Annotated in this window: 55 protein-coding genes; 17 read left to right on the plus strand and 38 right to left on the minus strand. The window is 73.9% G+C overall.

Going from position 1 to position 54,219, the window contains the following annotated elements; genetic code table 11:
- Positions 1-164: 164 nt before the first annotated feature.
- Positions 165-374, plus strand: coding sequence for an acyl-CoA carboxylase subunit epsilon (locus J5Y04_RS38040; protein ID WP_209417114.1), 210 nt, complete (start codon positions 165-167; stop codon positions 372-374).
- 196 nt (positions 375-570) lie between these two features.
- A complete protein-coding gene (locus J5Y04_RS38045) occupies positions 571-1,194 on the plus strand; it encodes a ScbR family autoregulator-binding transcription factor (protein WP_209417115.1) in 624 nt (207 codons plus the stop codon).
- Positions 1,195-1,332: 138 nt separating this feature from the next.
- On the opposite strand, the gene J5Y04_RS38050 is transcribed toward J5Y04_RS38045, so the two are convergent.
- Complete coding sequence (locus tag J5Y04_RS38050; RefSeq protein WP_209417116.1) at positions 1,333-1,932, minus strand: ScbR family autoregulator-binding transcription factor; 600 nt, start codon at positions 1,930-1,932, stop codon at positions 1,333-1,335.
- 348 nt (positions 1,933-2,280) lie between these two features.
- On the opposite strand from J5Y04_RS38050, the gene J5Y04_RS38055 reads away from it, so the two are divergent.
- Positions 2,281-3,336, plus strand: a complete 1,056-nt coding sequence (locus J5Y04_RS38055) for a ScbA/BarX family gamma-butyrolactone biosynthesis protein (protein ID WP_209417117.1) — start codon at positions 2,281-2,283, stop codon at positions 3,334-3,336.
- A gap of 47 nt (positions 3,337-3,383) precedes the next feature.
- Here the strand turns inward: J5Y04_RS38055 and J5Y04_RS38060 are convergent, their stop codons facing one another.
- From J5Y04_RS38060 to hemL, 7 genes are all read right to left on the minus strand, one after another.
- Positions 3,384-3,788: a hypothetical protein gene (locus tag J5Y04_RS38060; RefSeq protein WP_209417118.1), complete on the minus strand. Its 405-nt coding sequence runs from the start codon at positions 3,786-3,788 to the stop codon at positions 3,384-3,386.
- A 125-nt stretch (positions 3,789-3,913) separates the two neighbouring features.
- A complete protein-coding gene (gene ccsB, locus J5Y04_RS38065) occupies positions 3,914-5,047 on the minus strand; it encodes a c-type cytochrome biogenesis protein CcsB (protein ID WP_209417119.1) in 1,134 nt (377 codons plus the stop codon).
- Positions 5,048-5,050: 3 nt separating this feature from the next.
- Entirely contained in the window at positions 5,051-6,895 is a 1,845-nt protein-coding gene (locus tag J5Y04_RS38070; RefSeq protein WP_209417120.1) for a cytochrome c biogenesis protein ResB, read from the minus strand.
- Positions 6,896-6,898: 3 nt separating this feature from the next.
- Positions 6,899-7,672 (minus strand): cytochrome c biogenesis protein CcdA, encoded by a 774-nt coding sequence (locus J5Y04_RS38075; RefSeq protein WP_307853518.1) that lies wholly within the window; start codon positions 7,670-7,672, stop codon positions 6,899-6,901.
- On the minus strand, positions 7,669-8,286 hold the full coding sequence (locus tag J5Y04_RS38080; protein ID WP_209417121.1) for a TlpA disulfide reductase family protein: 618 nt from the start codon (positions 8,284-8,286) through the stop codon (positions 7,669-7,671). Before J5Y04_RS38080 ends, J5Y04_RS38075 begins: the two co-directional genes overlap by 4 nt.
- 234 nt (positions 8,287-8,520) lie before the next feature.
- Positions 8,521-9,168 (minus strand): histidine phosphatase family protein, encoded by a 648-nt coding sequence (locus tag J5Y04_RS38085; protein ID WP_148644944.1) that lies wholly within the window; start codon positions 9,166-9,168, stop codon positions 8,521-8,523.
- Between the two features lie 62 nt (positions 9,169-9,230).
- Positions 9,231-10,559: a glutamate-1-semialdehyde 2,1-aminomutase gene (gene hemL / locus J5Y04_RS38090; protein ID WP_209417122.1), complete on the minus strand. Its 1,329-nt coding sequence runs from the start codon at positions 10,557-10,559 to the stop codon at positions 9,231-9,233.
- Positions 10,560-10,862: 303 nt separating this feature from the next.
- Between hemL and J5Y04_RS38095 the strand changes: the two genes are divergently transcribed.
- On the plus strand, positions 10,863-11,492 hold the full coding sequence (locus tag J5Y04_RS38095; RefSeq protein WP_374106205.1) for a hypothetical protein: 630 nt from the start codon (positions 10,863-10,865) through the stop codon (positions 11,490-11,492).
- A gap of 320 nt (positions 11,493-11,812) precedes the next feature.
- On the opposite strand, the gene J5Y04_RS38100 is transcribed toward J5Y04_RS38095, so the two are convergent.
- The 6 genes from J5Y04_RS38100 to J5Y04_RS38125 all read right to left on the minus strand — a co-directional run bounded on the left by J5Y04_RS38100 (position 11,813) and on the right by J5Y04_RS38125 (position 19,112).
- Complete coding sequence (locus J5Y04_RS38100) at positions 11,813-13,339, minus strand: DHA2 family efflux MFS transporter permease subunit (RefSeq protein WP_209417123.1); 1,527 nt, start codon at positions 13,337-13,339, stop codon at positions 11,813-11,815.
- Positions 13,340-13,430: 91 nt separating this feature from the next.
- Complete coding sequence (locus J5Y04_RS38105) at positions 13,431-13,919, minus strand: MarR family winged helix-turn-helix transcriptional regulator (RefSeq protein WP_209417124.1); 489 nt, start codon at positions 13,917-13,919, stop codon at positions 13,431-13,433.
- 133 nt (positions 13,920-14,052) lie between these two features.
- The gene (locus tag J5Y04_RS38110; RefSeq protein WP_209417125.1) at positions 14,053-15,327 is read right to left on the minus strand and encodes a hypothetical protein; all 1,275 of its coding nucleotides are present in this window, start codon (positions 15,325-15,327) and stop codon (positions 14,053-14,055) included.
- A gap of 99 nt (positions 15,328-15,426) precedes the next feature.
- Positions 15,427-16,800, minus strand: coding sequence for an ATP-grasp domain-containing protein (locus tag J5Y04_RS38115; protein WP_209417126.1), 1,374 nt, complete (start codon positions 16,798-16,800; stop codon positions 15,427-15,429).
- A 153-nt stretch (positions 16,801-16,953) separates the two neighbouring features.
- The gene (locus J5Y04_RS43380; RefSeq protein WP_307853519.1) at positions 16,954-18,642 is read right to left on the minus strand and encodes an RICIN domain-containing protein; all 1,689 of its coding nucleotides are present in this window, start codon (positions 18,640-18,642) and stop codon (positions 16,954-16,956) included.
- Between the two features lie 230 nt (positions 18,643-18,872).
- Positions 18,873-19,112 (minus strand): chaplin, encoded by a 240-nt coding sequence (locus tag J5Y04_RS38125; protein WP_209417127.1) that lies wholly within the window; start codon positions 19,110-19,112, stop codon positions 18,873-18,875.
- A gap of 230 nt (positions 19,113-19,342) precedes the next feature.
- Here J5Y04_RS38125 and J5Y04_RS38130 point away from each other — a divergent pair, with 230 nt between their 5' ends.
- The 4 genes from J5Y04_RS38130 to J5Y04_RS38145 all read left to right on the plus strand — a co-directional run bounded on the left by J5Y04_RS38130 (position 19,343) and on the right by J5Y04_RS38145 (position 21,026).
- Positions 19,343-19,594 carry a chaplin gene (locus tag J5Y04_RS38130; protein ID WP_209417128.1) on the plus strand — a complete coding sequence of 84 codons (252 nt, stop codon included), beginning with the start codon at positions 19,343-19,345 and terminating at the stop codon, positions 19,592-19,594.
- A gap of 315 nt (positions 19,595-19,909) precedes the next feature.
- Positions 19,910-20,152, plus strand: a complete 243-nt coding sequence (locus J5Y04_RS38135) for a chaplin (protein ID WP_209417129.1) — start codon at positions 19,910-19,912, stop codon at positions 20,150-20,152.
- Positions 20,153-20,262: 110 nt separating this feature from the next.
- Positions 20,263-20,535 (plus strand): chaplin, encoded by a 273-nt coding sequence (locus J5Y04_RS38140; RefSeq protein WP_209417130.1) that lies wholly within the window; start codon positions 20,263-20,265, stop codon positions 20,533-20,535.
- A 119-nt stretch (positions 20,536-20,654) separates the two neighbouring features.
- The gene (locus J5Y04_RS38145; RefSeq protein ID WP_209417131.1) at positions 20,655-21,026 is read left to right on the plus strand and encodes a hypothetical protein; all 372 of its coding nucleotides are present in this window, start codon (positions 20,655-20,657) and stop codon (positions 21,024-21,026) included.
- Between the two features lie 160 nt (positions 21,027-21,186).
- Here J5Y04_RS38145 and J5Y04_RS38150 read toward each other — a convergent pair whose 3' ends face one another.
- Complete coding sequence (locus tag J5Y04_RS38150) at positions 21,187-21,843, minus strand: hypothetical protein (RefSeq protein ID WP_209417132.1); 657 nt, start codon at positions 21,841-21,843, stop codon at positions 21,187-21,189.
- 300 nt (positions 21,844-22,143) lie between these two features.
- On the opposite strand from J5Y04_RS38150, the gene J5Y04_RS38155 reads away from it, so the two are divergent.
- From J5Y04_RS38155 to J5Y04_RS38165, 3 genes are all read left to right on the plus strand, one after another.
- Positions 22,144-22,488, plus strand: coding sequence for a rodlet layer protein (locus J5Y04_RS38155; RefSeq protein ID WP_209417133.1), 345 nt, complete (start codon positions 22,144-22,146; stop codon positions 22,486-22,488).
- Positions 22,489-22,569: 81 nt separating this feature from the next.
- Positions 22,570-22,914, plus strand: a complete 345-nt coding sequence (locus J5Y04_RS38160; protein ID WP_209417134.1) for a rodlet layer protein — start codon at positions 22,570-22,572, stop codon at positions 22,912-22,914.
- 223 nt (positions 22,915-23,137) lie between these two features.
- Positions 23,138-23,395 (plus strand): hypothetical protein, encoded by a 258-nt coding sequence (locus J5Y04_RS38165; RefSeq protein WP_209417135.1) that lies wholly within the window; start codon positions 23,138-23,140, stop codon positions 23,393-23,395.
- Positions 23,396-23,468: 73 nt separating this feature from the next.
- On the opposite strand, the gene hemB is transcribed toward J5Y04_RS38165, so the two are convergent.
- The 7 genes from hemB to J5Y04_RS38200 form a co-directional block, all read right to left on the minus strand.
- Complete coding sequence (gene hemB / locus J5Y04_RS38170; RefSeq protein ID WP_209417136.1) at positions 23,469-24,449, minus strand: porphobilinogen synthase; 981 nt, start codon at positions 24,447-24,449, stop codon at positions 23,469-23,471.
- A gap of 66 nt (positions 24,450-24,515) precedes the next feature.
- The gene (locus J5Y04_RS38175; RefSeq protein WP_245206294.1) at positions 24,516-26,183 is read right to left on the minus strand and encodes a bifunctional uroporphyrinogen-III C-methyltransferase/uroporphyrinogen-III synthase; all 1,668 of its coding nucleotides are present in this window, start codon (positions 26,181-26,183) and stop codon (positions 24,516-24,518) included.
- Positions 26,180-27,190, minus strand: coding sequence for a hydroxymethylbilane synthase (gene hemC / locus J5Y04_RS38180; RefSeq protein WP_209417137.1), 1,011 nt, complete (start codon positions 27,188-27,190; stop codon positions 26,180-26,182). Before hemC ends, J5Y04_RS38175 begins: the two co-directional genes overlap by 4 nt.
- 41 nt (positions 27,191-27,231) lie before the next feature.
- Entirely contained in the window at positions 27,232-28,569 is a 1,338-nt protein-coding gene (locus J5Y04_RS38185) for a glutamyl-tRNA reductase (protein WP_148644257.1), read from the minus strand.
- A gap of 31 nt (positions 28,570-28,600) precedes the next feature.
- On the minus strand, positions 28,601-29,500 hold the full coding sequence (locus J5Y04_RS38190; protein WP_209417138.1) for a redox-sensing transcriptional repressor Rex: 900 nt from the start codon (positions 29,498-29,500) through the stop codon (positions 28,601-28,603).
- Positions 29,501-29,601: 101 nt separating this feature from the next.
- A complete protein-coding gene (locus tag J5Y04_RS38195; RefSeq protein WP_209417139.1) occupies positions 29,602-30,372 on the minus strand; it encodes a 3'-5' exonuclease in 771 nt (256 codons plus the stop codon).
- 159 nt (positions 30,373-30,531) lie between these two features.
- Positions 30,532-30,816 carry a glutaredoxin family protein gene (locus J5Y04_RS38200; protein WP_209417140.1) on the minus strand — a complete coding sequence of 95 codons (285 nt, stop codon included), beginning with the start codon at positions 30,814-30,816 and terminating at the stop codon, positions 30,532-30,534.
- A gap of 136 nt (positions 30,817-30,952) precedes the next feature.
- On the opposite strand from J5Y04_RS38200, the gene J5Y04_RS38205 reads away from it, so the two are divergent.
- From J5Y04_RS38205 to J5Y04_RS38215, 3 genes are all read left to right on the plus strand, one after another.
- On the plus strand, positions 30,953-31,963 hold the full coding sequence (locus tag J5Y04_RS38205) for an HAD family phosphatase (RefSeq protein WP_209417141.1): 1,011 nt from the start codon (positions 30,953-30,955) through the stop codon (positions 31,961-31,963).
- Positions 31,964-32,595: 632 nt separating this feature from the next.
- Positions 32,596-33,429, plus strand: a complete 834-nt coding sequence (locus J5Y04_RS38210; RefSeq protein ID WP_245206311.1) for an ECF subfamily RNA polymerase sigma factor, BldN family — start codon at positions 32,596-32,598, stop codon at positions 33,427-33,429.
- A 343-nt stretch (positions 33,430-33,772) separates the two neighbouring features.
- The gene (locus J5Y04_RS38215; protein WP_209417142.1) at positions 33,773-35,092 is read left to right on the plus strand and encodes a DUF5667 domain-containing protein; all 1,320 of its coding nucleotides are present in this window, start codon (positions 33,773-33,775) and stop codon (positions 35,090-35,092) included.
- A 170-nt stretch (positions 35,093-35,262) separates the two neighbouring features.
- On the opposite strand, the gene J5Y04_RS38220 is transcribed toward J5Y04_RS38215, so the two are convergent.
- The 5 genes from J5Y04_RS38220 to J5Y04_RS38240 form a co-directional block, all read right to left on the minus strand.
- Positions 35,263-36,273 (minus strand): lysophospholipid acyltransferase family protein, encoded by a 1,011-nt coding sequence (locus J5Y04_RS38220; protein WP_245206295.1) that lies wholly within the window; start codon positions 36,271-36,273, stop codon positions 35,263-35,265.
- 7 nt (positions 36,274-36,280) lie between these two features.
- Positions 36,281-37,369 carry an NAD-dependent epimerase/dehydratase family protein gene (locus J5Y04_RS38225; RefSeq protein ID WP_209417143.1) on the minus strand — a complete coding sequence of 363 codons (1,089 nt, stop codon included), beginning with the start codon at positions 37,367-37,369 and terminating at the stop codon, positions 36,281-36,283.
- 148 nt (positions 37,370-37,517) lie between these two features.
- Positions 37,518-37,616 (minus strand): 30S ribosomal protein bS22, encoded by a 99-nt coding sequence (locus J5Y04_RS38230; RefSeq protein ID WP_003948845.1) that lies wholly within the window; start codon positions 37,614-37,616, stop codon positions 37,518-37,520.
- A gap of 188 nt (positions 37,617-37,804) precedes the next feature.
- Positions 37,805-38,014 carry a helix-turn-helix domain-containing protein gene (locus J5Y04_RS38235; RefSeq protein WP_148644250.1) on the minus strand — a complete coding sequence of 70 codons (210 nt, stop codon included), beginning with the start codon at positions 38,012-38,014 and terminating at the stop codon, positions 37,805-37,807.
- A gap of 214 nt (positions 38,015-38,228) precedes the next feature.
- Positions 38,229-39,425, minus strand: a complete 1,197-nt coding sequence (locus J5Y04_RS38240) for an acetoin utilization protein AcuC (protein ID WP_209417144.1) — start codon at positions 39,423-39,425, stop codon at positions 38,229-38,231.
- A gap of 17 nt (positions 39,426-39,442) precedes the next feature.
- On the opposite strand from J5Y04_RS38240, the gene J5Y04_RS38245 reads away from it, so the two are divergent.
- Entirely contained in the window at positions 39,443-39,772 is a 330-nt protein-coding gene (locus J5Y04_RS38245) for a MarR family transcriptional regulator (protein ID WP_209417145.1), read from the plus strand.
- Here the strand turns inward: J5Y04_RS38245 and J5Y04_RS38250 are convergent.
- The 3 genes from J5Y04_RS38250 to proC form a co-directional block, all read right to left on the minus strand.
- Positions 39,752-40,981, minus strand: coding sequence for an MFS transporter (locus J5Y04_RS38250; protein ID WP_307853520.1), 1,230 nt, complete (start codon positions 40,979-40,981; stop codon positions 39,752-39,754). The genes J5Y04_RS38245 and J5Y04_RS38250 overlap by 21 nt on opposite strands.
- A gap of 93 nt (positions 40,982-41,074) precedes the next feature.
- Positions 41,075-41,728: an HAD family phosphatase gene (locus J5Y04_RS38255; protein WP_209417146.1), complete on the minus strand. Its 654-nt coding sequence runs from the start codon at positions 41,726-41,728 to the stop codon at positions 41,075-41,077.
- A 21-nt stretch (positions 41,729-41,749) separates the two neighbouring features.
- Positions 41,750-42,577: a pyrroline-5-carboxylate reductase gene (proC, locus tag J5Y04_RS38260; RefSeq protein WP_209417147.1), complete on the minus strand. Its 828-nt coding sequence runs from the start codon at positions 42,575-42,577 to the stop codon at positions 41,750-41,752.
- A gap of 244 nt (positions 42,578-42,821) precedes the next feature.
- Between proC and J5Y04_RS38265 the strand changes: the two genes are divergently transcribed.
- Positions 42,822-43,256, plus strand: coding sequence for a hypothetical protein (locus tag J5Y04_RS38265; RefSeq protein WP_209417148.1), 435 nt, complete (start codon positions 42,822-42,824; stop codon positions 43,254-43,256).
- A gap of 113 nt (positions 43,257-43,369) precedes the next feature.
- Positions 43,370-44,728, plus strand: coding sequence for a hypothetical protein (locus J5Y04_RS38270; RefSeq protein ID WP_209417149.1), 1,359 nt, complete (start codon positions 43,370-43,372; stop codon positions 44,726-44,728).
- Between the two features lie 3 nt (positions 44,729-44,731).
- On the opposite strand, the gene J5Y04_RS38275 is transcribed toward J5Y04_RS38270, so the two are convergent.
- The 8 genes from J5Y04_RS38275 to J5Y04_RS38310 all read right to left on the minus strand — a co-directional run.
- On the minus strand, positions 44,732-45,259 hold the full coding sequence (locus J5Y04_RS38275) for an EamA/RhaT family transporter (protein WP_209417150.1): 528 nt from the start codon (positions 45,257-45,259) through the stop codon (positions 44,732-44,734).
- 94 nt (positions 45,260-45,353) lie between these two features.
- Positions 45,354-47,198, minus strand: a complete 1,845-nt coding sequence (ilvD, locus tag J5Y04_RS38280; RefSeq protein WP_209417151.1) for a dihydroxy-acid dehydratase — start codon at positions 47,196-47,198, stop codon at positions 45,354-45,356.
- 119 nt (positions 47,199-47,317) lie between these two features.
- Positions 47,318-48,088: a class I SAM-dependent methyltransferase gene (locus tag J5Y04_RS38285; protein ID WP_209417152.1), complete on the minus strand. Its 771-nt coding sequence runs from the start codon at positions 48,086-48,088 to the stop codon at positions 47,318-47,320.
- A 28-nt stretch (positions 48,089-48,116) separates the two neighbouring features.
- Entirely contained in the window at positions 48,117-48,920 is an 804-nt protein-coding gene (locus J5Y04_RS38290; RefSeq protein ID WP_209417162.1) for a sugar phosphate isomerase/epimerase, read from the minus strand.
- Positions 48,921-49,585: 665 nt separating this feature from the next.
- A complete protein-coding gene (locus tag J5Y04_RS38295) occupies positions 49,586-50,548 on the minus strand; it encodes a Ppx/GppA phosphatase family protein (protein ID WP_209417153.1) in 963 nt (320 codons plus the stop codon).
- Between the two features lie 118 nt (positions 50,549-50,666).
- The gene (locus J5Y04_RS38300; RefSeq protein ID WP_209417154.1) at positions 50,667-51,527 is read right to left on the minus strand and encodes a glycerophosphodiester phosphodiesterase; all 861 of its coding nucleotides are present in this window, start codon (positions 51,525-51,527) and stop codon (positions 50,667-50,669) included.
- Positions 51,528-51,725: 198 nt separating this feature from the next.
- Positions 51,726-53,039 (minus strand): SUKH-4 family immunity protein, encoded by a 1,314-nt coding sequence (locus J5Y04_RS43800; RefSeq protein ID WP_209417155.1) that lies wholly within the window; start codon positions 53,037-53,039, stop codon positions 51,726-51,728.
- Between the two features lie 178 nt (positions 53,040-53,217).
- The coding region (locus tag J5Y04_RS38310) for a toxin glutamine deamidase domain-containing protein (RefSeq protein WP_245206296.1) at positions 53,218-54,219 on the minus strand (1,002 nt) is incomplete at its 5' end.

Raw genomic sequence — 54,219 nt, forward strand, 5'->3', positions numbered from 1 at the left:
CGTCATCGACCCCGCCGAGACCCGCCAGGTCCTCGCCTCCTCGCTCGCCATGCTCCGCACCAAGCACGCCGACCTGCCCAGCCGCAAGCACGGCAACCCGCCGATGTAGCAGCGCCGTTCAGCTGACCATTCACCAGTAACGTGCCGGGGGAGAAAAACACACCATGACCGCTTCCGCCGAACCTCTCGTCCGCATCGTCCGTGGCTCGCTCTCCGACGAGGAGCTCGCCGCCCTGACCGCCGTGCTGATGGCCCGTGCAGCCGCCCAGCAGGCCGCTGCCGCCGCCGCGCCGGTCGAGCCGATCGCCAACTGGCAGCGCCTGGAGCGCCGCCCGGCGTACTTCTCGCCGGTCAGCTGGCAGCAGGCCGCCTGACGGTCCCGCAGCATCCGGTCGACGGCCGGTCACCCTCTCCGGGTGGCCGGCCGTCGGCGTTCCCGGCCCCGGCGGGGCCGGACCGGCCGCCGGCGGCTCGGTAGAATACCTACTGGACGGTATGCGGCCCGCCACCCCGGCGCCTCCCCATAGGATCGGCCGCTGCCGAGCACGAGAACTTTCCAGGGAGGCTGCGATGGCCAGGCAGGCCCGGGCGCTGGCGACCCGCCAGGCGGTACTCCTCGCTGCGGCCGAGGTGTTCGACGAGCGCGGCTACGCCGCCGCCACCATGTCGGACATCCTGGAGCGGGCCGGCGTCACCAAGGGCGCGCTGTACTTCCACTTCCGCTCCAAGGAGGAGCTGGCACTGGCCGTGATCGAGGGCCAGGGCGCCTGGCTCGCGACCTGGGAGCCCGCCTCCGACAGTCCGGTGCAGACCCTGATCGACCTCGGCTACGCCTTCGCGCACGCCCTGCTGGACGACCCGATGGTGCGCGGCAGCATCCGGCTGACCATCGAGCACGGCAGCTTCACCCAGCCGCAGGTCGGGGCGTACCAGGGCTGGTCGGACACCGCGCGCGGGCTGCTGGAGCAGGCCCGCGAGGCCGGCGACCTGCACCCGGGCCTGGACGTGGCGGCCGCGGCCGGGGTGATCACCGGCGCGGTGACCGGGATCCAGCTCAGCTCGCAGGTGCTCACCGGCCGGCGCGACCTGCTCCAGCGGATGGCCGACCTGTGGACGCTGCTGCTGCCCGGCCTCGTCCAGCCGCACGCGCTCGCCCGGCTCAGCGTCGCCGACCGGGCGCCCGGCGCCGTCTGAGCCTCGGGCACCGCACGGCGGTCGGGGCCTCGCCGACGCAGCCCCGGCGGCGTCCGCGCCTCAAGCCCGACGGCGGCTCAGGCACCTCAAGCCCGACGGCGGCTCAGGCACCTCAAGCCCGACGGCGGCTCAGGCGCCTCACGTCCGGTAGGCCGAGCAGCGGTCCGCCGGGACCAGCGCGGGCAGCGTGGCCGCCCAGAGGGTGCGCACCGCCTCCGGCCGGAGCCGGCCGGCGTCCTCGGGGGCGAGCAGCACCAGCCCGGCCGCCAGGGTGGTGAGCAGGTCGGCGGCGTGCCGGCGATCCACCCCGGGGCGCAGTTCGCCGGCGTCGGCGGCCCGGTCCAGCAGCCGGCGGAACACCGCGGTGAGGCTCTGCCAGGCGGTCGCGGCGCCGCCCCGGGCGCCCTGGCCGAGCTGGACCCCGGCCCGGACCACGACGTCCTCCCGGAGCAGCCGGGCCAGCTCGTGCGAGAAGTCGATCAGCCCCTGGACCGCCGGGCCGGCGGCGCGCCGGGCACGCAGCGCGGCCGAGCCGATCTCGCGTGCGGCGGCGGCGCGGACGCCGTCGGCCAGCGCCTGCTTGGAGACGAAGTGGAAGTAGAGCGCGCCCTTGCTGACCCCTGCGCGGCGGCTGATGTCGACCAGGCTGGCCGACTCGAACCCCGCCTCGGCGAACGTGTCCGCGGCCGCGAGCAGGACGGCCCGCCTGGTCCTCCCCGCGCGTTCCTGCTTGACCACTGGCCCCTCCGGCCTCGGCCTCGGCGAGATCCCGGCTCGCCCGGCTGCTGTCAGGGCGCCGTCGTGGGTGGTGCGACGCCTCGCCTGCGGACGGGCCCACCCGAAACCGCATGGTTGGTATCTAATCTAGCCCCTCGATGGCCCCCGCCGTCCAGGGGGGACCGACCCCCGCCCAAGGTCTGCCGTCTCCCCGCGGGACGTTCCCGCAGACCAGAGGCCGGGTAACGTGATCACGCCAAGCTACCGGCAGCGGTGACCCCACTCACGATACGCAAACCGGGTGGTCTGTATGTTTTGTGGAGGCCGCCCGCGCGGCCGGTCGACCGACACCCGGGAGTGGGGCCCGTCATGCCATTGATCGTAGAACCGGATGACCACGGTCCGTATCCCCACCCCGGTCCCGGCTACGACTTCCACGCGCGGACCGTCTCCCGGCACCTGGTCCACCGCTCCGCCGTCTCCGAGGTCCTCATCACCGGCTGGCAGGCGACCGGCCCGTACGACTTCCTGCTCGGCGCCCAGTGGCCCCGGGTGCACGGCTTCTACCGGCTGCCCGGCGACCGGCACCACGACCCCGTCCTGCTGGCCGAGACCGTCCGGCAGGCCGGGCTGCTGATCGGCCACGTCGGCTTCGGCGTGCCGCACGGCCACGAGTTCGCGCTGGACGAGCTCTGCTACTCGCTCGGCCCGGCCGGCCTGGACGCCCTCGCCGTGACCGCCGCGCCCGCCTCGCTGATGCTGGAGGTGGGCTGCCACGACGTCCGGATGCGGCACGGCCGGCTGTCCTCGCTGCGGGTGCACGCCGAGATCCGGCGGGACGGCCGGCTCGTCGGCCACGCCTCGGGCCAGCTGCGGGTGTTCTCCCCCGTCGCGTACGCCCGGCTGCGCGGGGCCGGGAACCGGCCCGCCGGGCCGTGGATCCCCGACGCCCCCACCGCGCCCGAACTGGTCGGCCGCGACCGGGCCGCCGACGTCGTCCTCGGGCCGTCGCCGGTACCGGGCAGCTGGCTGCTGCGCGCCGACGCCCGCCACCCCGTGCTCTTCGACCGCGACCCGGACCACGTGCCCGGGATGCTGGTGCTGGAGGCCGCCCGGCAGGCCGCGCACCGGCTTCGGCACCCCGAGCGGGTGGTGCCGGTCGAGCTGGTGTCCTCGTTCAGCCGCTTCATCGAGCTGGACCGGCCCTGCCTGGTGCGGGCCGTCCGCGAGCCCGGGACCGGCCTCGGCGGCGGGGCCGAGGGCCGGCGGGTGCCGGTGCGGGTACTGCTGGTCCAGGACGGCCGGACCGCCGCCGAGTGCCGCCTGCTCACCGAGCCGGCCGACGGCGGGGCGGCCCGCCGGGACGCCCTCGACGGCCGGCCGGCGGGCCCGGACCGCGATCCGGGCCTGCCGCTCGCCAGCTGACCCGCCGCCGGCCGGTCCACGGCCGGCCGGCGTGCGGCCCGTCGGGCTCAGGCCGCGACCAGCGCGGCCGGACGGCCGGCGTGCATCACGCTGAGGTTGGCGGCCAGCCGACTCGGGTCCTGGGCCAGCCAGAGCCGCAGCGCGGCGCCCAGCATGGCGCTGGCCGACCCGATCCGCACCTCGGTCACCTGGGCGATCCGGGCCGCGCCGGGGACCAGCAGGTCGGCCAGCGGCGTCGGCAGCCAGACCGTCAGCGCGCACGGCGCCGGGGCCCTGAGGGCGCCCAGCAGCCGGTGGGCGTCCGCCCGCGAGCTGAGCGTGGGGATGATGTCCAGCAGGCCGTCGGCCACGACCTCGGACACGTCGCTGCGGTGCCCCTGGGCGAGCCTGCGGAGCAGCAGCTGCTCCGCGGCGGTGATTCGGACGGTCAGCATGACCTCGTCGCACTCCATTGCGCGATCTCCTCCTCGAATTCCTCCCCGTACCGGCACGGGTGGCCGGCACGAACTACCCCTGTCACACCTCGGCCCGGCTTCCGTTCTGCGGAGCGCCGGGCCGGTGGTGCTTCCCCCTCCGGTCAGATCCCCGCGTAGGAGTGCTTTCCGGTGACGAAGATGTTCACGCCGTAGTAGTTGAACAGCCAGCAGGCGAACGCCGCCAGGGCCAGGTAGGCGGCCTTGCGGCCCTTCCAGCCGGCGGTGGCACGGGCGTGCAGGTAGCAGGCGTAGGCGACCCAGGTGATGAAGGACCAGGTCTCCTTCGGGTCCCACTCCCAGTACTTGCCCCAGGCGGCCTCGGCCCAGATCGCGCCCGCGATGATGGTGAAGGTCCAGAGCGGGAAGACCAGCGCGTTGATCCGGTACGACAGCTTGTCCAGCGTGGACGCGGCGGGCAGGCGCTGCCAGACGGACGCCGAGGTGCCGAACGGGCCGGTGGTCAGGCCCGCCTCCGTGCGCTTGTCGAAGGAGTCCTTGCCCAGGTACAGCAGCGTCGCGATGAACGCCGCGTAGAAGGCGCCGCCGCAGATGATCGCGGTGGAGACGTGGATCGCCAGCCAGTACGAGTGCAGCGCCGGGACGAGCTGCTCGGACTCGGTGTACAGCACCTGGGTGGCGATGCCGAGGGTGAGCACGACGGCCAGGGTGACCGGCAGGCCGAGCCAGCGGACGGGCCTCTTCGAGGCCAGCAGGCCGAGGTAGGCGACCGTCATGGCCAGCGCGAAGGCGCAGGAGAACTCGTACATGTTGCCCCACGGCCAGCGGGAGACCGAGAGGCCGCGGGTGAGTACCCCGCCCGCGTGCAGCATGGCGCCCAGGACGGTGAGCGAGACCGCGATCCGGCCCGCGAGGTCGGCCCGCTCGCTGGTGCCGGCCGCGCCCGGGCCGTCCACCTCGTCCGCGCCGCGCCCGCTGGTGACCACCGTCGCGCCCTCGCCCGCCAGGGCCGTGCGGGTGAGCGTGGTGGTGCCGCCGGCGGCCGAGGCGACCGTGACGGTGACCTTCTTCGCCGCCTTGGGCTGGGCCGCGGCCGCGACGGTCTCGGCCAGGCTGCCGGCCTGCTCGGTGGAGCGGACAGCGACAGCGCCCTTGCTGCCGAAGGTCCACTCGAACATGTGGGCGAGCATGGCGATCGTGTAGACGGCCATGGCCGAATAGATCAGCTTGTTGGAGAGGTCGGCCAGTTGGGGGTCGACCGCCGAGGCGAGGTGCACCGTCTACTCCTTGGAGTTCTGGTCGGCAGGGACTGCGGGGTCCGAGGGTGCTGAGGCCTCGTCGGACTCGTCGGCCTCGGGTACATCAACGGGGTTGCCGGCGGCGTCACCGGGCTCGGCGCCGTCATCCGGACCGGCGGCGTCACCCCGATCGGCGCGGGCGCCGGGATCGGCGGGGTCCTCGTCCGTCGCGGGGTCCTCGTCCGTCGCCGGGGCGTCGTCCTGGAGGTCCACCGCCAGCTCGGCCAGCTCCTCGGCGATCTTCGCCGACTCGCTGCGGGCCAGCCCGGCCAGCTCGACCAGGGTGCCGCCGCCGGGCAGCGCCACCGCGCGGACCCAGATCCGGCGCCGCTGCACGAACAGCGAGCCGACCAGGCCGAGGATCGCCAGCACGCCGCCGGCCAGGGCGATCTCGTTGCCCGGGCGGTGCGAGATGTTGAAGCTGGCCCACTGCTGGTAGCGCTCGAAGGTGACCGTGCCGTAGCCGTCCGGCAGCTCCCAGGTCTGGCCCGGCTTCAGCCGGGCCTTGGCCGGCTGCCCGTCCTGCTGGAGCTGGGTCAGGTTCTTCTGGTTCAGCTGGTACACGTTCTGCGGCAGGCCGGAGTCGGTGCCCAGGTCGCCCGCGAAGGCGTTGAGCACCAGCTCGGGGGCGGCGTCGCCCGGGAACAGCGAGATCGGGCCGGTGCCCTCGAAGCTGAGCGGAGCCGTCGGCAGGAAGAAGCCGGAGAAGCCCATCTGGGTCTTCTTGCCGTCCTTGTCGCCGTAGTCGGAGACCTTGACGACGCCGGTGGAGGTCAGGTTGCCGTCCTGCGGCAGGAACGGCGTCGCGCCGGTGTAGACGACCTCACCGGCCGCGTTCTTCACCGTGATCACCGGGGCGTAGCCGTGGCCGATCAGGTAGACCTTGCTGCCGCCGATCTCCAGCGGGTGGTTGACCTCGATCGTGCCCTTGGTCAGCTTGGAGGCGTCGCTGCCCGCGTAGTACTCGACGTTCGCGGTGAACTCGCGGGCGGCGCCGATCTGGTCGCCCTTGGTCTGGAAGCTCGACTTGAAGCTGTCCAGCTTCAGGTAGAAGGGGTCGAGGTCCTCGGTGCCGTAGAACCGCGAGCCGGTGAAGTCGTCCAGCTGCGTGATGGTGTTGGAGTAGCCCTCGCCGCCGACCATCAGCTTGCCGCCGGTGCCGCTGGCCAGGCTCGCCCAGGCGAACCCGCCGAGCAGCGCGAACAGCGACAGGTGGAAGACCAGGTTGCCGACCTCGCGCAGGTAGCCCTTCTCGGCGGCCACCGAGCCGCCCGCCAGGTTGGCGCGGAACCGGCGCCTGCGCAGCAGCGCGTGCGCGGCGGCGTTCACCGTCTCGGCGTCCGCGTCGGTGCGCCAGGCGGCGTAGACCGGCATCCGGGTCAGGTTGCGCGGCGCGGCCGGCGGCCGGGCCCGCAGCACGCCGACGAACTGCCAGGTGCGCGGGACGATGCAGCCGGCCAGCGAGACGAACAGCAGGATGTAGATCGCCGAGAACCAGACCGAGCTGTAGACGTCGAACAGCTGGAGCTTCTCGTAGACCGGCGCGACCGTGGTGTGCTGGGTCTTCCAGGTCTCGACCTTGAACTGGTTCTGGCCGTTCTGCGGGATCAGCGAGCCCGGGATCGCGGCCAGCGACAGCAGGAAGAGCAGGATCAGCGCGACCCGCATCGAGGTCAGCTGGCGCCACATCCAGCGCAGCCAGCCGAGCGCCCCTATGCCGGTGGGACCGTCCGACTCGACCGGCGCGGTGGTCAGCCGCTCGGCGGCCTCCTCGGCGGCGGCCTCCGTCGCCGGGGGCAGCTCGCTGTCGGTCGTGGTCTTGCTCACGGGTCAGATTCCGATCTGGAAGTCGGCGAACTGGTACTGCAGGTCATTCACCATCGAGTCCCAGACCCCGGTGACCAGCAGCAGACCGACCACGACGAGCATGCCGCCGCCGATCCGCATGACGAGCGGGTAGTGCCGCTTGACCCAGCCGAAGGCACCCAGTGCCCGGCGGAAGGCCACCGCGGCCACGATGAACGGTACGCCGAGGCCCATGCAGTAGAAGAACATCAGCAGGGCGCCGCGCTGGGCGTCGGCCTGGTTGAGCGCCAGGTTGGTGACGGCGCCCAGGGTCGGCCCCATGCACGGCGTCCAGCCCACGCCGAACACCACACCGAGCATCGGCGCGCCGAGCAGCCCGATCACCGGGCGGCGGTGCGAGCGCACCTCGCGCATGCTCAGGCCGGGCACGAATCCCATGAAGGCCAGCCCCATGACGATCGTCACCACCCCGAGCACCTTGCTGATGACCGCCTGGTGTTCCTTCAGGGTGTCGCCGAACTGGCCGAAGAGCGCCCCGCCGGAGACGAAGACCGCGGTGAAGCCCAGGATGAACAGCGCCGCCCCCGCCAGCATCCGGCCGCGCCGGGCCCCGCGCGCGTCGGCGAGGTCGGCGGCCGAGAAGCCGGTCACGTAGGAGAGGTAGCCGGGGACGAGCGGCAGCACGCAGGGCGAGAAGAACGACACCAGGCCCGCCAGCAGCGCGATCGGCGCCGCCACCAGCAGCGCGCCGCTCTGGATGGTCCCGATGTTGTCCGCCAGCTGCAGTGCCGCGCTCACTGCTTCTGCTCCGCCAGCACCGGCTGGAGGATGGACTCCAGGGCGTCGTCGGTCTGGCCGCCGACGGCGCGGGCCGCGAGCTTGCCGTCACGGTCGACCACCAGGGTGGTCGGGAGGGTCTGCAGGTTGAGGCTGCCCTTGGGGAACTTCAGCAGTTGGGTCCCGGCCGGGTCGTACAGGCTCGGGTAGGTGACGCCCTTCTCCTGCTCGAAGCGGACGGCGTTCTTGATCTCCGGGTCCCTGGTGTTGATGCCGAGGAACTGGACGCCCTGGTCCTTGTACTTCTCCCAGGTCCGCTGGAGGTCGTCCGCCTCGGCCCGGCACGGCCCGCACCAGGAGCCCCAGACGTTGAGGACGACGACCTTGCCCCGGTAGTCGGAGAGCTTGACCGGCGTCCCCTCCAGGGTGCCGCCGGAGATGTCGGGCGCGTCCTGGCGGTGTCCGGCGGCGGCCGTGGAGAGGTTGGTGCCCTTGGCCGTGACGAAACCGATCTGGCCGTCACCACTGCCCGACGAGCCGGACGAGGAGCAGCCGCTGAGGGCGAGCGCGGCAGCGGCGGCCGTGGCTGCGGTCGCTGCGGCGAGACGGGGACGGGGGCGCGTCGTGCCAGACATGTGAAAAGTTTCGCATGCTCCCCCGACCGGATTCGGGGGGGTCCGACATTCCGTGTCGGACCCCCTCTGACCTGCGGCTGGACCAGACCTCCCGGGTTCTCCGGTGGTGACGAAGCCCATATTTAGACAGGCCTTACATCAGGTTCGGCCCGGTCCTGCGCCCGGCGCCGCCCCGCCCCGGCAGAGGCCATCACCCCTGCCCGGGAGAGGGCGCCGGCGCCGCGGGGCACCGCGTCAGGCGCCGAAGCTCTTGCCCACCGGCTTGCTCTTGCCGCCCTTGCCGACCAGGTGCGCCGGCAGCAGGTCGCGGGCCGGCTCGCGGTAGCCGACCGAGACGATCTTGTCGCCCTCGTACGTGAAGCTGGTCAGCGAGGCCAGCGAGCACTGCCGGTTGCGCGGGTCGTGCCAGAGCCGGCGGCGCTCCACGAAGGAACGGACGATCCAGATCGGCAGCTGGTGGCTGACGCAGACGGCCTCGTGCCCGCGCGCGGCGTCCCGGGCGGCGGCCAGCGCGCCCATCATCCGCACCGCCTGCTCGATGTACGGCTCGCCCCAGGAGGGCTTGAAGGGGTTGGTCAGGTACTTCCAGTAGCCCGGGTTCTTCAGTGAGCCGTCGCCGACCCCGAAGGTCTTGCCCTGGAAGATGTTGTCCGCCTCGATCAGCCGCTCGTCCACCGCGAGGTCCAGGCCGTGCGACTTGGCGATCGGCTCGGCGGTCTCCTGCGCCCGTTCCAGCGGGGACGCCACCACGTGCGTGATGTCCCGCCCGGCCAGGTCCTCGGCCACCCGGTCGGCCATCTGCCGGCCCAGCTCGGAGAGCCGGTAGCCGGGCAGCCGGCCGTACAGGATGCCCTCCGGGTTGTGCACCTCACCGTGCCGCATCAGGTGGACGACGGTGATGTCCTTGGCGCTCACTTCTCAATACTCCTGGGGCTCGGGGAAGACTAGGCCGTGGCCTCGGCGGCCGCGCGGGCGGCGGCCGGCAGGGCGGCGGCGATCCGCTCGACCGCCCGCTCGTCGTGGGACGCCGAGACGAACCAGGACTCGAAGGCGGACGGCGGCAGGTAGACGCCCTGGGCGAGCATGGCATGGAAGAAGGCGTTGAAGCGGAACGCCTCCTGGGTCTTCGCCTCGTCGTAGTTGGTGACGGCGGCCTCGGTGAAGAACACCGAGAACATGTTCCCGGCGGTCTGCAGCCGGTGCGCCACGCCCTCCTTGGCCAGTGCGTCCGACACCAGGGCGGAGACCTCGGCGGACACCCGGTCCACCGTCGCGTACACCTCGTCGGTGCAGCCGCGCAGCTGGGCCAGGCCGGCCGCGGTGGCGATCGGGTTACCGGAGAGGGTGCCCGCCTGGTAGACCGGGCCGGCCGGGGCCAGGTGGCCCATCACGTCGGCACGGCCGCCGAAGGCCGCCGCCGGGAACCCGCCGCCCATGACCTTGCCGAAGGTGAGCAGGTCCGGCGCCCAGCCCTCGCCGGCCGCCTCCAGGCCGTACCAGCCGGCCTTGGAGACGCGGAAGCCGGTCATCACCTCGTCGGAGATGAACAGTGCGCCGTTCTCCCGGCAGAGCCGGGCCAGGCCGCCGTTGAAGCCGGGCAGCGGCGGGACGACGCCCATGTTGCCGGGGGAGGCCTCGGTGATCACACAGGCGATCTCGCCCGGGTGGGCCTTGAAGGCCTGCTCGACGGCGGCCAGGTCGTTGTACGGCAGCACGATGGTGTCGCCGGCCTGGGCGCCGGTGACGCCCGGGGTGTCCGGCAGGCCGAAGGTCGCGACGCCGGAACCGGCGGCGGCCAGCAGCGCGTCCACATGACCGTGGTAGCAGCCGGCGAACTTCACGATCTTCGCCCGGCCGGTGAAGCCGCGGGCCAGCCGGATCGCGGACATGGTGGCCTCGGTGCCCGAGGAGACCAGGCGGACCTGCTCGACCGGGGCGACCCGGGCGACGATCTCCTCGGCGAGCTCGACCTCGCCCTGACCGGGCGTACCGAAGGAGGTGCCGCGGGAGACGGCCTGCTGGACGGCGTCGATCACCGCGGGGTGCGCGTGGCCGAGGATCATGGGGCCCCACGAGCACACCAGGTCGACGTACTCGCGGCCGTCGGCGTCGGTGAGGTAGGGGCCGGTTCCGGACACCATGAAGCGCGGGGTGCCGCCCACCGCGCGGAAGGCGCGCACCGGGGAGTTGACGCCGCCGGGCGTGACGACCGAGGCGCGGTCGAAGAGCGACTGGGACTGGGGTGCTTCGTAGGGGTAGCTCACGGGAGACATGGTCTCAAATCGTGTCCTTCACCTCTGCATGTCGGACCTCATCATCTGGAACGATGATCCGGGTGACGAAGTCTGTACGGTTATCCGTACAACGGGGCCCCTGGCTGCTCCCGCTGGACGGACCAGTCAGACTATGTACTCAGGCTTTCCATGCGGGGTGTGCAGACTCCCCGCATGTGCAGGGGTGTGAAGAGGACTGCCGTGTGCCCGGACTGGGTACGGCGGCGCATGACGGGTAAGGAGCACGTCCGGTGGGACGCCGGACGTGCGGGGGTCTGTCGATTCCGGCGAATTCCGGTGAGGATGGTCCGAGTGTCCGAGGCGCAGGACGGCTACGACGAGGCCGCGGGTGGCCCCCGCCGGCCTGCCGAGGCCGCACGCGGGGGTACGGGAGCGGGTACGGGTCGTGGCGGTCGCGGCGGTGAGAGGCGGGGTGAGGGACGCGTGGGGGTGACCTACAAGTACTTCGGCGCACCCGACCGGGCCACCGCCGCCAGAGTCCCGACCGCGCTCGGACCCGGCGGCCTCGGCCTGGACGCGGGCGAGCTCGGCTCGCTCGGGCGGCTCGGCGACCTGATGGAGACCAGTGGCTCCCCCAACGGGCACCTCTCCACCAAGATCAAGCCGGAGACGATGAGCGCCATGGTGCTCACCGGGATCCAGGGCGTGCCGCTGCACCAGGTCCCGCCGCTGGAGCTGGTCGTCCTGCACCCCGACTACGCCGTCGTGCAGCTCCCGCACAACGTCGTCGAACCGCTGCGCAAGGCCGACGAGACCGAGCTCGGCGCCGCCGCCTTCATCTGGTCGACCGTGCCCGACCGGCGGGGCCCGCGCGACGCCTTCGTGATCTACAGCATGCTGCACGAGTGGCAGGACTTCGCGAACCGCCTGCACGACGCCGGGCACCAGCTGTACTGCCTGGTCTGGCCGTGACCGGGGGAACGGACTGACGATCCGCCGACGACGGCCGACGACCGACGCCTGAAGGCGGCCGACGTGCGGACGGCCTGCGCCGGCCCGCCGCGAGCACTCTCGTCGCAGCGTCAACGGCAGGCGGCCCCAAGGGAGATGGGCCACGGGCCGGCACCCGGTCCGGCCGGGGATTGCCACCAGCCGGCGAGGCACCGCAGCCGTACGGCGACGGGCCGCCGGGGTGACCGGGCGGCCCGTCGCCGTACGGCTGCACGCCGTGGGGCTCGTTTCGTCAGCAGGACCGGCGCGTCAGAAGACCGGTACGTCAGCGGACCGGCACGTCAGAGGACCGGCGCCGCGGGCCGGTCGGCGGCCGGACGGGCCGGCTTCAGGACGACCGCGGTGAGCAGCAGGGCCACCGCGAGCAGGCCGGCCGAGACCGCGAAGGCGAGCCGGAAGCCGCCGGTGAGGGCGTCCGCGGCGGAGTGGCCGGCCGCGGTCAGGGTGGTGGCGCGGGACGTGGCCAGGGTGGTGAGGACGGCCACGCCGAGGGCGGCGCCGATCTGCTGGGTGGTGTTGAACAGCCCGGAGGCGGTGCCCGCGTCGTCCGCGCTCGCGCCGGACATGCCCAGGGCGGTGAGGCCGGAGAGCACCAGCCCGCCGCCGCCGATCAGCAGCATGGTCGGCAGCAGGTGGACGGCGTAGTCGGCGTCGGCCGGCAGCCGGGTGAGCAGCCCGAGCGCGGCGACCAGCAGCGCCAGCCCGGCCAGCAGGACGTTGCGCTCGCCGAAGCGGGCGTTCAGCCGGGCGGAGAGCAGCAGCGAGACGGCGCCGATGGCGACGGCCGCCGGGAGCATCGCCAGGCCGGTCGCGGCGGCGCCGTAGCCCAGGACGTTCTGCAGGTAGAGGGCGACGAGGATCTGGAAGCCGAACATCCCGGAGATGGTCAGGACCTGCACGGCGTTGGCGCCCGAGACGTTGCGCGAGCGGAACATCCGCAGCGGCAGCAGCGGGTGGGCGGCACGGGCCTGGCGCCTCAGGAAGGCGGCCAGCAGGACGGCGGAGAGCGCGCCGAGGCCGAGGGTCCGGGCGGAGGTCCAGCCGGACTCGCCGGTGCCGACGACGGTGTAGATGCCGAGCATCAGGGCCGCGGTGATCAAGACGGCGCCCAGGGAGTCGGCGCCGGCCCGCAGACCGGGTCCGCGGTCGGAGCCGAGCACCCGGACGGCGAGCAGGGCGGCGGTGAGACCGAGCGGCAGGTTGATCAGGAAGATCCAGTGCCAGTTGAGGACCTCGGTGAGGACGCCGCCGAGGACCTGGCCGACCGAGGCGCCGGTGGCGCCGACGAAGCTGAAGGCGCCGATCGCGCGACCGCGCTCGCCCGGCTCGGGGAAGAGCGTGACGATCATGCCGAGGCTGACCGCGGAGGCCATCGCGCCGCCGACGCCCTGGAGGAACCGGGCGGCGACCAGCATGCCCTGGCCGGTGGCGACCGCGCAGAGCAGCGAGGCGGCGGTGAAGAGCGCGAGTCCGGCGACGAAGACCTTCTTGCGCCCGATCAGGTCGCCGAGCCGGCCCGCCAGCAGGAGCAGCCCGGCGAAGGCGATCAGGTAGGCGTTGACCGTCCAGGTCAGGCCGGCGGGCGTGAAGCCGAGGTCGGCCTGGATGGCCGGCAGGGCCACGGTGACGATGGAGCCGTCCAGGACGATCATCAGCATCCCCGCGCAGAGCACCGCGAGGGCGAGCACGCGGGAGCGGGTGGACGCGGCCTCCCGGCCGGCGCCGTGCGGCGCGGCCTGGCGCGGTGCGGCACTGCGCGGTGCGGCATTGCGGGGCATGCGCGGGGCGGTCGGGGCGTGCGTGGTCATGGCGGGTCTCCCGGTTCGTCGAGTACCGGGTAAGACACTAACAGATGGTTTTGTTCGGGACTATCTTTCTCGGGAAGGTCCCGTTCAGTTCTCAGCTCCGGGAGCGGCGGGCCCGCCGGACCGTCCGATCGCTCTCCACCGGCTCCGCCAGGTGCCCGTCCACCAGCCGCGACAGCGCCGAGACGAAGGCCGTCCGCTCGGCGTCCGGCAGCGACTCCAGCACCTCGCGGTGGACCCGGTCCGCGATCGCGGTGCCCTGCTCGACCGCCTGCTCGCCCGCCGCGGTCACCGAGATGATCCGCGCCCGGCGGTCGGTGGCGGAGGCCCGGCGCTCCGCGAGGCCCGCCTTCTCCAGCTCGTCGACGGTGACGACCATGGTGGTCTTGTCCAGGTCGGCCAGCTCCGCCAGCTGGATCTGGGTGCGCTCGGCCTCCATCGCGTGGAAGAGCACGCAGTACGCGCGCGGAGTGATCCCGACCTCGGTGAAGGCGGCCGCCATCCGGGTCGCCAGCACGTGGCTGGCGTGGTCCAGCAGGCCGGAGAGGTCACGGATCTGGCGCACGGGCGGGATCGTCGTCATACGTCCGAGCGTAGCAAGGCCGTCTCCCGGCAGATGATCCCGTGACCAACCAAATCCGGGCCGCACGGAGCCGGGCAGAGCCACCCCCGGCCGCACCGAGCCGCCCCGGCCGACGGCCGCCGGAACGCCCGGCCTACGGGATGCCCAGCTCGAACAGCGCGTACCCCGCGTACCAGCCGGCCGCCACCGACGGCACCGCGAGGAGGCCGACCAGGGAGGGCAGCCGCACCCGGCGCAGCGCGATCGCAAGCCCGATGAAGAGCGGGAACGCGGGCAGCAGGTAGCGCGAGATGTTGCTGAAGATCTGGTTGCTGCTGAGCGCGGTGAAGAGGGTCAGCAGCGTGTACACCACGAGCACCAGCGGCGGCCTGGTGCGCAGCAGCAGCACCAGCAGCCCGGGCAGGGCGATCAGCAGGGCCACCGCGATGAGGTCCGGCACCGGGTTGGACTGCCAGAACGTCCAGTGCCCGGTGATCACGTCCAGGAAGGTGCGGGAGGTGGAGGCGCCCCAGTCGAAGTAGCGGTTCCAGGCTCCGCGCTGGAGCTTGAAGTAGCCGCCCCAGTCCCCCATCCGGTAGCCGACCCAGGCGACGTACCAGAGCAGGCCCCAGGGGGTGATCAGCATCGCGGCCAGGGGGCGCGCAATGCCGTCCGTGCGCCGGACGAGTGCCACCAGCGCCGCGACCGAGACGGCCGCGATCAGCGCGGCCGCCGTGGGCCGGTTGAGTCCGGCCGCGAAGGCGAGCAGACCGGCGGCCACCCAGCGGCGCGTCATCACGCAGTAGCAGGCCCAGGCGGAGATCGCGACGAACAGCGAGTCCGAGTAGACCGCCCACTCCACCCCGGAACCGGGGAACAGGCCCCAGATCACCGCCGCGATCACGCCCGCCCTGACCCCGCCCATCCGCTCGGCGATCGCGAAGATCCCGGCCGCCGCCACGAACGAGGCGACCACCGAGACGACGATCCCCGAGCCGTACGGGCCGAGGCCGGTGACCGCGCCGACCAGCCGCATCAGCCACGGGTAGAGCGGGAAGAAGGCGGCCGAGTTCTCCTGGATCGTCGACAGCGGGCCCAGCCCGTGCAGCGGGACCAGCTTCGGGTCGTAGCCGTTCTCCGCGATCCGCTGGTACCAGATGCCGTCCCAGGTGCCGAGCACGTCCCAGGGCTGGGCGCCGCCGCCGCGGCCCACGCTCTTCTTGAGGAAGTCCTCGGTGTGCGAGAGGAGCAGCATGAAGACGGTCAGGCCGGTCGCCTTCACCACGGCGTACGCGCCGAGGGCGGGCGCGTAGCGGTCCACCGCGGCGGCGAACCGGGCCCGGGCCCCGGCGCCGTCGGGCCGCTCGCCCGCGCCGGACGGTTCCGCGCTCGCCGGCTCCGTACTCGACGTGCTCGCTGCCGTGCTCATCGGTCCCGGACCCTCCTCAGCCCCTGCTCGTGCTCGGCGCGGCGTCCGGAACGGGCCGCCGCCGGGCGAGCCTACGGCACGGTGGTTGGAGCGCCCGCGTCAACCTTCCGTGCCGGACACCCCGAAGGAGTAGAGCCGGTGCAGGGCGTCGACCAGCTCGCGGCCACCGGCGGTGAGGGTGCGGCCGTCCGGGGCGGTGAGCGGGCTGCGGGTGACCAGCCGGGCCAGCACGGCGCCGGGGCGCACCAGCGTGCCGGCCGGGGGCAGGTTGACCAGCACGGTCTCCCCGGGGCCGCACTCCAGCAGCCCCACGGCGTCGCCCCGGCGGACCAGCGCGCCCTCGCGCAGCACGTACGCCCCGGCCTCCGGGACCCGGACGGCGCGGGCCGGCGCACCGGTGTGGCGGACGGTCAGCTGCACGCCGTCCGCCCGTTCCGGGTCCGGCTTGCCGAGGGTGGGGACGCCGTGCCGCTCCAGCACGTGCCGCAGCGGCGTGGGCAGCCGCCCGTCACCGCGCTCCAGCTCCGTCTCGCCCAGCAGCCAGCTGGATCCCTGCATCCGGCAGTTGATCTCCAGAGCGAGCGCGTGGTCGTCGCGGAGCACGAAGTCCGCCCCGAAGACGCCCCGGTAGCCGAGGCCGGCCAGGGCCCAGCCGATCCGCTCGGTCGCGTCCAGGCAGCGGCGCACCGCGACCGGGGACAGCCGCGCGGGCGCCCCGAAGTCGCAGCCGGCGTACTGGCCGAACCCGGCGCCCGCCGCCTCGACCCCGATCAGCTGGAGCGACGGGCGCAGCACCTGCGGCGGCCCGTCCACCCCGACGAAGCCGTGCACGTTGATCGCGGTGTCACCGACGAACTCGCTGACCAGCCAGCGCTCCCGCTCGGGCAGTGCGGCCGCCTCCTCGGCGGAGCGGACCAGGTGCGTGCCGTTGCCCGCGGAGCCGCGCGGGGACTGGGCGACGAAGACCGCGCCGAAACGGTCGCGGAGCGCGCGGTGGTCGGGGCGGCCGGAGACCACGGTGCTGGCCGGGGCCGGCACGCCGAGGTGGTCGAACCACTCGCGCATCGCGGTCTTGTCGACCAGCACGTCGTGGTCGGGGACGGGTGGCGGCACCAGCAGCCGGGCGCCGGTGGCCTCCACGGCGGCGGTCCAGTGCCCGCGCTGGCCGCCGTACCCGGCCAGCCTCAGTTCGCGGCCCCGCCAGCGGGCCCCGACCAGCCCGGCGAGGCGGGCGGTCACCCCGTCCAGCCCCGGCCCGCCCGGCCCGCCGTCCCGGCTGAGGGTGTGTTCCTCCAGCGAGTGCAGCTCCACCCCGAAGCGCTCGGCCCAACCGGCGTCGGCGGCCTCGCTGGAGAGCAGCGCGGTCAGCGCGCCGGCGCGGAGCAGGGGCAGCAGGTACAGCGGACGGGAGACGATCCCGAGGTGCGCGGCGGGGCGGAGCAGCCGCGCGGCGTCGTCCAGTGTGGCGATCACGCGATGGATTATGCACCTCGCCGGGCTCCGCCCGATCCCCCAACGCGTCCGCATCACACGTGATCTGACGATGCCTTAGAATCCCCCGCCGGTGCGCGCCACCGCCCCGCCGCCGCCCGGGTGGGGGTGGCGGCGGGGTGGCCGGGGAGCGCCTCAGCCGTGGAGGCGGACGATGCCGAGCTTGGCGGGCCGCCAGAGCTGGCTGGCGGCGCCGGTGTCGGCAGCCAGCTCGACGAGCTGGTTGCCCCTGGCGTCGAGGTCGCCGCTCGCCGTGGCGACCTTGGACTGGTCCTGGGAGTCGGCCAGCTTGTAGAGGCCGTCACCGGCCGGCTTGAAGACCCAGTGCTGGTTGCCGCCGCCGTTGCAGCCCCACTGCTGGAGCCGGGTGCCGGGGGCGGTGGAGCCGGCGTTGGCGTCCAGGCACATGCCCCGGTTGCCGCTGAAGTCGAGCTCGTAGCCGCCGCCCTGCCCGGCCTCCAGGACGAAGGACTGGTTGAGCCCGCCGGTGGCGTTGTAGGTGATGGCGGCGCGGCCGTTGGTGGAGTCGCCGTAGGTGCCGCCGCCGGTGAGGTCGAGCGCCTTGCCGTTGGCGGAGTTGGTGAGCTGGTACCAGGCGCCGTCCTCGGGCACGTCGGCGAACGGCCTGCCGGGGGTGAGCGGCCGGATGGACGTGGTGTTCTGCTGGTCGAGGGTGCAGTAGGCCTGTTGCTGGTCGGGCTTGGCGTAGAACTGGCCCAGGCAGACGCCCTCGCCGCGGTAGCCGGCCACCCGCAGGTGGTAGGACTGGCGGACCATGTTCATACAGAGGCCGGGGATGCCGATCTGCGAGTCGCAGCCGTTGCGCACCCACTCGGAGAGGTTGATGACGTCCCCGTTGGTGTACTCGTACGGGGAACTGGTCCACTCGGCGCAGACCTCGTGACCGAAGGCGACCCGCCGCTGGTCCAGGTACCGGACGCCGGGCACCTGTTCGGCCGCGCCGCGCGCGGTGTCACTGAAGAGCGGCACCACCCAGTTGTGGCCCCAGGCGAGGTCCTCGGGGAAGGCCGGGCAGCCGTCGGCGATCTTGCCGAGGTAGTCGTTGCGGCGGATGTCCGGGGTGATCGGGTTGAAGTACGACTGGTAGACCAGCTGGTACGCGTCGTCCGCATAGCCGGCCCCCCGCATGGTCCGGCGGATGTTCTGCAGCGCGGCGACCACCTTGGGCTGGACCCGCTTGGCCCGCTGGACGATCTCGTCGCTGCCGATGGTGTCGCGGCAGCCCTGGTCCTTGGGGACGGGGAAGTACTGCGCGAGGCAGTGCATCATGATCCCGCTGAAGTCGAAGTCGTCGTTGGCGCCGATCGTGACGACGACCATCTTCACGTCGTACTTGCCCGCCACCTCGGCGAGCTGGACGTCCTGCTTGCGCTCGCCGAAGTCGCCGCTGCCGGCGCCGGTGATCTTCGCCAGCTCGGGATCGCTGACCAGGTCGCCGGTCTGGGCCCCGGAGCAGGCCAGGTCGACCGGGGTGACGTCGGGGATCCCGGTGACGAAGATCTCCGACTTGGGGTGGCGGTGACAGTAGTTGGTGGGGCTGTCGGTCTCGGGGAAGTAGCCGTCGCCGGTGTCCGTACCAGCTCCCTCCCCGGAGATGGCGCTGTCGCCGAGGGCGACGACGGCAGCCGGGCGGGTGGCGCCGGCGGTGGCCGCGGCGGCCGATCCGGCGTCGGCGAGGGCGGCGGGGGCACCGGCCAGGCCGAGGGTGACGACGAGGGCGCCCGTCGCGAGCAGCGCACCGCAGGGGGAGCGGCGCGCGACCGACCCGAACGGCCGCGCACCCGACAATCTTGACCTGATCACTCGCGACTCCTTGCGGAAGGGGGGCCGCCCGGCCGGGGACGCCGGACGGTTCGGAGCAAAGAAAGGTGAGCAGGTCTCATATTCTAAGTACTGACAAGTAATGCAACAAGGCTCGTGACAGCACCGGGAATTGACGCGGAAACAGCCGTCCGGAAAGCGGAGAGCCGCCGCCCCGCACCCCAGGAGGGAAGCGCGGGACGGCGGCTCGCGCCGGCCGAACCGGGCGCAGATCAGCCGGCGTTGACGCAGTGGTTGCCGAACGCCGGGTTCAGCAGACCGATCACGTTGATGGTGTTGCCGCAGAGGTTGACCGGGACGTGCACCGGCACCTGCAGCTGGTTGCCGGAGATGACGCCGGGGGAACCCGCGGCGACACCCTCGGCGCCCGAGCTGGCCATCGCGGTGCCGGCACCGGCCGCCACGATGCCTACCACGGCGGCACCGACGGCGGCCGTCTTCTTGATGCTCATAGGAGCCTCCTGACTAATCGACAGAGATGCACGGGGAGTGCGACATCTAGAACGACACCCGCCCGACCCGGTTGCGACGACGCACCCTTTGTCACCCGAGTGGCCCAACGGACCCGGCGCCAGGCATTCGGGTGATCACCCCTCCCGACCGTTTCCCCGCGGGCGCTCCCTCGTTCTCCCTGGCGGAACACGCTCCACCCAGGCCTTCTAGAACGAATCGAGTACCGCACATGCGCAAGCTCGCCCACGGCGTCCTCGGCACCGCGGCCACCGCCGCCCTGCTGGCCGCCGGCGCAGGCGCCGCCGCCGCCCACCACGCCCACGGCGCGTCCGCCGAGGGCGTCGCGGCCGGTTCGCCCGGCGTGGCCTCGGGCAACCAGATCCAGATCCCGGTGCACGTGCCGGTGAACCTGTGCGGCAACTCCGTCGACGTGGTCGGCCTGCTCAACCCGGCGTTCGGCAACCACTGCGCCAACGCCTGACCCAGCCCCGAACGGCTGTCCGGCCCAGCGGCCGGGCTGCCCACCGACTCCGGGAGATCCGCCGCCGGTCCCACCCCGTCCGGAATTGCTCCTGGTCGCGCGCCTGCGCGAATTGTCCCCCGGCCGTGCGGGAACAATTCTCGGCGCGCGGTTGTGCGGCCGCCGTCCATCGCCCAAGCCACGGGCGACACGCGCCACCTGGGCCGCCAGAGTGACAATCACGGCATTCCCAGAAGCCAGCGGGCGATGATTCACCTTCGCCCGGCTCCCGACTAATTCCTTTTACGGTCGGGCAGAAAACGGAGGAAGAACCCCATGCGTAACCTCAAGAAGGCCGCCGCCCTGTCCCTCGCCACCGCCGGCCTGGTTGTCGGTGCGGCCGGCGGCGCGTTCGCCAGCTCCGGCGCCGAGGGCGTCGCCGCCGGCTCCCCCGGCGTGCTCTCCGGCAACCAGATCCAGATCCCGGTGCACATCCCGGTCAACGTCTGCGGCAACTCCATCGGCGTCGTCAGCATCCTGAACCCGGCGTTCGGCAACCACTGCGCCAACATCGGCTGAACCGGCGGTCGCCGCACCGGCGACAGCTGCTTCACCGAGTCCGTGCCGCACCCCGCCCCGCGCGGGGTGCGGCCCGCTCAACCCGTGTGTGATCGAGGAGATCAACCCCCATGCAGAACGTGAAGAAGGCCGCCGTCCTCTCTGCCGCCGCCGCCGGCCTGGTGCTGGGCGCGGCCGGTGCCGCCTCCGCCAGCTCCGGTGCGGAGGGCGTCGCCGCCGGCTCCCCCGGCGTGCTCTCCGGCAACCAGCTGCAGGTCCCGGTGCACATCCCGGTGAACCTGTGCGGCAACTCCATCGACGTGATCGGCGCCCTGAACCCGGCGTTCGGCAACAGCTGCGCCAACGTGGAGGCGCACCCGCACCACGACGCGGACGACTGCTGATCACCGATCGGTACGCGTTCCGGCCGAACTGCCCCCCGACCAGCCGGCCGGGGGGCGGTTCGGCATACCCGGGCGCGGTCCAGCCGCCCGGGGACCCGATCCCCCGAAGGGTGACTCGCATGGTTTCGAAGAAGAGCGGGGCCGGCCTCGCCGCCGCCCTGGGCGCCGCGGTGCTGCTCGGCGCCGGTGCCGGCGCAGCGCACGCCGCACCGGCCGCGGGCGGCGCCGGTCTGGCCAAGACCGACCTCGCCCAGGCGCTCGGCGGTACGACCACCGGCCTCGGCTACGGCATCGCGCCGGTCAAGGACCTCCGCCTGGACCCGTGGGCCAACTCCTCGGCCGACGTGCTCAACAACGGCGCCACCGTCCAGCCGGAGAACTCCGGCCTGGCGCCGGTCTCCACCAGCACGCTGACCGGGCCGCTGAGCGCCGGCGGCGGGCCGCGGGACCTGCCGGTGCTCGGACAGGTGCTCGGCGCCCTGCCCGGCTGATCCCGGAGGACGGACGCACCGGAGTCGGACGCACCGACGTCGGACGCGCCCGGAACCGGCGCGCCGGGGCGGCCGCGAACCGCGGCGGACACGCGGGAGCCCGGCACCCCGTCCGGATGGACCTGGACGGGGTGCCGGGCTCCCGCGCGGGCGGAGCCGCTCAGAGCTGGGTGAGACCGGCCAGTCCGGTCTGCTGCGCCACGCCGGTGGCGGTCGCGGTGGTGGTCGCGGCCAGGTTGTCCACCGAGTCGGTGACGGAGATGCGCTCGTCCTCGTTGCCGAGGGTGGCCTTGGCGCCGGGGACGGCCTGGACCGCGCCGGTGATCAGCCGCGGGTCGACCTCGCCCACCTTGAGCGCGCCGTCGGCGAGCTGTCCGGTGCCGTCCTGGGCGAGCGCGAGCGGCTTGCCCAGGCCCACCCCGGGGGTGTCGGCGTGCAGCGGCGCGGCCGGGGCCTCCAGCAGCAGCTCGCCGAGGTCGGCGCCCCGGTCGACGAGCGGCAGCGGCAGCTCGGCCTTGGCGGTCGGGCCGACCCTGCCGGTGCCGAGCGCCGGCACGAGCCGGTCCGGGAGCAGCGCCTCGCCGGTGGTGTGGCCGGGCACCGGCGGCATCACCAGGGAGGTCGGGATGCCGCCGGAGATCCGGCTGTCCAGCGGGGCGAGCGGCACGTCCAACGGGACCTGCTGGGTGGCCAGCCTGTCCTCCAGGGCCCCGACCTGGTCGGGGCTGACCGCGGCGGCGGAGGCCGCTCCCTGGGAGGCGAGCACGCCGGCGCCGACCGCCAGCAACATCGCGCCGGCCCGCTTGGAGAACTTCATGCTTTTCACCGTTCTGCCTGTCCGTACTGGAGACCTGGGGGGACGGCTGCGCGGGCGCAGCCGGAAAGCAATCTGTCTCAACGAGACACCCGGAGCCCGGATTGCGGCGGTTAACCGATTCGGCCTAATAATCCGACCGGAAAGCCCCGTCCGCCGCGCCTACCGGACTCTTTTCAAAAATCCCCGTAACCTTCCGTGCCGTCATTCTTTGATCTGAATGTCAGTGACCGCAGACCGGGTCTGAGCGTTGTACGCGTTGTACGCACGGAAACCAAGAGCTTTTCAGAGAGGGATCTCCCCATGATCCAGAAGTCCTTCGCCGCCGCCGGCCTGGCCGTCGCCGCACTGGCCGCCGCTGCGACGCCGGCCTCGGCCATCGCGGACTCGGACGGCTCCGCCGCGTCCCTCCAGGGCAACGGCGGCACCAACTTCACCGGCACCGTCGGCGACAACAGCCCGAACTTCCACTTCCTGGACAACGCGAACGTCTGCCTCCCCGAGATCCACAACATCGCGGTCGGCGTGCTCGGCGTGGCCGTCCCGGTCGAGGTCCCGATCGCCAACAGCGGCGGCAAGCAGTACTGCACCCAGGGCCAGGGCACCCAGAGCAAGGGCGACTCCGGCGTCTCGCACCTGATCGGCTGACCTGCTCCCCCAGCTGCACCACCCCCCTGAACCACCCTTCGAATCGCTCCCCGATTCACCCCCCGAGAGGAAGAACCAGAAATGATCAAGAAGACCCTCGCCGCCGCCGGCCTGGCTGCCGCTGCCATCGCGATGTCCGCCGGCTCGGCCTCCGCCATCGCCGACTCGGACGGCTCGGCCGTCTCCGCCCAGGGCAACGGCGGCACCAACCAGACCGGCACCCACGGCAACGGCTCGCCGAACTTCCACACCCTGGACAACCCGAACATCTGCCTGCCCGAGGTGCACAACATCGCGGTCGCCGTCATCGGTGTCGCGGTTCCGGTCGAGGTTCCGGTCCTCAACAGCACCCCGAAGCAGATCTGCAACGTCGGCCAGAACACCCAGTCCTCGGGCGACGCGGGTGTCTCGCACCTGATCGGCTGATCCAGGGGCAATGGCGCGGACGGAGGGCCCGGGGACGTCTCCCCGGGCCCTCCGGGCTTCTGTGCGATCAACTGTCCGGCCGGACCGTCCCGTTCGGGCGAGGTCCGACCGGGTGACAGGCCGTCGGCGCGGCGCGTGGGGCGCCGGGACGGACGGCAGCGTGTGTTCACGTGATCAGTGGCAGGGCGCTCCGACCGAGCGCTCCGAACGAGAGGGCAGATCCATGAAGAGCAAGCTGGGCAAGGCCGCACTGACCGCCTTCGGCGCGCTGGCGCTCACGGGTGTCGCCACCCCGGCGTTCGCGCACGTCGGCCTGGCCGGCGGCGGCGAGTTCGTCGCCTCGGCCCACCCGGTGTTCGCCGCCGGCGAGTGGTGGGGCCTCGCCCACACCTCGCACATCCACTCCGGTGCCCACGGCTGGGGCGCCGCCACCTCCACCGACGCGGTCGGCGGCGAGGAGGGCTTCGCCCACGTCGGCTGACGTCCGGGCGTACCGCGAAGGCCGGGACCCTCCTCCACGGGAGGGGCCCGGCCTTCGCGCCGCGTACGGGGGGCTACTTGAGCATCGAAGCGGCTTCGAGCGCCCAGTAGGTGAGGATCTGCTCGGCACCGGCCCGGCGGATCGAGGTCAGCGTCTCCATGATCATGCGCTCCCGGTCGATCCAGCCGTTCGCCGCCGCGGCCTCGACCATCGCGTACTCGCCGGACACCTGGTAGGCCGCGACCGGCACCGGAGAGGCGTCGGCCACCTGCCGCAGGATGTCCAGGTAGGCCATGGCCGGCTTGACCATCACCAGGTCCGCCCCCTCGGCGAGGTCCTGCTCCAGCTCGCGCAGCGCCTCGCGGGCGTTGGCCGGGTCCTGCTGGTAGCTCTTGCGGTCGCCCTTCAGCGAGGAGCCGACCGCCTCCCGGAACGGGCCGTAGAACGCCGAGGCGTACTTGGCGGTGTAAGCGAGGATGCCCACGTCCTGGTGCCCGGCCTCGTCCAGGGCCCGGCGGACCACGGCGATCTGGCCGTCCATCATTCCGGACGGGCCGACCAGGTGGACGCCGGCGTCCGCCTGCACCCGGGCCATCTCGGCGTAGCGCTCCAGGGTCGCGTCGTTGTCCACGCTGCCGTCGGCGGCCAGGACGCCGCAGTGGCCGTGGTCGGTGTACTCGTCCAGGCAGAGGTCGGACATGACGACCAGCGCGTCGCCGACCTCGGAGACCACGTCCCGGATCGCCTGCTGGAGGATGCCGTCCGGGTTGGTGCCCTCGCTGCCGAGCGCGTCCTGCACCTCCGGGACGCCGAACAGCATGACCCCGCCCAGGCCGGCCTCGGCGGCCTCGACCGCCGCCTTGCGCAGGGTGTCACGGGTGTGCTGGACCACGCCCGGCATCGACGTCACCGGGACCGGCGCGCTGACGCCCTCGCGGACGAACAGCGGCAGGATCAGCTCCGCCGGGTGCAGCCGGGTCTCCGCGACCAGCCGGCGCATCGCCGGGGTCGAACGGAGCCGGCGGGGGCGAACGTACGGGAATTCAGCGGACACGGCTTCTCTCTCCGAACGGTTGTGCAGCGCCGGGGGCGGCGGGCTTGCCGCCCCCGGCGGGGGTTCTCAGCGGGCCTTGCGGCGTGATCCGGGACGGCGCTCGCTGGGGCGGTAGACCGGCTCGCCCGCCGCGGTCGCGGCGTCGCGGCGCTTGGCCCCGAAGTCTGCCAGCGCCTGGGCCAGGGCGGCCGCCGACGGGGCCGGGGCCATCACGTCGACCCGCAGGCCGTGCTCCTCGGCGGTCTTCGCCGTGGCCGGGCCGATGCAGGCGATGACCGTCACGTTGTGCGGCTTGCCGGCGATGCCGACCAGGTTCCGCACGGTCGACGACGAGGTGAAGAGCACCGCGTCGAAGCCGCCGCCCTTGATCGCCTCACGGGTCTCGGCCGGCGGCGGCGAGGCGCGCACCGTCCGGTAGGCCGTCACGTCGTCGACCTCCCAGCCCAGCTCGACCAGGCCGGCCACCAGGGTCTCGGTGGCGATGTCGGCGCGCGGCAGCAGGACCCGGTCGATCGGGTCGAACACCGGGTCGTACGGCGGCCAGTCCTCCAGCAGCCCGGCCGCGGACTGCTCGCCGGACGGCACCAGGTCCGGCTTCACGCCGAAGTCCACCAGGGCCTGCGCGGTGGTCTCGCCGACCGCCGCGACCTTGATCCCGGCGAACGCCCGGGCGTCCAGGCCGTACTCCTCGAACTTCTCGCGGACGGCGCGCACCGCGTTCACCGAGGTGAAGGCGATCCACTCGTAGCGGCCGGTGACCAGGCCCTTGATCGCCCGCTCCATCTGCTGCGGGGTGCGCGGCGGCTCGACCGCGATGGTCGGCACCTCCTGCGGCACCGCACCGTACGAGCGGAGCTGCTCGGAGAGGCCGGTGGCCTGCTCCTTGGTGCGCGGCACCAGCACGTTCCAGCCGAACAGCGGCTTGGTCTCGAACCAGGAGTGCGAGGCGCGGTGGGCGACCTGCTCGCCCACCACGGCTATCACCGAGGTCGCCGGGTCCACCGGTGCGGAGACCGGGGAGGGCAGCACCCGGGCCGCCTTCAGGTCGGCCGCGATGGTGGCCAGGGTGGCGGTGAAGGTGCGCTGGCGGGTGGTGGTGCCGGAGAGCGTCGCGCTGAGCGCCGACTCCGGCTTGCGGCCGTTGGAGACCAGCGCGTTGGCGGTGGCCGGCAGCTGGCCCAGGGTGGTGCGGACCACCAGGGTGGTCTCCGGCGCGCCCAGGTCCACCGGGCTGCCGGCGAGCAGCGCGGCGCCGTCCACGAACCGGACGTCGGTACCGGCCGTACCGCGCAGCGGCACGCCCGCGTAGGCCGGCACGCCGACCGACTGGGCGACGCCCGGGATCACCTCGAAGGGGATCCCGCCGCCCGCGCAGCTGAGCATCTCCTCGGCGGCGCAGCCGTCCAGGCCCGGGTCGCCGTCGACGGTGCGGACCACGTGCTTGCCGGAGCGGACCGCCTCGGTGACCAGCTGGGCCAGGTCGAAGTCGGTGCCCTCGGCGGCGGGGGTGTGCACCTGCACGCCGTCGGGACAGTGGCTGCGCACGGCGGCGGCGGTCAGCGGGTCAGCGACCAGGATGTCGGCCGAGGCCAGCACCTCGACCGCGCGCAGGGTCAGCAGGCCCGGGTCCCCGGGGCCCGCGCCCAGGAAGGTGCACCGTCCGGCTGCGGCCGGCCCGCCCGCGAACGGGCTGTCGGCCGGGAACGGCGTCTCGGTGGCGGCGGTGGGGCTCATCGGGCTCGCTCCCCCATCAGGGCGGCCGCGCCCGCGTCGAGCAGCCGGGCGGCGAGGGCGTGGCCGAGGGCCGTCGCCTGCTGCTCGGCGGTCTCGTCGAGGACGATCGGACCGTTGGCGGACATCTTCAGCAGGGTGGCGCCGTCGACGGTGCCGACCACGCCCTCCAGCCGCAGTTCGTACGGGTGGCCCCAGGTGGCCAGTGCGGCGACCGGTGCGGAGCAGCCGGCCTCCAGGGTGGCCAGCAGGGCACGCTCGGCGGCCACCGCGACCCGGGTCGGGAGGTGGTCGAGCGCCGAGAGCTCGGCGGCCAGTGCGGCGTTCGCCGTGGTGCACTCGATCGCGAGCGCGCCCTGGCCGGGGGCCGGGACCATCAGCTCCGGGTCGAGGTGCCCGGTGATCTCGGCGGCGCGGCCGAGCCGGTTCAGGCCGGCGGTGGCCAGCACCACCGCGTCCAGCTCGCCGGAGGTGACGAAGCCGATCCGGGTGTCCACGTTGCCGCGGATCGCGACCGTCTCCAGCTGGGCGCCGAAGGCGCGGGCCCAGGCGTTCAGCTGCGCCATGCGGCGCGGCGAGCCGGTGCCGATCCGGGCGGTGTGCCCGGAGCCGGCCAGCTTCTCGACCAGCTCGTCGAGGGCCAGGCCCTCGCGCGCCACCAGGGCGTCGCGGACGTCCTCGCGCTCGGGCACCGCGGCCAGCACCAGGCCCGCGGGCTCGGCGGTGGGCAGGTCCTTCAGCGAGTGCACGGCGAAGTCGATCCGGCCCTCCAGCAGGGCGTCCCGCAGGGCGGAGACGAACACGCCGGTGCCGCCGATCTGTGCCAGCGCCTCCCGGGAGGTGTCGCCGTAGGTGGTGATCTCCACCAGCTCGACGGGGCGCCCGGTGAGCCGGGTCACCTCGCGGGCGACCATGCCCGACTGGGCCATGGCGAGCGCGCTGCGCCGGGTACCGAGCCGCAGGGGTGCGGTGGCGGCCGGGGCCTGGTCGGTGAGCGGTTGACCATTCATGAGGTGATCGTCCCGGTGGTACTCGTGGGATGGCTGACGGTTCATCTGGCGCCCCCGCCCGAAGGCTGCTGGGCGCCGATCGGAGTGCCCGAGACCGCGTGCACGGCCGCCGGGTCGAGGTCGAACAGCTCGCGCAGCGCGTCCGCGTAGGACGCGCCGCCGGGCTCGGCGGCAAGCTGCTTCACCCGCACGGTCGGCGCGTGCAGCAGCTTGTCGACCACCCGGCGGACGGTCTGGGTGATCTCGGCGCGGGAGCGCTCGTCCAGACCGGGCAGCCGGGAGTCCAGGCGGCCCAGCTCGGCGGCGACCACCTCGGAGGCCATCGCCCGCAGCGCCACCACGGTCGGGGCGATCCGGGCGGCCCGCTGGGCGGCGCCGAAGGCGGCCACCTCGTCGGCGACGATGCCGGAGACGGCGTCCACGTCACCGGCGCCGGGGCTGGCGGCGTGGGCGTGCGAGAGGCTCTCCAGGTCGACCAGGAGCGCGCCGGGCAGCTCGTGCACGGCGTGGTCGACGTCGCGCGGCATGGCGAGGTCCAGGAAGGCGAGCGGGGTGCCGCCGGCCCGGGAGGCCACCGCGGCGGCGACGTCCTCGGCCCTGATCACCACGCCGGCCGCGCCGGTGCAGGAGATCACCAGGTCGACGTCGGCCAGCGCCTCGGGCACCTTGGCCAGCTCGACCGTCCGCGCCACGCCGGCGCCGAGGATCTCGACCAGCCGCTCGGCCCGCTCGGGCGTCCGGTTGGCGATCAGCAGGTCGGTGACCCCGGAACGGACCAGGGTGGCGGCGGCCAGCGAGCTCATCGAGCCCGCGCCGACCACCAGGGCCCGCTTGCCCGCGATCTCGCCCGCGCCGGCCGCGACCTGCTCCAGGCCGAAGGTCACCAGCGACTGGCCGGCCTTGTCGATGCCGGTCTCGCTGTGCGCCCGCTTGCCGACCCGCAGGGCCTGCTGGAACAGCTCGTTCAGGCCGCGCCCGGCGGTGTGCTCGTCCTGCGCCTTGGCCAGCGCGTCGCGCAGTTGGCCGAGGATCTGGCCCTCGCCGACCACCATCGAGTCCAGGCCGCAGGCCACCGAGAAGAGGTGGTGGACGGCGCGGTCCTCGTAGTGGACGTAGAGGTGGGAGGTCAGCTCCTCCAGGTCCACCCCGCTGTGGTGGGCCAGCAGCAGCGACAGCTCGGCGACGCCGGCGTGGAACTTGTCCACGTCCGCGTACAGCTCGATCCGGTTGCAGGTGTTCAGCAGCGCGGCCTCGGCGACGGTCGCGGTGGCCGCGGCGTCGTGCAGCAGCCGGGTCGGGACGTCACCGGTCAGGGCGGCGCGCTCCAGCACGCCGACCGGGGCGGTGCGGTGGCTCAGTCCTACGACGAGAAGACTCATGCCCGCCCCCTGGTACCACGGATCTCGGTGCTCATGCCGGCATCACCGCGGAGAGTTCGCCCTCGCCGCCCTTGCCGGGCTTGCCCTTCGGTGCCGCCTCGGCGTCCTTGGCCGACGGCTCGGCGGCCGTGCGGGCCTTGGCGGAGCCGCCGGCGGCGCGGCGCAGCTTGGCGGCGGCCGCGCGGACCGGGCCGGGGGCGCGGTCCAGCACCGACTCGGTGCGGTCCGGCTCCTCGCCCGCCTTGCGCTGCTCGTGGAAGGCCAGGATCTGCAGCTCGATGGAGAGGTCCACCTTGCGCACGTCCACGCCGTCCGGGACGGTCAGCACGGTCGGGGCGAAGTTGAGGATGCTGGTGACGCCGGCCTCGACCAGGCGGTCGCAGACCTGCTGGGCGGCGCCGGGCGGGGTGGTGATGACGCCGATCGAGACGTGCTGGCTCTCCACGATGGACTCCAGTTCGTCCATGTGGCGCACCGGGAGGCCGGCCGCGCTGCTGCCGACCACGGCCGGGTCGGCGTCCAGCAGGGCGGCCACCCGGAAACCGCGGGAGGCGAAGCCGCCGTAGTTGGCGAGCGCGTGACCCAGGTTTCCGATGCCGACGATGACGACCGGCCAGTCCTGGGTCAGGCCCAGCTCACGGGAGATCTGGTAGACGAGGTACTCGACGTCGTAGCCGACACCGCGGGTGCCGTACGAGCCGAGGTAGGAGAAGTCCTTGCGCAGCTTCGCGGAGTTCACACCCGCGGCGGCCGCCAGCTCCTCGGAGGAGACGGTCGGCACCGAGCGCTCGGAGAGCGCGGTGAGGGCCCGCAGGTAGAGGGGAAGGCGGGCGACGGTCGCCTCCGGGATTCCCCGGGCACGCGAGGGTCGGCGCGCGGCGCCCTGGTCGGGCGTCTGCGAACTGCTCTGTGGTGATCGGCCGATTGCCACGGTGCTCCTGTGGGTGAAGCTGGGCTTTGGCAGCCAGGCTATGCGTTTGTGAACGTGTGCACAAAGATGGTGTCCGATTTGTCCCCGCACAGTGATGCGCATCACGCCGGAGACCCCATAGCACCGGTCCCCTTCCGGGCCGCCGCCGGGGGCTGTGCGCCCGGTGTCCCGGCGGGGTGCGGGACCTCCCCCGGCAACCCGGCCGGAAGGTCCCGGCGGAACAGCCGGACGGGCTCCCCGGAGGGGCGCGAACGCGCGCCTCCCAGCCGCGGCCACGGCACCCGGGCCGCCTCGCGCAGCGGCAGGGCCCAGTCGTCCGGCGGGCAGGACGGCGCCCCCAGGCAGTGCCGCAGCAGCTCGGCGGTGGCCCGGGCGTCCCCCAGCGCGGTGTGCGCCGGGAACCCGCCCAGGCCCGCCGCCTCCGCACAGGCCACCAGGCCGAAGCCGCGGGCCTGCGGCAGGTGCGTGCGGGCCAGCCGCATCGTGCAGAGCAACGGGACCGGCGGCAGCGGCACGCCGATCCGGGCGAACTCACGATCCAGGAACGCGTGGTCGCAGGTCACGTGATGGCCGACCAGCACCCGGCCGGCCAGCAGCTCCAGCAGTCGCGGCGCGATCTCGCGGAACCGCGGGGCGCCCTCGACGTCGGCCTGGGCTATCCGGTGCACGTGGGTGGGGCCCACCGGGCCCAGCGGGTCCAGCAGGGTGCAGAACTCGGCCTCGGGCCGCAGCGCCGCGTCCAGCAGCACGACGGCGACCTCGACCACCCGGTGCCGCCACGGACTGCGGCCGGTCGCCTCCACGTCCACCACCGCGAACCCCCCGGCCCCGGCGGGGGCGACAGGGGTCCCATGGGTCGGACCGGGAAGCATGGCGGCACTCCTCGCGTGCTCAGCCCCCCATGGGCGCAAACGAGTTCGATCGTAAGCCGACCCGCGGGGGGGCTCCCCGGGCCCAGCCCGGTTTTCTTCACAACGATTCGGCGAACCGCCCCCGCCGACCGACGGGGGCCCCGGCCCGGCGGAGCGCCGTCAGCCGCCCAGGGCCGCGCGCAGCCGGCGCTCGTCGACGCGCCAGAAGTCGTGCTGGCGGCCGTCGATCAGGGTGACCGGGATCTGCTCCCAGTACTTCCGGTACAGCCCCTCGTCCTGTGTGATGTCCCTCTCCTCGAAGGCCGCGCCCAGCTCGCCGGTCACCCGGACGATCACCTCCCGGGCGTCGTCGCACAGGTGGCAGCCCGGCTTGCCGACCAGGGTGACGGTCCGGTCGGACGGCTTCGGGCTCGGGCTCTTGTCGCGTCGCAGCAGTGGGCTCACCCGGCCATTGTGCGCCCGGCCGCGCCCCGCCCGCCCGCCTCCGGGAGGATCCGGGAAGAAGGGACACCTCCGGTGTTCACCACCCGGGCACGCCGCCGTCACGGCCCCTGCCGACCTGGCTGGATATGCTCGGTCCATGGCCGTGCTCCGAAGGCTCACCCAGGCAAGGCGTTCCACCACCGCGCGGACCGCCCTCGCCGGCGAGGCCGCGGCCGAGGCCGCGGAGGCCGCCCTGCGGGCCGAGCCGGCCACCGCCGCCACCACGGCCGCACCTCAGGAACAGCCGACCGCACCTCAGGAGCAGACCCCGGCCGCCGACCGGCCGGCGAAGACCCCCAAGGCGCCCGCCGGGAACCACACCCCCGAGCGGGACGACCCGCGCGCCGCCGCCTTCTTCGACTGCGACAACACCATCCTGCGCGGCGCCGCGATCTTCTACCTCGGCGTCGGGCTCTACCGCCGCGGCTTCCTGACCCGCCGCGACATCGCCCGGTTCGCCTGGCAGCAGGCCTGGTTCCGGCTGCACGGCGCCGAGGACCCGGACCACATGGCCGACGCCCAGCACACCGCGCTCGGCCTGGTCGCCGGAAAGCGGACCGCCGACCTCGAAGCCATCTGCGAGGAGGTCTTCGAGGAGGTCGTCGCCGAGAAGATCTGGCCCGGCACGCGCGCCCTGGTCCAGATGCACCTGGACGCCGGGCAGCGGGTCTGGCTGGTCACCGCCGCCCCGCTGGAGGTGGCCAGGGTCATCGCGCGCCGGCTCGGCATGACCGGCGCGCTCGGCACCGTCGCCGAGGCCAGGGGCGGCCTCTACACCGGCCGGCTGGTCGGCGAGCTGCTGCACGGGCCCGCGAAGGCGGCCGCCGTCCGGGCGCTGGCCCGTCGCGAGCGGCTCGACCTGGACCGCTGCGCCGCGTACAGCGACTCGGCCAACGACATCCCGATGCTCTCCCTGGTCGGCCACCCGTACGTGGTGAACCCGGACGGCGCGCTGCGCCGCCACGCGCGGGCCCAGGGCTGGCGGGTGCGGGACTTCCGGACCGGGCGCAAGGCGGCCCGGGTGGGCCTCCCCGCGGCGGCCGCGCTGGGCGTCGCCGCGGGCGCGGCGGCGGCCGGGGTCGCCCTGCACCGGCGCCGGCACGCCTGAGCCCCTCCCCTGGATCCCGGCGAGCCCCGCCACCACCCCCGCACCCCACTGCGCCCCGCCGGACATTGGCGGAGAGAGCGCCGGAGAGCACCGGGACGACGGCCGGACGTCACCGGGACGGGCCACCCCTGGACGGGTGACCACCGGTCAATCCGCACGCTGACCAGGCCCCTCGTACGGGCGAACCCCGGCGTGGCAGAGGGCCGTCCGGACCCGTTGATCGATCCTGTCAGCCCGCGACCGGTTCCGATCGTTCGTCAGACCGGGAAAGTCAGGGGTTACCGAGGCCAAGGACTGGGAAACCGCCCGCCAGGCCGCCGAATTGGTCACCCTGCGCGCCTGTTCGATCACGTTGAGCCGGATGACCGATGACATCTTCGGTCAGTGTCAGCCGAATATGCATGCCCTGCGGATCCCAAACGACCACTTCGACCACACGGTGTAGCTGTCATTGCACAAAGCGTTATTCTCTCCTGGATGCACGTCACCCACGCGCCCCTCCCGACCGGGCGGCGCGGGCGTGCTCTCCGCGCAGGCGGAGGTGATCCGTCCACAGTTCTGCCTCTGGGAGTCCCGTGTACCCACCCGTCCGGAACGACGCGCCTGCACCCTCCCGCCCGTCGCCCGCGCCCCTGCGCTCCCGCACCAGCCTCCGCAGCCGCCCGGGCTCCCCCCGGCAGATCTCCACCGGCCTGGAGCTGTTGCGCAGCCTGCTCCGCAGCCAGCTCGCCGTCCCGCCCCAACTGGTTCCCGCCGGCGCCGCGTTCGGCTACGGCCCGCCCCAACCCGCCGGCCTGGCGCTGCGCACCACCGCCGCCGGCTCCTCCACCGGGACCGGCTCGCGCGGCCGCGCCGGGGCCGCCGGCACCAGCGGCCGCAGCCGGGCCAGGACGGCCCCGAGCCCCGGCTACGAGACCGAGCACAACCCCATCATGGAGCTGGTCGAGAAGGCCCAGGCCGGTGAGAGCGAGGCCTTCGGCCGCCTCTACGACCACTACGCGGACACCGTCTACCGCTACATCTACTACCGGGTCGGCAGCCGGGCCACCGCCGAGGACCTCACCAGCGAGACCTTCCTGCGGGCGCTGCGCCGGATCGGCACCTTCACCTGGCAGGGCCGGGACTTCGGCGCCTGGCTGGTGACCATCGCCCGCAACCTGGTGGCCGACCACTTCAAGTCCAGCCGGTTCCGGCTGGAGGTCACCACCGGCGAGATGCTCGACTCCAACGAGTGCGAGCGCAGCCCGGAGGAGTCGGTGCTGGAGTCGCTCTCCAACGCCGCCCTGCTGGACGCCGTCCACCGGCTCAACCCGCAGCAGCAGGAGTGCGTCACGCTCCGCTTCCTGCAGGGGCTCTCGGTGGCCGAGACGGCCCGGATCATGGGCAAGAACGAGGGCGCCATCAAGACCCTCCAGTACCGCGCGGTGCGGACGCTGGCCCGCCTGCTGCCGCCCGACGCGCGGTGAGCGGAGCCGGAACGGGGGGCCGTGCCAGCAGCAGCCGTACCAGAAGCAGCACCGGGGGCAGTGGGAAGGACGGCACCGGGGACGGTGCCGGGGACCGCCCCGGGGAGATAACCGGAGGGCCGTCACCGTCGGTGCCGGCCCGACACGTCCGGGTGAACGGTCGGTCCGATGATCAGCCGTGCGTAACCGACCGCCCGCACCGCTCGTTGGCCAGCGTGCAAGCCTCCACCAGGCGTACGGTCAAGTCGAATTGCGACCTCTCACCCGATGGAGTGGCTTTGGCCCGCCGAGGCAACCGTCCGGCAGGCCGGGGTGTCGACAACGACGAAGGGAGGTGTGGCCCGTGACGGCAAACGTGCTGGAGCACCGGCGGGCGAAGGCCTTCGCCGAGGCGCTGGAGGCCCACCAGGCAGAGCAACACGGCGCCGCCGCTGCCGGATCGGCCAACACCGCTTCCACCGGAGCCGGTTCGGCCGCCATGGCCGAGCTGGTCGGGGTGGCCGGCGCACTCGGCGCACTGCCGGGACCGGAGCTGGACCCGCAGGTCCGGGCCGTTCAACGCGCCCAGCTGATGGCCGCGTTCGAGCAGGCCTTCGCCGGCGGTCAGGGCGCGACGGTGCCCCGCCAGCGCAGGCACCGGGCGGCCCGGCTGGCACCGCGCGGTCGGTGGAGCCGGCGGTTCGCGATCGGCGGTCTGGTCGCCGGGCTCGCCGTCGGCAGCTTCGCCGGTGCGGCCGCCGCCAGCTCCAACGCCCTGCCCGGGGACACGCTGTACGGCATGAAACGCGGCCTCGAAGGGCTCCGGCTGGACTTCGCGAACTCCGACAGCGAGCGCGGCGGGCTGCTGCTCGACAACGCGGCCACCCGGCTCGGCGAGGTCAAGAGCCTGGTCGGACGGACGGACGACGGCGGCGCGCTCAGCCCGGGCACCGTGGAGCAGGTCCGCAAGGCGCTCGACGACATGCACGCCGACGCCATCAAGGGCCGCGACCTGCTGCGTTCCGTCTACCGCAGCAACGGCTCGCTCGACCCGATGCGCACCCTGGCCGGCTTCGCCCAGGACGAGGACGACCGCTGGAGCGAGCTGCAGAGCAGGCTGCCGGTCCAGCTGATCCCGCAGGCGCACCTGGTCGACCAGCTCTTCGACGACATAAGCGAGGACGTCGCGCCCCTGCGTCTGGCCCAGCCGCCCGCCAAGGGCGGCGGCAAGGCCGGCAGCGGGACGGGCGGCGCCACGGGCTCCGCGCCGGACGGCGGCTCCCCGGCCGACACCCCGGCCGGCGGCGGCAACACCGCACCGGGCTCCGGGCCGGCCCAGAGCGGCGGTGCGGGGGGAGCCAACGGCAGCGGCAAGGCCGGCACCACCGGGCGGGCCCCCTCCGCCGGGGCGAGCTCGCCCGGCAACGGCGGTGGCGGCGGCGCAGGCGCCCCGAGCAGCGCACCGAGCAACGCGCCGGGCGCGGTCGGCGGGCTGGTCGACGACCTCACCAGCGGGCTCACCGGCACCAAGCCCTCGCCGAGCCCCGACCCGGCGCCCGACCAGGCGGCCCCGCAGCCGTCCGGCTCGCCCAGTGCCACCACCGGCGGCGCACCGCAGCAGGGTGTCGACGTGCCGCCGCTGATCCCCGGGCTGCTGCCCGGACTGCGGATCCTCGGCGGCTGACGCGGTCGAGCAGGGGTGAGGGGCCCGGTGGCAGCGCCGGGCCCCTCACTCGCGCCCGCCCCGGAGCGCGGCCCGGAAGAAGCGGAGCACGGGCCGGAACGACCGGCGAACGAGCGGCGCGGGCCCGGCCCGGGCGCACCGGCCCGGGCCCACCGCTCAGCGCGACCGGCTCAGAAGAACACCGAGCGCCGCTGCACCAGCAGCTCGTAGAGGGTGTGCTGGACGGTCTCCCGCACCTCGTCGGCCAGGTCGAAGACCAGCATCGGATCGTCCGCCGCCTCCACCGGGTGCCGGTCGGTGGCGATCGGCTCGCCGAACTGGATGGTCCACTTGGTCGGCAGCGGCACCGCGCCCAGCGGCCCGAGCCACGGGAAGGTCGGCGTGATCGGCACGTACGGCAGGCCCAGCAGCCGCGCCAGCGTCCGGAAGTTGCCGATCATCGGGTAGGTCTCCTCCGCCCCGACGATCGAGCAGGGAATGATCGGCACCTGCGCCCGCAGCGCCGAGGCGACGAACCCGCCGCGCCCGAACCGCTGCAGCTTGTACCGGTCGGAGAAGGGCTTCCCGATGCCCTTGAAGCCCTCCGGCCAGACCCCGACCAGCTCGCCGCGCTCCAGCAGCGCCTGGGCGTCCTCGTTGCAGGCCAGCGTGTGGCCGGCCTTGCGGGCCAGCTCGTTGATCCCGGGCAGGACGAACACCAGGTCGGCCGCGAGCATCCGCAGGAACCGTTTGCCCGGGTGGTGGTCGTGGATGGCCACCTGGGTCATCAGGGCGTCCAGCGGGATCGTCCCGGAGTGGTTGGCGACGATCAGCGCGCCGCCCTCGGCCGGGATGTTCTCGATCCCGCGCACCTCGATCCGGAAGTACTTCTCGGCGAGCGGGCGCAGCAGCGAGAGCAGCACCTCCTCGGTGAGCTCGCGGTCGAAGCCGAACTCGTCCACCTCGTAGTCCCCGGTGATCCGGCGGCGCAGGAAGGCGAGGCCTTCGGTGGCCCGGGCCTCCCAGCCCTTGCCGAACAGCCGGGTGGCGGCCGGGCCAAGCCGCCCGGCCAGCGCCCCGCCGACGGCGTCGGCGATCTGGTCGGCCAGGCCGGCGGGCCGGTCGGGCTCGCTCCAGCTGGGCGCGGACTCGATCGGGATGACCTTGGCCTCGCCCGGCGCGTTCTCGGCTGCGGCACTCATCGCGGGTTCAGCTCCTGGGTCGGTTCGGGCGGGCGGCCGGGCCGTGCTCGCGCCCGAGCAGCGCGGCCAGTCCGTCGGTGACGGCGGCGAGGCGCTCGGGCGGCAGCAGGCCGGCGGACTGCGCGGCGGCGAAGTCGGCGAACGCCTCCGGGGTGGTGTACCGGGGGCGGTACCCGAAGGTCTCGCGCAGCCGGGTGGTGTCCACCACGCGGCCGTGGGTCAGCAGCCGCAGCTGTTCGGGCGAGAAGTCGACAATCCTGGTCTGCCGGGCCAGCCCGGCCATCCAGCTGATCGCGGGCAGCAGCAGCGGCAGCATCGGCCGGCCGAGCCGGCGGGCGCACTGGGAGAGCAGCAGGACGCCCTCCCCCGCCACGTTGAAGGTGCCGGTGTTGACGGTGCCCGGTTCCGGCTCGTCGGCCGCCCGGGAGAGCACCGCGAGCACGTCGGCCTCGTGGGCGAACTGCAACCGCGGGTCGTACCCGAGGACGGTGGGCAGCACCGGCAGCGCGAAGTACTCGCTGAGGGGGGTGTCGGCGCCGGGGCCGACGATGTTGGCGAACCGCAGCACCGTCACCGCGACGTCCGGACGGCGCCGGGCGAAGCCGCGGACGTAGCCCTCGACCTCCACCGCGTCCTTGGCGAAGCCGCCGCCGGGGAGGTTCTTGGGCTGGGTCCGCTCGGTGAACACCGCCGGGTCGCGCGGCGCCGAGCCGTACACGCCGGTGGTCGACTTCACCACCAGCCGCCGCACCCCGGGCGCCTTCTGGCAGGCGCCAAGCAGCTGCATGGTGCCGATGACGTTGGACTCCTTGACCGACGAGCGGTTGGTGGAGCCCAGGCCGGTCGCGCTCACGGCCAGGTGGACGACGGTGTCGACGCCGTGCTCGGCGATCACCCGGGCCACCGCCGGGCGGCGCAGGTCGAGCTGGTGGAACCGGTACGGCGCGGCGGTCCCGTCCTGCTCCTCGACGGCCTCCCGGGGCGGCAGCACGTCCACGCCGACCACCAGGTCGACGTCCGGCCGGCTGCGGAGCTCGGCGGCGAATCGGGCCCCGAGCTGGCGGGCCACGCCGGTGACGAGCACGACCTTGCCCACGGTGCTGCACCTCGTTCCTCGGCCTCGGCGGCCTGCGTGCACCGTACCGCGCCGCCGTGGCGTGCCGTGAAACGACACCGCCCGCCCGGGCCGTGAGGCCTGGACGGGCGGTGGAGGCGCCTGGCGCGCTGGGCGCGGCCGAGGGCGCTTACTTCTTGTTGCGACGCTGCACGCGGGTGCGCTTGAGAAGCTTGCGGTGCTTCTTCTTGGCCATACGCTTGCGACGCTTCTTGATGACAGAGCCCACGGAACAACCCTCGCTCACTGAGACTCCCGTCCGTGAGAGACGGAGTCCATACGACTGACGGAGGGCCTAGCCTACCGTCCGTACGGCCAGGGCCGTAATCGTGCTCCCCGTGACCGGGAAACTCGGGGGAAATCTGCGGCAAACGGGTGCGGGGCCCACCGGCTGTGAGCCCCGACCCGCCGCCTGTCCTACGCGCTCTCGAGCCGCACGTAGGACTCCTTGAGGTACTCGTGCACCGCCTGCTGGGGCACCCGGAAGGACCGCCCGACCCGGATGGCCGGCAGCTCTCCGCTGTGCACCAACCGGTACACCGTCATCTTGGACACCCGCATGACCGCGGCCACTTCGGCCACGGTCAGGAAGACGACTTCCTGCAGGGGGCGTTCGCCGGAACTCATGACCATCACCCGACCCTTACCCGTGTGCAAGGCACCGGCTTCCCCTCCGGTGACTCCACCGGCACACGTGTATCCCCAGAGTAGTTATGGGTGGTACCAGTGGGAAGAGGGGGAAGGGCAGTCCTCGTACGGTGAGAGATAGTCCAGTTGCAGTACGTAGTCGATCGGCGGTCTGCCGTACCGGCCGTGCGCACGCGGCGGCCGGGGCCTCCGGTCAGGGCAGCAGGCCGTGGTGCGGCAGGACGGCGCGGCGGGCGGCCAGGATCGCCTGGTCGAGCCGGTCCGCCGGATCGTATCCCGCGTCGAAGTCCCGCCAGGCCGGCCGGGCTCCGTCGGTCATCCGCAGCGGGGCCGGGCGGCGGGTGCGCCGGTAGACCTCCGCGCGCCACTCCTCCGGGGTCTCGGTGGCGGGGTCGACCGGCCGGCCCGCGGCGGTGGCGACGAGGTGGGTCCAGGCCCGCGGGACGACGTCCACCACGGCGTAGCCGCCCCCGCCGAGGGCGACCCAGCGGCCGCCGGCGTACCGGTGCGCGAGGTCGTGCAGCTCCTCGGCGATCAGCCGCTGGGCGTCGACGGTCACCGCGAGGTGGGCGAGCGGGTCCTCCAGGTGGGTGTCCGCACCGTGCTGGGTGACCAGGACCTGCGGGCGGAAGGCGGCCAGCAGCTCGGGCACCAGGGCGTGGAAGGCGCGCAGCCAGCCGGAGTCGCCGGTGCCGGCGGGCAGCGGCAGGTTGGCGGCGGAGCCGGGGGCGTCCGGCCCGCCGGTCTCGGTGGCCCAGCCGGTCTGCGGGAAGAGCGTGGCGGGGTGCTCGTGCAGCGAGACGGTGAGCACCCGGGGGTCGTCCCAGAACGCCTGCTGGACGCCGTCGCCGTGGTGGACGTCCACGTCGACGTACGCGACCCGCTCGGCGCCGAGTTCGAGCAGCCGGGCGATGGCGAGCGCGGGGTCGTTGTAGATGCAGAAGCCGGACGCCCTGCCCGGCATGGCGTGGTGCAGGCCGCCGGCGAAGTTGACGGCGTGCGGGGTCTCGCCGTGCCAGACGGCCTCGGCGGCGGCCACCGACTGTCCGGCGATCAGCGCGGAGGCGGAGTGCACGGCGGGGAAGGCCCAGTTGTCGTCGGTGCCGAGGCCGTGCCGCCGGTCCTGCTCGTCGGGGTGGGCGGCGGCGTGTCTGACCGCCTCGACGTACTCGCGGGTGTGCACCAGGCGGAGCGTGGAGTCGCCGGCCGGCGGGGCCGAGCGGACGGTCACCCCCGGCCCGGCGTTCAGCCCGAGGGACTCCACCAGGCGCATGGTGAGCTCCAGCCGGGCCGGGTCCATCGGGTGGCCTGGACCGAAGTCGTAGGCGGTGACCGCCTCGTCCCAGAAGAGGTGCAGGCCGCAGGGGGTGTCACGCTCGGCTTCGGGCATGGCCTCCACCGTAGTGGGTGGCGGCACGCGGGCTCCCCTCGGGCCGGGCGAGTCTCAGGCGCCGGCCGGGCCGCGCGCAGCTCACCACCGGCGCCGTGACAGGGGTGCTCAACCGGCTGGAGAAGGCCGGCTACGTCCGCCGGGAGGCCGACCCGGCCGACCGCCGCCGGGTCCGGGTGGTGATGGAGGAGGGCGCGCAGGAGCGCATCCTCCAGGTCTACGGCCCGTTCTACGAGCGGATCGGCACGCTCTTCGCCGATTACACGCCGGACGAGGTCGCCGTCCTGGCGGACTGGTTCACCCGGGCCAGGGCGCTGATGAAGGAGTCACTGGACGAGCTCCGCTGAGCCCTTCCCCTCCGCCGAGCCCCTCCCCTCCGCCGGGGCGGGCGCGGGCGCCGGGGAGAACCGGCTGGCGAGCGGCAGCACGGCCAGCACCAGCAGCATCGGGGCGAGCAGCGCCCAGCGGTACGAGCCGGCGTCGGCGATCGCCCCGACCAGCGGCGAACCGATCAGGAAACCGACGTAGTTGAAGAGGTTGAGCCGGGCCACGGCGGCGTCCGAGTCGGCAGGGAAGAGCCGCCCGCCGGCCGCGAAGACCTGCGGGATGATCGCGCAGATCCCGAAGCCGAGCACGGTGAACCCGGCGATCCCGACCCGGGCGCCGGGCGCGGCGGCGGCCACGGCGAAGCCCAGCGCGGCCAGCGCGGCGCCGCCGCGGACCACCGGGACGGCACCCCAGCGCTGCACCGCGCGGTCGCCGACCGCGCGGCCGAGCAGCATCGCCACCATGTAGCCGAGGTAGGAGAGCTTGGCGACGTCCTCGGGGCTGCCCAGACCGTCGGTGAGGTACTTGACGCTGTAGTTGGAGACCGAGGAGTCGGCGATGTAGGCGAAGGCCATCGCCAGGCAGAGCGGCAGCAGCGGCCGCCACGGGACGGACCGGGCGGCGGCCTCGGCGGCCTCCCGGACGGCGTCGCCGAGTTCGGCGGGCCCGGCCACTCGGCTGCCCGCCAGCACCGCGAGCGGGGCGATCACGGCGGCGGCCGTCCCGAACAGGACGGGCAGGCCGAGGTCGTAGTGCGAGCCCAGGCCGGCGACGGCCGCGCCGACGATGCCGCCGAGGCTGAACGCGGCATGGAAGCCGAGCATGACCGAGCGGCCGTAGCGGTGCTGGAGGCCCACCCCGAGCATGTTCATACTGGCGTCCAGCGCGCCGACCAGCAGCCCGAACGCGCCCAGCGCGAGGGCGAGTTGCCAGAGCGTTCCGCCCAGCCCGGCGGCGGCCAGGCTGACGCAGACGGCGGGCTGGACCACCCGCAGCACGGCCCGCGCGCCGGTGCGCTTCACCAGCTGCTCGGAGACGATCGACCCCACCCCGGCCAGGACCGGCACGGCGGCCAGGAAGACCGGCAGCAGCGCGTCGCTGAGCCCGTACCGGTCCTGCAGCTCGGGGATGCAGGTGACCAGCAGGGCGAACGTGATGCCCTGGAGCAGGAAGCCCGCGGCCAGCGCGGCTCTGGCCTGCCGCAGCCGAAGGGGTATCGCGGTACTCACAAGGACCTCGCTACTGGCCGGTACAACGATGTTGGCGAGAGCGTAGGGGGTGGCGCGGCTTTTGGGGAGGGGGTGCGCGCGACCGGACCGGCCTCAGCCCAGCAGGGCGGGCACCTCCGCCAGGTCGGCGATCAGCCCGGTGGCGCCGGCGGCGGTCAGCTTCGCCGGGTCGGTGAGGGCGGTGTAGCCGTACACGTCCATCCCGGCCGCACGGGCGGCCAAGACGCCGTTGGGGCTGTCCTCCAGCACCAGGCAGCGGGCCGGGTCGACGCCGAGGGTGCGGGCGGCGTGCAGGAAGAGGTCGGGCGCGGGCTTGCCGACGCCGACGTCCTGGGCGCTGAAGATCCGATCCTCCGCGTGGTACTCGCGCAGGCCGGTGACGTCCAGGGCGGTGCGGATCCAGTCGTGGTGCGCCGAGGAGGCCAGGCAGTAGGGGACGGCGCGCTGCTGAAGCTCCTTCAGCAGCGCCTCCGCGCCCCGGACGGCCGTCAGCTCGGCGCCGAACGCGGCGAACACCCGGCCGTGGTACAGCTCGTCGAAGCCGTCGGGCAGCTTCGCGCCGTCGTACCGCTCGGCGATCACGTCGTGGACCCGGTGCGCGGCGGTGCCCATGAAGTCCCGGTACGAGTCCTCGGTCGTGGTCGGGTACCCGAGCTCGGTCAGGTACCCGGCGAGCAGCCGGTTGGAGAGCGGCTCGCTGTCCACCAGGACACCGTCGTTGTCGAAGATCACCAGGTCGTAGGCCATGTGTTCGAGCCTACGGGGTGCTCACTTCCCGCCGGAGGCCAGCTCCCGGGAGCGGTCCCGGGCCGCCTCCAGGGCGCCGAGCAGCGCGGCCCGGACCCCGTGGTTCTCCAGCTCGCGGATGGCCGCGATGGTGGTGCCGGCGGGCGAGGTGACCGCCTCGCGCAGCTTCACCGGGTGCTCGCCGGAGTCCCGCAGCATCACCGAGGCGCCGATCGCGGACTGCACGATCAGGTCGTGCGCCACGTGCCGGGGCAGGCCGAGCAGGATGCCCGCGTCCGTCATCGCCTCGACCAGGAAGTAGAAGTAGGCCGGGCCGGAGCCGGAGAGCGCGGTGGCCGCGTCCTGCTGCGACTCCGGCAGCCGCAGCGCCTTGCCGACCGAACGGAAGATCTCCTCGGCCCGCTCCAGGTGCGCCTCGGTGGCGTGCGAGCCGCCGGAGATCACGCTCATCCCCTCGTCCACCAGGACGGGCGTGTTGGGCATCACCCGGACCACCGGGGTGCCGGCCGCGAGCCGGGCCTCGAACCAGGCGGTGGGGATGCCGGCCGCCGCCGAGATCACCAGCCGGTCCGGGCTGACGTGCGGCGCCAGCTCGTCCAGCAGGGTGCCCATGTCCTGCGGCTTCACCGCGAGGATCAGGGTGTCCGCGAGCTTGGCGGCCTCGCTGTTGCCGACCACGCCGACGCCGTACTTCGCGGCCAGCTCGGCGGCCCGCTCCGGACGGCGGGCGGTCACCACGACGTCGGCCGGGTCCTTCCCGGCCCGCAGCAGTCCGGAGAGCAGGGCCTCCCCGATCTTGCCCGTGCCGAGGAAGGCGATCTTCTGCCCGTGCGCCGCTGCGCTGCCCATGCCCGCTCCTTGCATCCGTTCCTGCCGCCATCCTCGCACCGCGCGCCCGCCCGGAGCCGGACCGTCCACGGAGCGGAAGCCCGGCCCCCCCGGGGAAGCCGAAGGGGCCGCCTCCGGACCCCCGCCCCCCGGCGTCGCCGGGAAGGCGGGAGTCCGAAGGCGGGCCCTAGGGTGAAACTCGGGGTTCTCCCCTATGGCCCGCCGCTGTTCCCGGGCGCACCGTGGACGTATGGCACACGGAGAGATGTCCCGACGTGAGAACCGGCAAGCCGCCGTCGCCGCCGCGACGATGGGACCGTGGCGGACGGCCGCGGGTGTCGGTGCACTGGTGGGGGCGACGGCCCTGGGGATCGATGCGATCACCGGGCACTGGTCGCTGAGCATGCTGGCCGGTCCGGCCGGCTGGGCCCTGTTCTTCTTCTTCCTGGTCGGCACGGTCGGCGGCCAGCTGCGGCGCGACACCGGCGACCGCCGGCTGCGCAAGTGGGCGGCCGAGCACCCGTGGCAGTCGGCGCTGCCGGCGGCCGGGGGCCTGCTGGTGCTGAACATGCTGGCGCAGATGGTCCTCGGCGACGCGGGCCTGTTCGGCGCGTTCTTCCTCTCGCTGCTTCCGGCCGGCGTACTGCTGGCGGTGGCGGGCGTGGTCGGCTCGGTGAAGCAGGCCCGCGGCAAGGGCTGACGGACCGTCCGGACCAGGACAAAAAGGGGTGATCATCGCACACCGAACACGAGTTCACCACAGGGTGTGCCCCCGATCAGGGACTCGTCACACCCCGTCGGCATACTGGCTCGATGCCGATAGCCGAAGATCCAGAACCGCGCCCGTCCGAGGGCCGGAACCCGGACGGGGCGGACCCGTCCGGAGCGGGCGGGAAGGACCCGTTCGACGAACTCGTCCTGGACGACGAGTTCGTCAAGGGCGCCACCGTGAAGGAGCAGGCGGCCCGCACCCGGATGCTCGCCGCACAGTGGAAGCACACCCCGCCGGTGGACCCGGGCGGCCGCCGCTCGGTGAACGACGGCCCGGGACGGACGAAGCGGTTCGGCCGCAAGCCGAAGCCGGCCGCCGACCCCTGGGGCAACCCGGTCCCGCGCCGCCGGATGGAGTGGCGCACGCCGTTGTACGTGCTGCTCACCATCACGGTGCTGCTGGCGGCGCTGAACCTGGACAGCCTGAAGTTCTGGTACTCGACGCACTTCGGCTACGCCTCCGACCACCCGGCCTCCGCGTCGGCGGTGCCGACGGTGGCCCCGGAGACCGCCCGGCCGACCACCGCCCCGCCGACGCTCGACCCTAAGCAGCCGACCGTCGACCACCCGTGGGCCGGCTCCCCCGCCGAGGGCTGGCCGACCTCCGTGGACGCCTTCGCCCCGGCCCAGACCCCCGGCCCGATCGGGGTGTTCGACGCCGAGCAGGTGGCCGCCCAGGTCAAGCTGGTGAAGGACTACCTGGCGGCCGCCAACCTGGACCCGAAGGTGGTCGCCGGCGGGACGCCCGACGCCGCGCTGGCGATGCTGGACCGCGAGGAGCAGGACAACGCCAGGGCCGCCCTGACCAAGCCGTCCTCGGAGAGCGACCCGACGGCCTGGTTCAGCCGCTTCGATCCGCGCGACGCGATCCCGGTCTCCGACACCGTCAAAATGCAGGGCCTGATCACCGTCGAGGGCGACGGCGACAAGGGCGTGCTGGTGCACACCGACTTCACGTACGTGTACGCGCTGCGGCCGGGCCCGGAGGCGGGCAAGCGGACGGCCTCCCCCAAGCCGGCCACGCCCCGGCCCTCGGCCCCGCAGCCGCCGGCCGGTGACGGCGGCGGCCCCAAGCCCGCGGGCTGGACGGTGCCGGTCGCCGACGTCGCCGGTGACACCTGGACCACCCGCACGATCGTGCGGCGCGTGGACACCTTCCGCTTCTACGACCCGGCGCGCTACCGGGTCAATCCGAAGAAGCTGGTCTTCTCCAAGACCCAGTCGGACGCCGGCAACTCGGCCTGCGACATCAACGACGGCTACTACCACCCGCAGTTCGACCAGTTCGCGACGCGCCCGCTCGGGTCGACGTCGGAGCCGACCGGCCCCGCCACCGACCCGTACGACCGCACCAAGAACCTCGCGGACAACCAGGACTGCGGCAGGATCAGCCGCAACTGACGCTCAGCGCCTGCGCCTGCCCCGGCCCGGCGCCTTGGCGTCGGGCCGGCCGCTGCGGCCGGCCTGGCGGCGCTGGTGGGCGGCGGTGGCCCGCTCGTGGCGGGTCCGCTTGTCGGCCTCGCCGGGCGCCTCGACCAGGCTGCGGAGGAAGTAGGCGAACAGGGCGCCGACCCCGCCGATGATCCAGACCGCACCGAGCGACTTCTCCTCGGCCATCCAGCCGGTCAGCTGGTCCTTGCCCTCGGCGAACAGCTTCCAGCTGCGCAGGCCGGAGAGGCAGGAGCAGATCGCGACGGCGGCCAGCAGCAGCCCGTTGACGAAGCCCGCGTTGTCGGAGAGCCGGACGCCGTCGACGGCCAGCCGCAGGACGAGGGCCGCGGCCGCGGTGGCCAGCAGGGCGCCGATCGGCACGACGACCCGGCGCAGCCGGTAGTCGCTGCCGCGCCCCACCCAGCTGGTGCCGAACCAGCGGATCGGCTCCGGCTCGGGGGCGCCGGCGGGCTTGGGGGCGGGGGTGGGGTGCTCGGTCACACGGCCGATTATCACCCGTCGCGCCGCCGACGCGGAGGAGCCGTCCCGCCGGGCGGAACGGCTCCTCGTGGTGCGTGGTGCGGTGCGCGGCGGGTCAGCCCAGCTTGGAGACGTCGCGGACCGCGCCCTTGTCGGCGGAGGTGGCCATCGCGGCGTAGGCGCGCAGGGCCTGGCTGACCTGGCGGTCGCGGTTCTTCGGCTTGTAGCCGCCCTCGGCCTCCAGCTTCAGCCGGCGCTCGTGCAGCTCCTCGAAGGAGACCTCCAGGGAGATCTTCCGGCCGGGGATGTCGATGGCGATGATGTCGCCGTCCTCGACCAGGGCGATGGTGCCGCCGGACGCGGCCTCCGGGGAGGCGTGGCCGATCGAGAGGCCGGACGTGCCGCCGGAGAAGCGGCCGTCGGTGACCAGGGCGCAGGCCTTGCCGAGGCCGCGGCCCTTCAGGAACGAGGTCGGGTAGAGCATCTCCTGCATGCCCGGGCCGCCCTTGGGGCCCTCGTAGCGGATGACGACGACGTCGCCCTCCTTGATCCGCTTGGTGAGGATCGCGTCGACGGCGTCCTCCTGGGACTCGACCACGACGGCCGGGCCGCTGAAGGTCCAGATCGACTCGTCCACGCCGGCGGTCTTCACGATGCAGCCGTCCTCGGCGAGGTTGCCGTACAGCACGGCGAGGCCGCCCTCGACCGAGTAGGCGTGCTCGACGCTGCGGATGCAGCCCTTGGCCGCGTCGGTGTCCAGCGACTCCCAGCGCTCGGACTGCGAGAACGCCTCGGCGGAGCGGACGCAGCCGGGGGCGGCGTGCCAGAGCTCGACGGCCTCGGCGGAGGGCGAGCCGCCGCGGACGTCCCAGGTCTTCAGCCACTCGGCGAGCGAGTCGGCGTGGACGGTGTGCACGTCCTCGTTGAGCTGGCCGCCGCGGTACAGCTCGCCGAGGATGGCGGGGATGCCGCCGGCCCGGTGCACGTCCTCCATGTAGTACGAGCCGTTGGGCGCGACCTTGGAGAGGCAGGGGACCTTGCGGGAGATCGCGTCGATGGCCCGCATGTCGAAGTCCAGCTCGGCCTCCTGGGCGGCGGCGAGCAGGTGCAGGATGGTGTTGGTCGAGCCGCCCATGGCGATGTCGAGGGCCACGGCGTTCTCGAAGGCGGCGCGGGTGGCGATCGAGCGCGGCAGGACGGAGTAGTCGTCCTGGTGGTAGTGGCGCTCGGTGATCTCGACGACGGTCCGGCCGGCCCGCTCGTAGAGCTCCTTGCGGGCGGTGTGGGTGGCGAGCACCGAGCCGTTGCCGGGCAGGGAGAGGCCGATCGCCTCGGTGAGGCAGTTCATCGAGTTGGCGGTGAACATGCCCGAGCAGGACCCGCAGGTCGGACAGGCGTTCTCCTCGATGATCGCGATGTCCTCGTCGGAGACGTTCTCGTTCACCGCCTGGGAGATCGCGTCGACCAGGTCGAGCCTGCGCACGGTGCCGTCGACCAGGGTCGCCTTGCCGGCCTCCATCGGGCCGCCGGAGACGAAGACGGTCGGGATGTTGAGCCGCAGCGCGGCCATCAGCATGCCCGGGGTGATCTTGTCGCAGTTGGAGATGCAGATCAGGGCGTCGGCGCAGTGCGCGTTGACCATGTACTCCACGGAGTCGGCGATCAGGTCGCGCGAGGGCAGCGAGTAGAGCATGCCGCTGTGGCCCATCGCGATGCCGTCGTCCACCGCGATGGTGTTGAACTCGCGGGGGATGCCGCCCGCCTGCTTGATCGCCTCGGAGACGATCCGGCCGACCGGCTGGAGGTGGGTGTGGCCCGGGACGAACTCGGTGAAGGAGTTGGCGACCGCGATGATCGGCTTGCCGAAGTCCTCGCGGGCTACGCCTGCGGCCCGGAGAAGCGCCCGGGCGCCTGCCATGTTGCGACCGTGGGTGACCGTACGGGACTTCAGCTCGGGCACTGTGCTCGACTCCTTCGGAGGCTGCTGGCGGCGCCGCCGGTAGGGAGGGTGCGGCGACCGCTGTGTCTTCCGAGACTACGCCCGCCGTCCGGGCGGTGGACGCCACGTCCGCGATGCGGTCAGCGCGGGGTGCGGGCCACCGTCAGGTCGAGGACGTACGGCTCGACCACCCAGCCGTCCGGGAACTCGGCCAGCAGCGCCTCGCGCTCGACGGCCAGCAGCGGCTCCCGCCGCTCGGGGGTGAGGGAGGCCAGGTAGGAGCGCGAGGTGAGGTCGGTGATCACGTGGTCGACGGTGACCCGGCGGTCCCAGCGCAGCACGGCGGTGCCGACCTCCAGGCCGTACGGGGCGAGGTGGCTCACGATCTCGTTGACCTTGCCGTAGCCGTGGTAGACGTCGGGCAGCGCCGCGCTCAGCCGCTCGCCCATCGCCCGGACCCACCCGACCCCGGAGTCCTTCACGTTCCACCAGGTGGCGAGGGCGCCGCCGGGGCGCAGCACGCGGATCGCCTCGGGGACCGACCGCTCGGCACGGGTCCAGTGGAAGGCCTGGGCGTAGGTGACGAGATCGGCCGAGTGGTCGTGGAAGGGCAGCTCGTCGCCGGTCCCCCGGACCAGCGGCAGGCCGGGCGAGGAGGCCAGGAACTGGGCGCCCATGCCGTCGTTGGGCTCCACGGCGACGACGTCCGCGCCGCGGCCGGCCAGCAGCCGGGTGGCGATGCCGGTGCCCGCGCCGACGTCCAGCACCCGGGCGCCCTTGAGGCCGCGGCCGGCCAGGCGCTCCAGCTCGTCGAACAGCTCGTCCGGGTACGAGGGCCGGGCCCGGTCGTACTCGGCGGCCACGCCGCCGAAGGACTTGGCGAGCTCCCGGTAGTCCTTCGCTTCCGTCATCTCTCCCCCTTGGTACGGCAGTTCGTTCTCAGCGTACGCGGGCGGGGGTGGCCAGGTGCAGGCGGGTGAAGGCGAGCGCCTCGGCGAGGTCGGCCTCGCGTTCGGCAGGGGACGCGGAGCGCCGGGTGTTGACCTCCAGCACCACGTGGCCGTCGAAGCCGGTCCTGGCCAGGTGCTCCAGCAGCTCGGCGCAGGGCTGCTTGCCGCGGCCGGGGATCAGGTGCTCGTCCTTGCCGGAGCCGCTGCCGTCGGCGAGGTGGACGTGGGCCAGCCGGTCACCCATCCGCCCGACCATGTCGAAGGCGTCGATCCGGGAGGTGGCGACGTGCGAGAGGTCGATGGTGAAGTGCCGGTACTCCTCCTCGGTGACGTCCCAGCCGGGGGCGTACGCGAGCATCTCGCGGTCGCGGTAGCGCCACGGGTACATGTTCTCGACGGCGAAGCGGACGTCGGTCTCGCCCGCCATCCGGTTGACGCCCTCGACGAACTCGCGTGCGTACTGCCGCTGCCAGCGGAACGGCGGGTGGACGACGACGGCGCTCGCGCCGAGCTTCTCGGCCGCCGCCCGGGCCCGGACCAGCTTGGTCCACGGGTCGGTGGTCCAGACCCGCTGGGTGATCAGCAGGCAGGGCGCGTGGACGGCCAGGATCGGCATCCGGTGGATGTCGGAGAGCCGGCGCAGCGCCTCGATGTCCTGGCTGACCGGGTCGTTCCAGACCATCACCTCGACTCCGTCGTAGCCGAGCTTGGCGGCCAGCTCGAAGCCGACGGCGGTGTTGGCCGGGTAGACGGAGGCGGTGGAGAGGACGACCTTGGTGTCGGGGATGTGCAGGGCCGGGTGCGGGGGCAGCACCAGCCGGTCGGTGGTGCGCAGCAGCGGGGCCTTCCGGCCGGCGGCCTGCCGGGCGGCCTTGACGGACTTCACCGACTGCACGGCGGCCTTGGCCGCCCCGGCGGCCCGGGCGGTCCGCGTCTCGCGGCGCGCCTGGGTGGTGGGGGCCTTGGCCACCGGCTTCCGGGGGGCGTCCTGCCCGGGCGCGGGCTGCTCGGGGGCGTCCTGCCCGGGGCCGGACTGCTCGGGGCCGGACTGCCCGGGCGCGGGCTGCTCCGAGGTGCTCCGCTCCGGGGGGCCCGGCTGCGCCTGCCGGGCCGGGCCGTCCGCCGCACCCTGCGGCACGGCCTTGCGCACCGCCTTCTTCACGGCCTTCTGGGCGGCCCCGCCGGTGGCCTTCTTCGCCGCGGCGGTCTTGGCGGCCGTCGCCGCCTTGGCCGCGCGGACGCCCTTCACCGCCTTGCCGAGCTTCCGGGAGCGGCCCGTGGCGCCGCCGTCCGGGCCCTCCCCGGCCTCCGGCCCGCCGTCCGGGCGCGTGCGGCGCGGTGCGTCCGGCCGCGGCTGCCCGTCCCCGGGTGCGCGGCCCTCCTGCGTCCCGTCCTCGCCCGCTGGTTGCGCCACGGGAGACAGCGTAAGCGGACCGCGCCCGGAACGGGGAGCGGCCCTCAGGTGGTGAGGGCGGGGCGGCGGCGGTCGGCGGGGCTGTCCATGGTGTCGAGACGGCGCAGGATGATGCCCTCGCGCAGCGCCCACGGGCAGACGTCCAGCTCCTCCAGGCCGAACAGGTCCATCGCGGCGTCGGCGACCAGCGCGCCGGCCAGCAGCTGCTTGGCGCGGCCCTCGGAGACACCGGGGATCTGCGCCCGTTCGGCGACGGTCATCGTGGAGAGCCGGGGCAGCCACGCGGAGAGACCGCTGCGGGTGAGCCGCCGGTCCGCGTACGGGCCGGCGTCGGCGGGGGCGGCGCCGGTCATCCGGGCGAGCTGCTTGAAGGTCTTGGAGGTGGCGACGGCGTGGTCCGGGGCGCCCAGCCGGGCGATCTCGCCGACCGCGGCGGCCATCTCGGCGCGGATGTGGCGTCTGAGCCCGCGCAGCTCCTCCGGGTCGGCGACGTCGCCGGGCAGCCAGCGGCCGGTGAGCCGGCCGGCGCCGAGCGGCAGCGAACAGGCGACGTCGGGCTGCTCGTCCAGCCCGCAGGCGATCTCCAGCGAGCCGCCGCCGATGTCGAGGTTGAGCAGCCGGCCGGAGGACCAGCCGAACCAGCGGCGGACGGCCAGGAAGGTGAGCCGGGCCTCGTCCTGTCCGGAGAGCACCCGGAGCTCGACGCCGGTCTCCTCGGCGACCCGGCGGATCACGTCCTCGCCGTTGGCGGCCTCCCGGACGGCGGAGGTGGCGAACGGCAGGATGTCGACGACGCCCTTGTCCTCGGCGACCCGCAGCGAGGAGGCGACCATGCCGATCAGCCTGTCCACGCCGGGTGCGCTTATCGCACCCTGCTCGTCGAGGAGTTCGGCCAGCCGCAGCTCGGCCTTGTGGGAGTACGCGGGCAGCGGGGCGGCCCCGGGATGGGCGTCCACCACCAGGAAGTGGACCGTGTTGGAACCTACGTCGAGAACACCGAGTCGCATAACCCTCCACGCTACGCGATCCGGTCTCCGGGCAGGCCTGGCACGACGGTATTCGTGCTGGTCCGGACCTTCCGGGCCCGGGCCGCGCGGGGCTGCGCCCGGTGCACGCGGGCTCCGCTCAGTGCACGCGGGCGCCGCGCGGGGACACCGGCCGCTCGGTGCGGCAGTTGGCGTCGGCCCAGCGGCGGGCCCGGCCCGGGGTGTCGGTGATCAGGCCGTCGGCCTCCCGCTCGGTCATCAGCTGCCAGGACTCGTCGTCGTCCAGCGTCCAGACGTAGACCTCGCGGCCGGCCTTGTGTTCGGCGGCGATCCTGGAGGCGGTGGCCAGCGTGGCGTCCAGGGCGAGGCCGTGCAGCGGCAGGTCGCCCGGGTCCTCGGAGATGCTGGCGCCCTGGATGAGCACCACCGGCAGTGCGGGGGCGGCGGCGTGGGCCTGGCGCAGGTGATCGGCGGAGAACGAGTACAGGAAGACCCGGGCACTGCTGCCGGCCGCGATCCTCGCGATCCGGGCGACGTCCTCGGCCCGCTGCCACTTGATCTCCATCAGCAGCGTGACGGTGGTGCCGCTGAGCCGCTTCAGCAGCTCCTCCAGGGTCGGCACCGGCTCGGCCGGGCCGGGGCCGACGGTCACCCGCAGCCCGGCGATCTGGGCGGCGGTCAGGTCGGCGATCGCGCCCTTGCCGTTGGTGGTGCGGTCCACGCTGGCGTCGTGCATCAGCACCGGGACGCCGTCCCGGGTGGTCTGGACGTCGGTCTCCAGCCAGTCGGCGCCCTGCTGGAGGGCCTTCTCGAAGGAGGCCATGGTGTTCTCGGGGGCGTCCAGCGGCGCACCCCGGTGGCCGATCACCACCGGTCCGGCGCAGACCGGCTGGGCGGCGGCCGGCCGGGCGCGCAGCCCCGGGGAGGCTGCGCAGCCGGCGGCCAGCACCGCGAGGGCGGCGAGCACGGCCGTGCGGGCGGCGCGGGGCGGGGTCGTCACGGCGGCGGGGCTCCAGCTCTGTCTCGGAGGCCCGGTGGGTGCGGGCACTCGGGGATCGTCGGGGGTCGGCGAGGAATCGTCAAAATGATCTGACAATCCGACAATGCTGTCGGTTCCCCTCAGCGTGCGCCCGTCCCCCGTCACGCCCCGGCCGCGACGCACCACAGGTCACCCGGACGCCGGTGCGCGCCCGCACCGTCACAGGAGGCCGTCCCAGAGCTGTTCGACGATGACGGCCCACCAGTTCTCCGGATCGTCGAAGACCGTCGGGTCGATCGCCGCGAGCCCGCGCTGCAGGGCGTCGACGGCGGCCCCGGCGGCCGACGGGTCGAGCCCGCGCAGCCCGGGCAGCCGCTCGGCGAACAGCGCCAGGCAGCGGACGAAGGACGCCGGACCGTCGTTGCAGTGCCGGGCGGTGGCGTAGTCGGGGTCGACCGCCCGGACGGCACCGCAGGCGGTGTCCACCGTGACCAGCGCCCAGCCGTCGGTGCCGAGCAGCAGCTGCGGGGCCAGCGCGAGCCGCTCCCGCTCGGCCACCCTGGTGCCGCGGCCCTCCTCCGCCAGGTGACCGGCCAGCGACGGCAGCACCGTGCCCTGCCGGGTGCCGTCCGCGATCGCGTCCGGCCCGGGGTGGTGCAGCGCGAAGAAGCCCTCGACCGCCACCGGCACCCCGGCCGTCACCAGGACCCGGGCCAAGTCCTCCGGCAGGTCCGCACGGGCGACGTCCGCCGGGTCGAAGCGCCGGACACCACCGGCGCCGAACCGCTCCACCAGCACGGCCGCCAGTACCTGGTCCGGCTCGGCCGGCAGCGGCGGCACGGCGCGCGGGAACGGCACCCGGTTGCGCACCGGCCCGCCCTCCCCGGACGCCCCGGCCGGCAGGGCGCGGACGGCCGCCGCCCGGTGGTCGAAGTGCGGCCCGTACGGCAGGTCGAACCCGACCCGGACGTCCGGCAGTTCGGCCGCCAGCGCGTACGCCCAGTAGCCGCCCGGAAGCGCGCTCAGCCGCAGGTCGGTGTGGACGGACAGCACGTCCTCCGCCCGCACGCCCTGTTCGCGCAGCCACCACCAGCCGCGCAGCGCCGGGTGCGGCAGGCCGGGCGCCGAGCGCAGCGCCAGCGAGCGCACCTCGCCGAGGCCGTCCCGGTAGGTCAGCTCGGCCCGGGTGCCGCGGCCGGTGGCCGGCGGCCGGGCCGGGTCGTGGGAGCCCGCGCCGACGAAGTCCCGGTAGAGCGTGACCACCTCGTCCACCGGCACCGACGGCCAGACGGTGAACCGCCCGGTCTCCCGGTCCACCACCGCGCACGCCGCCCCCACCTCCTCGGGTGCCCGCCGCTCCCCCGTCAGCGGGTCGATCCGCGCCGGCGAGGGTTCCGCCCAGACCACCCAGCCCAGCTCGAACTCGTGCGAGTGCACCCGCCGGCTCCCGGTGGAACCGTCGGCGGAAGCCCTCGGCAGTTCGCCGTTGATCCAGCGATGGGCGGCCTCGATCGCCTGCGCACGGGTGGTCACGTGGTGGAGCTCCTTGCATCGGCGCGCGGACGCGCGAACGAACCGGCCGACGGGTGCCGGGGCACCGGTCCGGCCCCCGGCACGCCGTCGGCGGCCCGCCAGGATCGCACGCGCCGCTCCCGGCGCGGCCGCCCCGGTTCCGGCTGCGGGCGGCGCCGGGGGGCGGGCGGACGGAACGTCACGAGGCCGCGGCCGCGGTGAGGTCGGGTCGGCGGGCGGCGAGGTCGAGGGGGCGGCCGTCGGGGTCGAGGGCGATCGCCCACAGACCGTGGGCGCAGTCGTGCAGGGGGGCGGGGCCCCGGCGGCCGACCTGGTGGTCGAGGTAGGTCACGGTGTCCTTGTGGTTGACGGCGTTCCAGGCGTGCGGGCGGCCGAAGCCGTCCAGCGTCAGCAGGACGGCCTGGGAGCCGTGGCCGGCCCGACGCAGTTCGTCGGCCAGCCGGCCGACGGCCGTTGTGCCGTCGCCGAGGTCGCGGAAGGGCGCGCCGAGTTCGCGTTCGGCGCGGTCGCGGCCGCCGCGCTCGCCGGCGTCGCCCTCGGTGGGGATGCGCGGGGCGGCGCAGGTCGGGCGGCCGGTGAAGGTGTCGACGGCGGAGAGGGCGATCTCCAGGCTGTTGTTGGCCCGGCCGGGCCCGCGGTGGCCGCCGTCGTTGACGACCTCGGCCCAGCCGCCGGCCGCCGGGTCGGGGTGACGCAGTGGCAGGCCGTCGGCGTCGCGGGGCGCGCGGCGCTCGATCTCGCGCTGGTGCTCGGGGTCGACCGGGGCGAGGCCGCCGGGCAGTCCGTACGGGCGGCTGTCGGCGATGGTCCGCAGCCGGACCACGTGCTCCTCCGGGACGGAGCCGCGCCGCGCGCGCAGGGCGAGCTGGAGGGCCATCGCATGGGCGGTGGCGACCGGGACGGCGGCCCAGGCGAGCCCGGTCCCGCCCTCGGCCGGGGAGCCGTCGGGGCGGCGCCGGTGGTCGTCCGGGTGGAACTCGGGGCGTGCGGTGCCGGGGCCGACGACCGGCGGGGCGGCCGGGGGCGGCGGGACGATCAGCGGGCCGGGAGCGGTGACGGGGTGCGGGGCGCCGGTGGCGGCGCGCGGGCCGCCACCGGCGCCGGGGCGGCCCTCGGCGACGGCGTGCTGTCCGGGCGCCGCGGTGCCGGACGCGCCGGACGCGCCGGGCACCGGGGTGCC

Origin of the sequence: Kitasatospora sp. RG8 (assembly GCF_017813315.1) — a bacterium.
Taxonomy (GTDB): domain Bacteria; phylum Actinomycetota; class Actinomycetes; order Streptomycetales; family Streptomycetaceae; genus Kitasatospora.

Bases quoted from the DNA above. Each gene is read 5' to 3' on its own strand.
- J5Y04_RS38205 (WP_209417141.1), top strand. From the start codon at position 30,953: ATGGCCGTGCTCCGAAGGCTCACCCAGGCAAGGCGTTCCACCACCGCG.
- proC (WP_209417147.1), bottom strand. From the start codon at position 42,577: ATGGGCAGCGCAGCGGCGCACGGGCAGAAGATCGCCTTCCTCGGCACG.
- J5Y04_RS38125 (WP_209417127.1), bottom strand. From the start codon at position 19,112: ATGAGCATCAAGAAGACGGCCGCCGTCGGTGCCGCCGTGGTAGGCATC.
- J5Y04_RS38155 (WP_209417133.1), top strand. From the start codon at position 22,144: ATGATCCAGAAGTCCTTCGCCGCCGCCGGCCTGGCCGTCGCCGCACTG.
- J5Y04_RS38240 (WP_209417144.1), bottom strand. From the start codon at position 39,425: ATGCCCGAAGCCGAGCGTGACACCCCCTGCGGCCTGCACCTCTTCTGG.
- J5Y04_RS38185 (WP_148644257.1), bottom strand. From the start codon at position 28,569: ATGAGTCTTCTCGTCGTAGGACTGAGCCACCGCACCGCCCCGGTCGGC.
- J5Y04_RS38080 (WP_209417121.1), bottom strand. From the start codon at position 8,286: ATGTCTGGCACGACGCGCCCCCGTCCCCGTCTCGCCGCAGCGACCGCA.
- J5Y04_RS38085 (WP_148644944.1), bottom strand. From the start codon at position 9,168: ATGCGGCACGGTGAGGTGCACAACCCGGAGGGCATCCTGTACGGCCGG.
- J5Y04_RS38100 (WP_209417123.1), bottom strand. From the start codon at position 13,339: ATGACCACGCACGCCCCGACCGCCCCGCGCATGCCCCGCAATGCCGCA.
- J5Y04_RS38265 (WP_209417148.1), top strand. From the start codon at position 42,822: ATGTCCCGACGTGAGAACCGGCAAGCCGCCGTCGCCGCCGCGACGATG.
- J5Y04_RS38195 (WP_209417139.1), bottom strand. From the start codon at position 30,372: ATGCTTCCCGGTCCGACCCATGGGACCCCTGTCGCCCCCGCCGGGGCC.
- J5Y04_RS38040 (WP_209417114.1), top strand. From the start codon at position 165: ATGACCGCTTCCGCCGAACCTCTCGTCCGCATCGTCCGTGGCTCGCTC.
- J5Y04_RS38220 (WP_245206295.1), bottom strand. From the start codon at position 36,273: ATGAGTGCCGCAGCCGAGAACGCGCCGGGCGAGGCCAAGGTCATCCCG.
- J5Y04_RS38095 (WP_374106205.1), top strand. From the start codon at position 10,863: ATGGTCCGAGTGTCCGAGGCGCAGGACGGCTACGACGAGGCCGCGGGT.
- J5Y04_RS38255 (WP_209417146.1), bottom strand. From the start codon at position 41,728: ATGGCCTACGACCTGGTGATCTTCGACAACGACGGTGTCCTGGTGGAC.
- J5Y04_RS38130 (WP_209417128.1), top strand. From the start codon at position 19,343: ATGCGCAAGCTCGCCCACGGCGTCCTCGGCACCGCGGCCACCGCCGCC.
- J5Y04_RS38285 (WP_209417152.1), bottom strand. From the start codon at position 48,088: ATGACGGAAGCGAAGGACTACCGGGAGCTCGCCAAGTCCTTCGGCGGC.
- hemL (WP_209417122.1), bottom strand. From the start codon at position 10,559: ATGTCTCCCGTGAGCTACCCCTACGAAGCACCCCAGTCCCAGTCGCTC.
- J5Y04_RS38295 (WP_209417153.1), bottom strand. From the start codon at position 50,548: ATGCGACTCGGTGTTCTCGACGTAGGTTCCAACACGGTCCACTTCCTG.
- J5Y04_RS38110 (WP_209417125.1), bottom strand. From the start codon at position 15,327: ATGAGCACGGCAGCGAGCACGTCGAGTACGGAGCCGGCGAGCGCGGAA.
- J5Y04_RS38135 (WP_209417129.1), top strand. From the start codon at position 19,910: ATGCGTAACCTCAAGAAGGCCGCCGCCCTGTCCCTCGCCACCGCCGGC.
- J5Y04_RS38105 (WP_209417124.1), bottom strand. From the start codon at position 13,919: ATGACGACGATCCCGCCCGTGCGCCAGATCCGTGACCTCTCCGGCCTG.
- J5Y04_RS38060 (WP_209417118.1), bottom strand. From the start codon at position 3,788: ATGGAGTGCGACGAGGTCATGCTGACCGTCCGAATCACCGCCGCGGAG.
- J5Y04_RS38055 (WP_209417117.1), top strand. From the start codon at position 2,281: ATGCCATTGATCGTAGAACCGGATGACCACGGTCCGTATCCCCACCCC.
- J5Y04_RS38150 (WP_209417132.1), bottom strand. From the start codon at position 21,843: ATGAAGTTCTCCAAGCGGGCCGGCGCGATGTTGCTGGCGGTCGGCGCC.
- J5Y04_RS38235 (WP_148644250.1), bottom strand. From the start codon at position 38,014: ATGAGTTCCGGCGAACGCCCCCTGCAGGAAGTCGTCTTCCTGACCGTG.
- J5Y04_RS38140 (WP_209417130.1), top strand. From the start codon at position 20,263: ATGCAGAACGTGAAGAAGGCCGCCGTCCTCTCTGCCGCCGCCGCCGGC.
- J5Y04_RS38045 (WP_209417115.1), top strand. From the start codon at position 571: ATGGCCAGGCAGGCCCGGGCGCTGGCGACCCGCCAGGCGGTACTCCTC.
- J5Y04_RS38160 (WP_209417134.1), top strand. From the start codon at position 22,570: ATGATCAAGAAGACCCTCGCCGCCGCCGGCCTGGCTGCCGCTGCCATC.
- J5Y04_RS38165 (WP_209417135.1), top strand. From the start codon at position 23,138: ATGAAGAGCAAGCTGGGCAAGGCCGCACTGACCGCCTTCGGCGCGCTG.
- J5Y04_RS38270 (WP_209417149.1), top strand. From the start codon at position 43,370: ATGCCGATAGCCGAAGATCCAGAACCGCGCCCGTCCGAGGGCCGGAAC.
- hemC (WP_209417137.1), bottom strand. From the start codon at position 27,190: ATGAATGGTCAACCGCTCACCGACCAGGCCCCGGCCGCCACCGCACCC.
- J5Y04_RS38145 (WP_209417131.1), top strand. From the start codon at position 20,655: ATGGTTTCGAAGAAGAGCGGGGCCGGCCTCGCCGCCGCCCTGGGCGCC.
- J5Y04_RS38175 (WP_245206294.1), bottom strand. From the start codon at position 26,183: ATGAGCCCCACCGCCGCCACCGAGACGCCGTTCCCGGCCGACAGCCCG.